This is a genomic window from Nocardia sp. CA-135398, from assembly GCF_050955845.1.
Lineage (GTDB): Bacteria > Actinomycetota > Actinomycetes > Mycobacteriales > Mycobacteriaceae > Nocardia.
In genome coordinates this window covers 5,168,260-5,225,930 of sequence record NZ_CP192084.1, presented here as the reverse complement: position 1 = coordinate 5,225,930, position 57,671 = coordinate 5,168,260, and the positions used below count along the sequence as shown (strand labels likewise).

At 65.9% G+C, this 57,671-nt stretch carries 48 protein-coding genes (2 of these 48 only partly in view); 26 read left to right on the top strand and 22 right to left on the bottom strand.

The genetic code is table 11. The annotated features are described in order from the left end of the window. The 6 genes from ACQP1T_RS22630 to mftR all read right to left on the bottom strand — a co-directional run. Window positions 1-265, bottom strand: the beginning of a protein-coding gene (locus ACQP1T_RS22630; protein ID WP_433755032.1) for a SpoIIE family protein phosphatase. The gene continues 2,063 nt to the left of window position 1, outside the view; 265 of the gene's 2,328 nt are visible here — the first part of the coding sequence; its start codon is at window positions 263-265; its stop codon lies off the left edge, out of view. An 84-nt stretch (window positions 266-349) separates the two neighbouring features. Continuing rightward, the gene (locus ACQP1T_RS22625) at window positions 350-988 is read right to left on the bottom strand and encodes a SpoIIE family protein phosphatase (protein WP_433755031.1); all 639 of its coding nucleotides are present in this window, start codon (window positions 986-988) and stop codon (window positions 350-352) included. Continuing rightward, window positions 981-1,406: an ATP-binding protein gene (locus ACQP1T_RS22620; RefSeq protein WP_433755030.1), complete on the bottom strand. Its 426-nt coding sequence runs from the start codon at window positions 1,404-1,406 to the stop codon at window positions 981-983. The genes ACQP1T_RS22625 and ACQP1T_RS22620 overlap by 8 nt, the downstream gene beginning before the upstream one ends. Next, window positions 1,384-1,773, bottom strand: coding sequence for an STAS domain-containing protein (locus ACQP1T_RS22615; protein WP_433755029.1), 390 nt, complete (start codon window positions 1,771-1,773; stop codon window positions 1,384-1,386). The genes ACQP1T_RS22620 and ACQP1T_RS22615 overlap by 23 nt, the downstream gene beginning before the upstream one ends. Window positions 1,774-1,785: 12 nt before the next feature. After that, window positions 1,786-2,694 (bottom strand): STAS domain-containing protein, encoded by a 909-nt coding sequence (locus tag ACQP1T_RS22610; protein ID WP_062989324.1) that lies wholly within the window; start codon window positions 2,692-2,694, stop codon window positions 1,786-1,788. 108 nt (window positions 2,695-2,802) lie between these two features. Beyond that, entirely contained in the window at window positions 2,803-3,420 is a 618-nt protein-coding gene (gene mftR / locus ACQP1T_RS22605; RefSeq protein WP_433755028.1) for a mycofactocin system transcriptional regulator, read from the bottom strand. Window positions 3,421-3,487: 67 nt separating this feature from the next. Between mftR and mftE the strand changes: the two genes are divergently transcribed. Continuing rightward, window positions 3,488-4,216 carry a mycofactocin biosynthesis peptidyl-dipeptidase MftE gene (mftE, locus tag ACQP1T_RS22600; RefSeq protein WP_433755027.1) on the top strand — a complete coding sequence of 243 codons (729 nt, stop codon included), beginning with the start codon at window positions 3,488-3,490 and terminating at the stop codon, window positions 4,214-4,216. Beyond that, a complete protein-coding gene (gene mftD / locus ACQP1T_RS22595; RefSeq protein WP_433755026.1) occupies window positions 4,213-5,406 on the top strand; it encodes a pre-mycofactocin synthase MftD in 1,194 nt (397 codons plus the stop codon). The genes mftE and mftD overlap by 4 nt, the downstream gene beginning before the upstream one ends. A 9-nt stretch (window positions 5,407-5,415) precedes the next feature. Here mftD and ACQP1T_RS22590 read toward each other — a convergent pair whose 3' ends face one another. Continuing rightward, window positions 5,416-5,886, bottom strand: a complete 471-nt coding sequence (locus tag ACQP1T_RS22590; RefSeq protein ID WP_433755025.1) for a MarR family winged helix-turn-helix transcriptional regulator — start codon at window positions 5,884-5,886, stop codon at window positions 5,416-5,418. A gap of 253 nt (window positions 5,887-6,139) precedes the next feature. On the opposite strand from ACQP1T_RS22590, the gene ACQP1T_RS22585 reads away from it, so the two are divergent. The 4 genes from ACQP1T_RS22585 (at window position 6,140) to ACQP1T_RS22570 (ending at window position 9,619) form a co-directional block, all read left to right on the top strand. After that, window positions 6,140-7,816: a fumarate hydratase gene (locus ACQP1T_RS22585; protein WP_364488554.1), complete on the top strand. Its 1,677-nt coding sequence runs from the start codon at window positions 6,140-6,142 to the stop codon at window positions 7,814-7,816. Window positions 7,817-7,961: 145 nt separating this feature from the next. Beyond that, complete coding sequence (locus ACQP1T_RS22580; protein ID WP_433755024.1) at window positions 7,962-8,363, top strand: hypothetical protein; 402 nt, start codon at window positions 7,962-7,964, stop codon at window positions 8,361-8,363. 155 nt (window positions 8,364-8,518) lie between these two features. Continuing rightward, window positions 8,519-8,719 carry a hypothetical protein gene (locus tag ACQP1T_RS22575; RefSeq protein WP_433755023.1) on the top strand — a complete coding sequence of 67 codons (201 nt, stop codon included), beginning with the start codon at window positions 8,519-8,521 and terminating at the stop codon, window positions 8,717-8,719. Window positions 8,720-9,013: 294 nt separating this feature from the next. Further along, window positions 9,014-9,619 carry a M15 family metallopeptidase gene (locus tag ACQP1T_RS22570; protein WP_433755022.1) on the top strand — a complete coding sequence of 202 codons (606 nt, stop codon included), beginning with the start codon at window positions 9,014-9,016 and terminating at the stop codon, window positions 9,617-9,619. 130 nt (window positions 9,620-9,749) lie between these two features. Here the strand turns inward: ACQP1T_RS22570 and ACQP1T_RS22565 are convergent, their stop codons facing one another. The 10 genes from ACQP1T_RS22565 to ACQP1T_RS22520 form a co-directional block, all read right to left on the bottom strand. Next, window positions 9,750-11,054: an MFS transporter gene (locus ACQP1T_RS22565; protein WP_433755021.1), complete on the bottom strand. Its 1,305-nt coding sequence runs from the start codon at window positions 11,052-11,054 to the stop codon at window positions 9,750-9,752. Window positions 11,055-11,070: 16 nt separating this feature from the next. Next, window positions 11,071-15,282 (bottom strand): TIGR02680 family protein, encoded by a 4,212-nt coding sequence (locus tag ACQP1T_RS22560; protein ID WP_433755020.1) that lies wholly within the window; start codon window positions 15,280-15,282, stop codon window positions 11,071-11,073. A 3-nt stretch (window positions 15,283-15,285) separates the two neighbouring features. Next, window positions 15,286-16,701, bottom strand: a complete 1,416-nt coding sequence (locus tag ACQP1T_RS22555) for a TIGR02678 family protein (protein ID WP_433762317.1) — start codon at window positions 16,699-16,701, stop codon at window positions 15,286-15,288. Further along, entirely contained in the window at window positions 16,701-18,188 is a 1,488-nt protein-coding gene (locus tag ACQP1T_RS22550) for a TIGR02677 family protein (protein WP_433762315.1), read from the bottom strand. Before ACQP1T_RS22550 ends, ACQP1T_RS22555 begins: the two co-directional genes overlap by 1 nt. 153 nt (window positions 18,189-18,341) lie before the next feature. After that, window positions 18,342-18,665, bottom strand: coding sequence for a hypothetical protein (locus tag ACQP1T_RS22545; protein ID WP_433755019.1), 324 nt, complete (start codon window positions 18,663-18,665; stop codon window positions 18,342-18,344). Continuing rightward, the gene (locus ACQP1T_RS22540) at window positions 18,655-18,867 is read right to left on the bottom strand and encodes a hypothetical protein (protein ID WP_062989304.1); all 213 of its coding nucleotides are present in this window, start codon (window positions 18,865-18,867) and stop codon (window positions 18,655-18,657) included. Before ACQP1T_RS22540 ends, ACQP1T_RS22545 begins: the two co-directional genes overlap by 11 nt. Before the next feature lie 61 nt (window positions 18,868-18,928). Continuing rightward, window positions 18,929-22,870, bottom strand: coding sequence for a CHAT domain-containing protein (locus tag ACQP1T_RS22535; RefSeq protein ID WP_433755018.1), 3,942 nt, complete (start codon window positions 22,868-22,870; stop codon window positions 18,929-18,931). 47 nt (window positions 22,871-22,917) lie between these two features. Then, window positions 22,918-24,057, bottom strand: a complete 1,140-nt coding sequence (locus ACQP1T_RS22530; protein ID WP_433755017.1) for an XRE family transcriptional regulator — start codon at window positions 24,055-24,057, stop codon at window positions 22,918-22,920. Window positions 24,058-24,588: 531 nt separating this feature from the next. Further along, entirely contained in the window at window positions 24,589-27,195 is a 2,607-nt protein-coding gene (locus ACQP1T_RS22525; RefSeq protein ID WP_433755016.1) for an AMP-binding protein, read from the bottom strand. A gap of 99 nt (window positions 27,196-27,294) precedes the next feature. Next, window positions 27,295-28,197 carry a PAC2 family protein gene (locus tag ACQP1T_RS22520; RefSeq protein ID WP_051182178.1) on the bottom strand — a complete coding sequence of 301 codons (903 nt, stop codon included), beginning with the start codon at window positions 28,195-28,197 and terminating at the stop codon, window positions 27,295-27,297. Window positions 28,198-28,333: 136 nt separating this feature from the next. On the opposite strand from ACQP1T_RS22520, the gene metH reads away from it, so the two are divergent. The 11 genes from metH to ACQP1T_RS22465 all read left to right on the top strand — a co-directional run bounded on the left by metH (window position 28,334) and on the right by ACQP1T_RS22465 (window position 41,612). Beyond that, the gene (gene metH / locus ACQP1T_RS22515; RefSeq protein ID WP_433755015.1) at window positions 28,334-31,930 is read left to right on the top strand and encodes a methionine synthase; all 3,597 of its coding nucleotides are present in this window, start codon (window positions 28,334-28,336) and stop codon (window positions 31,928-31,930) included. A gap of 424 nt (window positions 31,931-32,354) precedes the next feature. Further along, window positions 32,355-33,989 (top strand): protein kinase domain-containing protein, encoded by a 1,635-nt coding sequence (locus ACQP1T_RS22510; protein WP_433755014.1) that lies wholly within the window; start codon window positions 32,355-32,357, stop codon window positions 33,987-33,989. Window positions 33,990-34,007: 18 nt separating this feature from the next. Further along, window positions 34,008-34,679 carry an HAD family hydrolase gene (locus ACQP1T_RS22505; RefSeq protein ID WP_433755013.1) on the top strand — a complete coding sequence of 224 codons (672 nt, stop codon included), beginning with the start codon at window positions 34,008-34,010 and terminating at the stop codon, window positions 34,677-34,679. A 201-nt stretch (window positions 34,680-34,880) separates the two neighbouring features. Then, window positions 34,881-35,744, top strand: coding sequence for a HalD/BesD family halogenase (locus ACQP1T_RS22500; RefSeq protein ID WP_433755012.1), 864 nt, complete (start codon window positions 34,881-34,883; stop codon window positions 35,742-35,744). Window positions 35,745-35,754: 10 nt separating this feature from the next. Continuing rightward, on the top strand, window positions 35,755-36,591 hold the full coding sequence (locus ACQP1T_RS22495; RefSeq protein ID WP_433755011.1) for a class I SAM-dependent methyltransferase: 837 nt from the start codon (window positions 35,755-35,757) through the stop codon (window positions 36,589-36,591). Then, on the top strand, window positions 36,588-38,399 hold the full coding sequence (locus tag ACQP1T_RS22490; RefSeq protein WP_433755010.1) for a choline/carnitine O-acyltransferase: 1,812 nt from the start codon (window positions 36,588-36,590) through the stop codon (window positions 38,397-38,399). The genes ACQP1T_RS22495 and ACQP1T_RS22490 overlap by 4 nt, the downstream gene beginning before the upstream one ends. Window positions 38,400-38,494: 95 nt before the next feature. Continuing rightward, window positions 38,495-38,776: a phosphoribosyl-ATP diphosphatase gene (locus ACQP1T_RS22485; protein ID WP_433762313.1), complete on the top strand. Its 282-nt coding sequence runs from the start codon at window positions 38,495-38,497 to the stop codon at window positions 38,774-38,776. An 81-nt stretch (window positions 38,777-38,857) separates the two neighbouring features. Continuing rightward, window positions 38,858-39,709 (top strand): ATP phosphoribosyltransferase, encoded by an 852-nt coding sequence (hisG, locus tag ACQP1T_RS22480; RefSeq protein ID WP_433755008.1) that lies wholly within the window; start codon window positions 38,858-38,860, stop codon window positions 39,707-39,709. A 146-nt stretch (window positions 39,710-39,855) separates the two neighbouring features. After that, entirely contained in the window at window positions 39,856-39,990 is a 135-nt protein-coding gene (locus ACQP1T_RS22475; protein WP_433755007.1) for a hypothetical protein, read from the top strand. After that, window positions 39,990-41,210, top strand: a complete 1,221-nt coding sequence (locus tag ACQP1T_RS22470; protein ID WP_433755006.1) for a YeiH family protein — start codon at window positions 39,990-39,992, stop codon at window positions 41,208-41,210. The genes ACQP1T_RS22475 and ACQP1T_RS22470 overlap by 1 nt, the downstream gene beginning before the upstream one ends. A 252-nt stretch (window positions 41,211-41,462) precedes the next feature. Continuing rightward, window positions 41,463-41,612 carry a hypothetical protein gene (locus tag ACQP1T_RS22465; RefSeq protein ID WP_433755005.1) on the top strand — a complete coding sequence of 50 codons (150 nt, stop codon included), beginning with the start codon at window positions 41,463-41,465 and terminating at the stop codon, window positions 41,610-41,612. A gap of 2 nt (window positions 41,613-41,614) precedes the next feature. On the opposite strand, the gene ACQP1T_RS22460 is transcribed toward ACQP1T_RS22465, so the two are convergent. Continuing rightward, on the bottom strand, window positions 41,615-42,514 hold the full coding sequence (locus ACQP1T_RS22460; RefSeq protein ID WP_433755004.1) for a RecB family exonuclease: 900 nt from the start codon (window positions 42,512-42,514) through the stop codon (window positions 41,615-41,617). Between the two features lie 71 nt (window positions 42,515-42,585). Between ACQP1T_RS22460 and ACQP1T_RS22455 the strand changes: the two genes are divergently transcribed. Continuing rightward, window positions 42,586-43,419, top strand: a complete 834-nt coding sequence (locus ACQP1T_RS22455) for a tRNA (adenine-N1)-methyltransferase (protein ID WP_433755003.1) — start codon at window positions 42,586-42,588, stop codon at window positions 43,417-43,419. Between the two features lies 1 nt (window position 43,420). Here ACQP1T_RS22455 and ACQP1T_RS22450 read toward each other — a convergent pair whose 3' ends face one another. Beyond that, complete coding sequence (locus ACQP1T_RS22450) at window positions 43,421-43,915, bottom strand: hypothetical protein (RefSeq protein WP_433755002.1); 495 nt, start codon at window positions 43,913-43,915, stop codon at window positions 43,421-43,423. A gap of 206 nt (window positions 43,916-44,121) precedes the next feature. Here ACQP1T_RS22450 and arc point away from each other — a divergent pair, with 206 nt between their 5' ends. The 3 genes from arc to ACQP1T_RS22435 all read left to right on the top strand — a co-directional run bounded on the left by arc (window position 44,122) and on the right by ACQP1T_RS22435 (window position 48,164). Continuing rightward, a complete protein-coding gene (gene arc / locus ACQP1T_RS22445) occupies window positions 44,122-45,882 on the top strand; it encodes a proteasome ATPase (protein WP_433755001.1) in 1,761 nt (586 codons plus the stop codon). Between the two features lie 133 nt (window positions 45,883-46,015). After that, window positions 46,016-46,666, top strand: coding sequence for a TetR/AcrR family transcriptional regulator (locus tag ACQP1T_RS22440; RefSeq protein WP_433755000.1), 651 nt, complete (start codon window positions 46,016-46,018; stop codon window positions 46,664-46,666). Continuing rightward, window positions 46,644-48,164, top strand: a complete 1,521-nt coding sequence (locus ACQP1T_RS22435) for an ArnT family glycosyltransferase (protein ID WP_433754999.1) — start codon at window positions 46,644-46,646, stop codon at window positions 48,162-48,164. Before ACQP1T_RS22440 ends, ACQP1T_RS22435 begins: the two co-directional genes overlap by 23 nt. A gap of 113 nt (window positions 48,165-48,277) precedes the next feature. Here ACQP1T_RS22435 and ACQP1T_RS22430 read toward each other — a convergent pair whose 3' ends face one another. Further along, window positions 48,278-49,153: an LLM class F420-dependent oxidoreductase gene (locus ACQP1T_RS22430; RefSeq protein WP_433754998.1), complete on the bottom strand. Its 876-nt coding sequence runs from the start codon at window positions 49,151-49,153 to the stop codon at window positions 48,278-48,280. Window positions 49,154-49,321: 168 nt separating this feature from the next. On the opposite strand from ACQP1T_RS22430, the gene bla reads away from it, so the two are divergent. After that, window positions 49,322-50,227: a class A beta-lactamase gene (gene bla / locus ACQP1T_RS22425; RefSeq protein ID WP_433754997.1), complete on the top strand. Its 906-nt coding sequence runs from the start codon at window positions 49,322-49,324 to the stop codon at window positions 50,225-50,227. A 50-nt stretch (window positions 50,228-50,277) separates the two neighbouring features. Here bla and ACQP1T_RS22420 read toward each other — a convergent pair whose 3' ends face one another. Next, window positions 50,278-50,997, bottom strand: coding sequence for a peptidylprolyl isomerase (locus ACQP1T_RS22420; RefSeq protein WP_433754996.1), 720 nt, complete (start codon window positions 50,995-50,997; stop codon window positions 50,278-50,280). Window positions 50,998-51,411: 414 nt separating this feature from the next. On the opposite strand from ACQP1T_RS22420, the gene ACQP1T_RS22415 reads away from it, so the two are divergent. Continuing rightward, window positions 51,412-53,154, top strand: coding sequence for a CocE/NonD family hydrolase (locus ACQP1T_RS22415; RefSeq protein ID WP_433762312.1), 1,743 nt, complete (start codon window positions 51,412-51,414; stop codon window positions 53,152-53,154). Here the strand turns inward: ACQP1T_RS22415 and ACQP1T_RS22410 are convergent. After that, entirely contained in the window at window positions 53,151-54,602 is a 1,452-nt protein-coding gene (locus tag ACQP1T_RS22410) for a PLP-dependent aminotransferase family protein (protein WP_433754995.1), read from the bottom strand. The genes ACQP1T_RS22415 and ACQP1T_RS22410 overlap by 4 nt on opposite strands. A gap of 122 nt (window positions 54,603-54,724) precedes the next feature. On the opposite strand from ACQP1T_RS22410, the gene ACQP1T_RS22405 reads away from it, so the two are divergent. The 3 genes in view from ACQP1T_RS22405 to ACQP1T_RS22395 are tightly spaced (at most 29 nt apart) and all read left to right on the top strand, a layout consistent with a single transcriptional unit that may run on beyond the window. Further along, window positions 54,725-55,561, top strand: coding sequence for a nitrilase-related carbon-nitrogen hydrolase (locus tag ACQP1T_RS22405; protein WP_433754994.1), 837 nt, complete (start codon window positions 54,725-54,727; stop codon window positions 55,559-55,561). Window positions 55,562-55,577: 16 nt separating this feature from the next. Further along, a complete protein-coding gene (gene hydA / locus ACQP1T_RS22400) occupies window positions 55,578-56,999 on the top strand; it encodes a dihydropyrimidinase (RefSeq protein ID WP_433754993.1) in 1,422 nt (473 codons plus the stop codon). A 29-nt stretch (window positions 57,000-57,028) separates the two neighbouring features. Beyond that, window positions 57,029-57,671, top strand: partial view of a TIGR03842 family LLM class F420-dependent oxidoreductase gene (locus ACQP1T_RS22395; RefSeq protein ID WP_433621384.1) — the 5' portion only. Its footprint extends 395 nt past the window's final position; 643 of the gene's 1,038 nt are visible here — the first part of the coding sequence; the start codon lies at window positions 57,029-57,031; the stop codon falls past the right edge of the window.

Below are 57,671 nucleotides of genomic sequence, written 5' to 3'. Positions count from 1 at the left end.
CGCGGGTGGCGATGTCGAGAGCGGCGAGAGTCTGCAGCAGAAATTCCAGTGCGGTCTCGGCGTGCTTGGCGTCCCCGGTGCCCGTTTCCGTGGCTTGCACCACGCGGTAATGGTTTTCGGTGAGATCGAGCAGGCTGATGCCCTCGACGAGGGCGCGTCGCCCGAGTTCGTAACCCTCGCCGAGCCCGGCCTGGGACGGTGAGTTCAGGTGCCGCCGTAGCGCATCCGCGTAGGCGTCGAGAAATGCGGCCAATGCCGCGCTCATGTCTCCGCCTCGCTGGCGCTCGGCTCCGCTATGACCGCGGTGGCGGCTGCGCCTCTTGTTCGCTCGCTCATTGCAGTCCGCCGTTCACGCTGATCCCTCCAGTACGCCGCCCCGGTGGCGGGCCGCGAGCACCAATGCGTCGTCGGTGTCTTTGGCATGCCTGGCCAGGATTTCGGCGGTGATGTCGGCGGTGGATTTGGACGGATCGATGCCGCTGTCGGCGGATTCGGTGACGATGCCGTCGGTCGACATCAGCAGCAGATCGCCCGGACGCACCGGAACGGTCTGCACCTGTAGGTTCTGGGGTAGCCGATAGCCGACGATGCCACCGGTCATCAGGACCGTCGCGCGCATGGCGAGCCCGACCGGACCCGCGGTCAGGATCCGGCAATCGACATTGCCGACGCCGAGCCAGTGCACCGTATCGGCTGCGCCGAACAGCGCCAAAGACACTGCCGCACCTCGGGTGTCGGCCATGGCCCGATGACACAGCACCATCAGCACGTCCAACGGTTCGGCCCGGTTCTCCGAGAGCACCTGGGCTGCGCGATCGGCGGCGTCCGCGGCCGGCGCGCCGTGGCCGAGTCCGTCGAGGACGGCGAAGAGCACCGCACCGCCGCCCGCGTCGAGGACCACACCGCGATCACCGGAAACCCGCTGGCCGGGCAGGGCACGGCCGGCCACCGCCCATTCGATCCGGCCGATGATCCCGTCCTCATGCACCGTTGGGTACCCACTTCCACATCTCCACCAACGTGCCGCGACCGGGTGCCGATTCGACGGTGAGCCGGTCCATCAGCCGGCGCGCGCCGGGCAGGCCGAGTCCGAGACCGCGGCCGGTGGAGTACCCGTCGTCGAGTGCGCGGGCGATATCGAGGATGCCGGGTCCCTGGTCCTCGGCCTGGACGACCAGTGCCTGGCGACCCTCCCGGTCATCGACCAGCAAACGTATTTCACCGCTGCCCGCATAGCTGGTTATGTTGCGGGCGATCTCGGAGATCGCGGTCGAGATCATGGTGATATCAGTCAGAGAAAAACCGAGCTTGGCCGCCAGCTCCCGTCCGGCTTGACGCGCGGTCACGATGTCACCCGACACCCTGACCGCGATCACCAAGTTCTCAGCGGCCACTGTCACGACCATCTCGCTGGCGGCGGCTCGTAGTCTTGCGGTTCAGCCACGCCAAGCCCTCTTCCAGGTCGAGGGCGGTGTGCATGTCCTCGAAGGTGAGGCCGAGCTGCACCATGGCGAACGCGACTTCGGGCTGTAATCCCACGATGACCGTTTCGGCACCGCGGAGCTGCGTCATGTGCGCGATGGTACGCAGCGATCTGGCCGCGAACGAATCCATCACATCGATCGCGGTGACGTCCACGATGATTCCGTGTGCTCGATATTTGCTGACCTGTTTCATCAGGTCGTCTTGCAGACGCTCGGTATCCGCGTCGGTCAAGGCTGACTGAACCGACGCTATTAGATACGTGCCTTGCTTGAGTATCGGAACCGGCATGGGAGGGCCCGATCAGCGCCCATCGCGTTCGGTGAGCTGCCGGTCCGTCATTCGGGTGACCTCATACCCGAGTAAACGTTCGGCCTCTTCGATACCACCCTGAAGGTCGCCGACCGCGTTCATCTTGGACAGGTCGAGGCCGATGGTCACCAGCGTGAGGGCGATCTCGGAGGACAGGCCGGTGATGATCACATTGGCGCCCATCAGGCCGGACGCGTCGACGGTCTGCACCAGGTGGTTGGCCACCGTGGAGTCGATGGCGGGTACACCGGTGATGTCGATGACGACCACTTTCGCTCGGTTGGCGCGGATGGCGCGCAGCAGTTGTTCGGTGAGCTGGCGAGCGCGCTGGCTGTCGAGCACGCCGATGATCGGCAGAATCAGCAGCTGTTCGCGCACCTGCAGCACCGGGGTGGACAGCTCGCGGATGGCTTCCTGCTGCTGGCGGATGACGCGCTCGCGTTCCTGAACGAACGAGATGGCCACGGTGCTCGCGATGCGGTTGGCCGCCGGCTCATAGGCGTCGAGAACGGCATTCAGCAGTTCGAAATCGGCCTGGTACTTCTCGAATAGCGAGCGGGCGAGCACGTCGCGGAGCAGCAGGACGATACCGAGTACCTCGTCGGTATCGACTCCTCTCGGAATGATGCGCTCGGACAGGTCTCGGGCGTACGCCTGCAGCGCCTCGACGCTACCGGTCACCAGCACCTCGACGTAGTTGTCGTACATCGACGTCGCTTCGGAGAAGATCTCCTCCGGGGTCATGGCGGTCAGCAGTTGGGCATCGGTAATGCGGCGTGCCCACTCTTCACGCAGCGCGGTTCGGTTCTGCCGCAGGTGTTCGACCAGCTGCGGAAGCAAGTTGTCGACCGGACCTACGGGCAGGGAATCCGCCGAAAGGCTCATGGACACCTCGGACATGGAAATTCCAGCCCCTTTCGACGGGATTGTCGGGATAGTCGTGCATGCGGCTGCGCGCCGATACCGAGCCTAGTCATACCCCATCCCGGTCGCCGATGAAACCTGCCGTTAGCTCGATGGTAGGTCCGGGTCCTCGCTGGGCGGTGCGAATCCACGTGCCAGAGCCGCGAGCGCTTGGTCGAGATAGACCGTGAGGTCGGCGTCGGCGCGGGTCAGCCAGGCATCGAAGGCGGCGCGCGCCGCGGCAAGCGTGGTGCGCCCGACCGCCATCGCGACCAGGTTGTCCTCAGGTACGCCGAGTCGGCGTGCGGCGAACGCGGCAACCGTCCGCTCCCAGGCGTCGTAGTGCGCGCCCGCGGTGGCGGCCAGTGCCGGATCGCCGCCGACGAGTTGCATGCGAACCCGCAGTTCGGGCACGTCTTCGGCGCGATATCGGTTGGCGTTCACCACAACTCGGCGCACGGCGGTCATCATCGGTACCTCGTCGGGCACGGTGGCGAAGGCCGCGCGCAGCGCCTCGACCTCGGCATCGAACTGGTACCAGAGCACCTCCGCCTTGGTGGGGAAGTAACGGAAGAAGGTGCGCCCGCTGATACCCGCGGCCGCGGCGATCTGCTCGACGGTGGTTTCGTCGAAGCCCTGTTCGGTGAACAGTCGCATGGCGATCAGTTCGAGTTCGCGCTTGGTTGTGCCGCGTGGACGGCCCCGCACCTTGGCATCTGTCACGGCTGTTGATTATGGGCGTCGACCCTCGGATCTTGATTATGTCAGTGACTGACGATAATCTCGCGGCATGGTGGAAAGTGTCGCGGAACACACCGTGGCCGCGCGACTGACGTGGCCGGAGGCCGGGGCGCGCGCGGCCACGGGCGCGATCCTCGCCGTGCCGGTCGGGGCGACCGAACAGCACGGACCGCATCTGCCGCTGTCCACCGATACCGATATCGCGGTGGCATTGTGCGCGCGCCTGGCCGAATCGCGGTCGGATGTGCTCGTCGCACCGGCGATTCCGTACGGCGCCAGCGGTGAGCACGCGGGTTTCGCTGGCACGCTGTCGATCGGGCAGGCCGCGCTGGAGTTGCTGATCGTGGAGTTGTGTCGCTCGGCCACCGATACTTTCGACCGCATCGTGCTCGTCAACGGGCACGGCGGCAATCTCGAACCGCTGCGCAAAGCGGAGGCGTTGCTGCGTACCGAATCCCGGGATGTGCGGGTGTTCATGCCGCGCTATCCGGGTGATCCGCATGCGGGCCGCGCGGAGACCTCGATGCAGTTGGCGCTGCGGCCGGACGCGGTGCGGACCGAACTCGCCGCCGCCGGTGATACCCGGCCGCTCGCCGAAATCCTGCCCATGCTGCGCGCCGGGGGAGTACGCACGGTGAGCGCCAACGGAGTGCTCGGCGACCCGGCGGGCGCGAATGCCGACGAGGGCGCTGCGCTGCTCACCCAACTGACCAGTGACCTGCATGAACAGATCCGGCTGTGGTGGCCGGTGGCTTCCCCGAAAGGATCCCTCTGGTGAATCCCTGGTTCGAAACCGTTGCCGAGGCGCAGCGGCGGGCAAAGAAACGACTGCCGAAGTCGGTGTACGGCGCACTGATCGCCGGATCCGAGCGCGGCCAGACCATCGGTGAAAATCAGCAGGCCTTCACCGAACTCGGCTTCGCGCCGCACTGCGCGGGCCCGATCGGCGACCGCGACCAATCGACAACCGTACTGGGACAGCAGCTCTCGATGCCGGTGCTGATCTCGCCGACCGGCGTGCAGGCGGTGCATCCAGATGGTGAAGTGGCCGTGGCGCGGGCGGCGGCAGCTCGTGGAATCGCGATGGGACTGAGCTCCTTCGCGAGCAAGCCCATCGAGGAAGTCATCGCGGCGAATCCGGCGACATTCTTCCAGCTGTACTGGTGCGGTTCGAAAGATGAGATCCTGCAACGGATGTCGCGGGCCAAGGCGGCGGGCGCGGTCGGCCTGATCCTGACCCTGGACTGGTCCTTCTCGCACGGGCGCGACTGGGGCAGCCCGGTGATCCCGGAGAAGCTGGATTTCAAGACCATGCTGACATTCGCACCGCAGACCCTGGCGCGGCCGCGCTGGCTCGCGACTTATGTTCGCTCCGGCCGCATTCCGGATCTCACCGCACCGAATATGACCGTCGGCGACGGTCCCGCGCCGGGCTTCTTCGGCGCCTACGGCGAGTGGATGGGCACCCCCGCACCGGATTGGGCGGATGTGGCGTGGATCTGCGAACAGTGGGACGGACCGGTCATGCTCAAGGGCGTGATGCGCGTCGACGATGCGCTGCGGGCGGTCGATGCCGGTGTCGCCGCGATTTCGGTGTCCAATCACGGCGGAAACAATCTGGACGGCACGCCCGCCGCGATTCGGGCATTGCCCGTGGTGGCCGAGGCGGTCGGATCGCAGATCGAGGTGGTGCTCGATGGCGGCATCCGGCGCGGTAGCGATGTGGTGAAGGCGGTGGCGCTGGGCGCCCGCGCGGTCATGATCGGGCGGGCCTACCTGTGGGGCCTCGCCGCGAACGGGCAGGCCGGTGTCGAGAATGTGCTCGACATCCTGCGTGGCGGTATTGATTCGGCGTTGCTGGGACTGCGCAAGACCAGCATCGGCGATCTCGATCGAAGCGATCTGGTGGTGCCGGACGGCTTCGAGCGGGCATTGGGGGTGCCGGACCCGGCTGTGCGATCGGCTTGACCTGACCGGTTATTCGGTGGCCGCGACTCTCCGATGATGGGCGAGCAGCGTGTCGTAGATATCGGCGAGGGCGGCCAATTGCTGGCGGTCGAGCACGTCGATCATGTGTCTGCGCACGCTCTGCACATGGGCGGGCGCGGCCGTGGCCAGCACGTCGGCGCCGCGCGGAGTGAGCCGCGCGGCGGTGCGGCGGGCGTCGTCCGGGATCGGTTCCCTGGCGACCAGCGCGCGCTTCTCCATCCGGGTGATCTGATGGGACAGCCTGCTCTGCGACCATTCGAGTTTGGCGGCGAGGTCGGCGAAGGTGAGTCGATGATCCGGTGCCTCGGCCAGGTAGGCCAGCACCGAGTATTCGACGTAGGTGAGGTTCGACTCGCGAGATGAGTCACGCCCGACCGCGGCGGCGATGAGGTCCCTGGTGCGCACATATCCCACCCATGCGCGCATTTCGACGTCATCGAGCCAGTGGGGATCGGTCACGAGAGCGCTCCAAACTCTGACATGTCATTGAATTGTCCCGCCGCGGGATGTCGCGCGACAACTGCCAGATCTGAGAGGTAGCACTGGTGGGGTTGAACGTGCAACCTTTTGGTTGGATGCACCGAGTGAGGGTTGCCTAAGCAATGGTGGCCTCGTATTACTGGATACGCTCCTTGTGCTCGTGACCAGCCTGCCGAAGACCCCCGAGGCCGCGGCGGTGCGTCAGCCCTGAGACCGAATAAGGAGTGCGTCCGTGACCGCGCCGGATTTCCGCTATTCAGATCTGCTGCCGATCGGCGCCGACGACACCCCGTACCGGTTGATCACCACCGAGGGCGTCAGCACCTTCGAACACAACGGCCGCACCTTCCTGCAGGTCGAGCCGGAGGCATTGCGCCTGCTGACCGCCGAGGCGATGCACGACATCAGCCACTACTTGCGGCCTGCGCATCTTTCGCAGCTGCGCCGGATCATCGATGATCCCGAGGCCAGCGGTAACGACCGCTTCGTCGCGCTGGACCTGCTCAAGAACGTCAACATTTCCGCGGGCGGCATCCTGCCGATGTGTCAGGACACCGGCACCGCGATCGTGATGGGCAAGAAGTCCGAGGGTGTGCTCACCGGTGTGGACGATGCCGAATGGATCAGCCGCGGCGTATTCGACGCCTACACCAAGCTGAATCTGCGCTATTCGCAGCTCGCTCCCATCACCATGTGGGACGAGAAGAACACCGGCACCAATCTGCCCGCGCAGATCGAGTTGTACTCGACTGCGGGCGATCCCGCGCATCCGTCATACAAGTTCCTGTTCATGGCCAAGGGTGGCGGTTCGGCGAACAAGTCGTTCCTGTACCAGGAGACCAAGGCCGTGCTGAATCCCACGCGCATGCTGGAGTTCTTGGACGAGAAGATCCGTTCGCTCGGCACCGCCGCCTGCCCGCCGTACCACCTCGCGGTCGTAATCGGCGGCACCAGTGCGGAATTCGCGTTGAAGACGGCGAAGTACGCGTCCGCGCACTACCTGGACACCCTGCCCACCGAGGGTTCGCTCGCGGCGCATGCCTTCCGGGATCTGGAGCTGGAGGAAGAGGTCTTCAAGCTCACCCAGTCCTTCGGTATCGGTGCGCAGTTCGGCGGCAAGTACTTCTGCCACGACGTGCGTGTGGTGCGCCTGCCCCGGCACGGCGCCAGCTGCCCGGTCGCCATCGCGGTGTCCTGCTCGGCCGACCGGCAGGCGCTGGCCAAGATCACGCCGGAGGGTGTGTTCCTGGAGCAGCTCGAGCGCGAGCCCGCGCATTACCTGCCCGAGCAGACCGACTCCATCCTCGGCGGCGATGTGGTCGAGGTGGACCTGAACCGGCCGATGTCGGAGATCCGCGCCGAATTGTCGAAATACCCGGTGAAGACCCGGCTTTCGCTGACCGGTCCGCTGGTCGTCGCCCGCGATATCGCGCACGCCAAGATCAAGGAGCGCCTCGACGCGGGCGAGCCGATGCCGGAATACCTGCGCGAGATGGCCGTGTACTACGCCGGACCGGCGAAGACCCCCGAGGGCTACGCTTCCGGTTCCTTCGGCCCGACCACGGCGGGCCGGATGGACTCCTATGTCGATCAGTTCCAGGCCGCGGGCGGTTCGTTCGTCATGCTGGCCAAGGGCAATCGCTCCGCGCAGGTGACCAAGGCGTGTAAGGAACACGGCGGCTTCTACCTCGGTTCCATCGGCGGCCCCGCGGCGCGGCTGGCCCTGGACTGCATCAAATCCGTCGAGGTGCTGGAGTATCCGGAGCTGGGTATGGAGGCGGTCTGGAAGATCGAGGTCGAAGATTTTCCTGCGTTCATCGTCGTGGACGATAAGGGCAACGACTTCTTCGCCGAAACGCAGAAGCCGATTGCGTTGCGAGTGCGCACCCGTTCGAAGGAACGCGTCTGAACGGTTGAAACGGTCATCCATCAGGGCATGTGTCCGGACACCGGAATGTCACCCCGTTCGCCGGGGTAACAATGCCGCCGAAGCGAGGCACTCTTAATCGGGGGGTACATCGCTGCACCGGTGTCGATGGAGGTCGAGGAGGGCAATGAGTACGTCGTTTCGTATCTCGGAATCCGCCAGCCGTCGGTTGGCCGAGCGCGCCGCTCGTGAGGGAACCAGTTCGACCGCACTACTGCACCGCCTGATCCGGGAGGGTTTCGACCAGCTCGACCATCCTGGCATCGTTTTCCGCGGCCCCATCTCCGACCGCCGCGCGGCATTGGCCGCCGGTCCGGAGGTGTGGGAAGTCGTTGCGCGCCTACAGGAACTGGACGGTCCGGTGGAACGCCGTATCGCGGTCCTGAGCCAGCAGTCCGATCTGCATTCCCGCAAGATCAAGATCGCCATCGCCTACGCGCGGGCGCACGGCCCGGAGATCATCGAGCGCATCGACCGCAATCGTGAAGCGGCCGAAGCGATCCGCGGTTCGGATTCCGTGCGCCCCTGACCCACAGTCGATCGACACCACATAGCCGATAAGCACGACGCATAGCGGGTGGCTATCGCACACAGGTAATAGCTTGTGCGTGATAGCCACCCGCTATGCGTCGGTGCGGTTCGTGTCGCGGCGGAAACGCTTGCGGTGCAATAGGGTTGCCTCGCATGTGGGCGATCGTGGGGCATTGGGTTGCCGACCGGGACGGCGGCTTCGGGGTCGTGACGACCGAGGCGTGTGAGGAGTTCGTGGTGCGCGATGCCGTCATCGAGTCCGATTCGCCACTGCGCACGGGAGACCGCGTGTGGCTCGAGTTCGTCGACAGTGGGGATGGCGGCGAGGTCATGAAACTTGTGAAAGCACGGTAGGTTTCCGATTTCTCTGGGTTTGCTGTGGATTGTTGATCGTGATCCACAACACTGGAATGGATTGTGGACAGGGGGATTTCCGCTGCGACAAATAGGGCGTGGCACAGGATGTTTCGGACATTGGTGATTTATTGTGCTGTGAGTATGTGGAAAGCTATGTGAATGACGTCCGTTCGGACAGCGTGATGTCCTCATGTTCGCCGGTATGTTGCTAGCGGTGATCGACGCTGGGGTGTGAGCCGTTGGGGGAGTAGGTGCGGGGTCTGTGGCCGCGGGGCCGTTACTATCGCTGGCATGTCGCTCACGCTTCGTGCTCGGACCCTGCTGGGCGTATCGACCACGCTGCTACCGGTGATCGTCGCGGTCGGGCTGTCCATGCCGACCGCCACGGCCGCGCCGGTCGTGCAGGTGGCCGATAATGCCAGCGGGACCGACGGGCTCGAGCCCGGGCTCGCCGCCGCGTACACGCAGGCCGAGAACCAGGCGCATGCCGAAGGAGTCGCGCTGTACATCAACTCCGGATACCGCACGCCCGCCGAGCAGCAGGCGCTGTGGGACGACGGGGTGCGGACCTACGGCAGTCCCGACGCGGCACGGCGGTGGGTGCTGCCGCCCAACGAGTCGACGCATGTGCAGGGCCGGGCGATCGACGTGGGACCGCAGGCCGGGGCCCAGTGGCTCGAGGCGAATGGGAATCGTTGGGGCCTGTGCCGGATCTATCAGAACGAATGGTGGCATTTCGAACTTGCCACCGCGCCGGGTGGAGCCTGCCCGGCGCTGCGCGCGGATGCGAGCGATGGCGGTACCGCCCCGGCTCCGTCCGCGCCGATACCGCCCGCCCTCCCAGTACTGCCGTCGATCCCGCTCCCGCCGTGGTTGAGCGGTTCTTTCGGGCTGTAGCCGTCCAGCCGACCGGCACGAGTCCCGCGACCTCGGTCCGGATCGTCGGACGCCCAGGCTCGATTGGTCGCTCTCGGTCCCGAATCCGCCGTGGTCGAGTAGCGCCCGCTGACGGCGGTGTGGCGCAGCATCAGCCGACCGGCACGGGCGCCGGCGTGTCGGCGCGCTCATCGGCTGCCCGGATCAGCACGGCCGTGCTGATCGTGCTCAACGCGCAGACGGCGACGATGTAGCAGGTCACCGCCACCGAGGTCGAGCCCGCGGTCCACAGTGCGGTCGCGATGAGCGGGGCGAGGCCGCCGCCGAGAATGACCGAGATCTGCACGATCAGTGACGTGCCGGAGTAGCGGACCGATGCTGGGAAGAGTTCGGCGATGATGATGCCGCCGACGCTGTGGGCAATGGGCAGCGTCACGCCCATGCCGAGCAGTGCGAGGAACGCGACAACCTTGTTGCCGGTGTTCAGCAGCGGGAAATAGACCGCACACCACCCGGTCAGTGCGGCGGTGCCAGCGAGGAATATCCGACGGGTGCCGTAGCGGTCGGCGAGCGAGCCCCAGAAAGGCATTGTGGCACACCAGAAAACGGCCGAAACGATGACACCGAGCAGCAGAAAGTCTCGGCTGTACCCGAGCGCCTTGGTGCCATAGGTCAACGTGAACACCATGAAGATATAGACGGCCGCCGAGGTCGCGATGGCGGCGAACAGAATCAGCAGGAGCCGGACAGGTCCGACCCGGAGTGCGTCGCGAAGCGGGAACGACGACACCTCGCCGCGTTGGACGAGTTCGGCATGGTCCGCGGATTCGGTGATCCCGAGTCGCACCCAGAGCCCGACGATGACGAGAATCACGCTGAGCAGGAATGGAATTCGCCAACCCCAGCTCAGGAAGGCCGAATCCGGCAGCAGCGCACTGGTGCCGAGGAAGATCGCATTGGCCAGGATCAGCCCGGCCGGTGTGCCCATCTGCGGGAAACTGGCATACCGATTGAGTCGTCCAGGTGGCGCATGCTCGATCGACAGCACCACCGCCCCCGCGCCTTCACCACCGAGTCCGACGCCCTGCAGCAGTCGCAGCGCGACGAGCAGTGCGGGAGCCCAGAATCCGATGCTCCCGTAGCTCGGGATCACCCCGATGAGCATGGTGCTCACGCCCATCAGAAACAGCGAAACCACCAGGGTGGTCTTGCGACCGATCCGATCACCGAAGTGGCCGAACAGCAGGCCGCCGATCGGTCGCGCGCCGAAGCCGACCGCGAAAGTGCTGAATGCCGCCAGTGTTCCGGCGGCGGGGCTCAGTGTAGGGAAGAACTGTTTACTGAAGATCAGCGCGGATGCCGTGCCGTAGAGCATGAAGTCGTACCACTCGAGGGTGGTGCCGATCAGGGTGGCGATGGCGACCTTGCGGTGGGGCGGGGTGGAGCTCGAAAACACTGCTATCCATTCACAATCAGCCGACCGGGGCCGGGCTGCCCGGCATATTGTCCAGCGCCAGCCCGCCCTCGATCGAGTTCGGGACGCGGCGGCGGTTGGGGGACCCGAGCGCGGCGGTGAGATCGGTTCCGTCGTGTTCGGCGAGCAGATCGCCGCTGTCCCACACCAGCAGCGTCGCGCTGACGGTGTTCTCGGCGGCCGAATGCGCGAGATCGTAATGCGCGCAGCCGGGGACGTGCGGATAGGTGATCCACAGGTCGTAGCCGGTCATGAACAGGTCGAGGTCGAATTGCACGCTCAGGCCGAGCAATTCGCTGCGGCCGTTGTCATCGACACCGGCGAACGCCTCGTCCAGCGCGAGCAGGCGCGGCGCCTGCGGATCGGCCGAGTCGAGCATGACGTGCGCGGCCGCGAACAGCGGCAGATGCAGCGAGACCGACTGCTCACCGCCGGAGAGCGCACTGTGCCTGGCCACGGTCAGCTTGTCCTCGCTGCCGTCGGCGGAGATCAGGGTGAAGGAGAATACCCGCCAGGTTCGGTAGTCCAGTGTCGCGCCGAGGATTTCAGGGTAGGAACGTTCCGGGTGCGCGGCGCGCGCGGCCCGGATCTCGGCGGCGAAGTGGGCGCGGATGGCCGCGAGATCATCGGCGCCGAGCGAGGAGGCGTCGCGATCCAACAGTTTGCACATGGCCCGGGCCGCATCCGAGAGCGAATCGGCGAGCACCCAGTGCACGCCGATGGTATTGCCCGAGGACATGCGGCGCTGCTTCATTTCCGCACCCATGCGGGCGATGAGATCGCGGGCATCGCTGGTGCGTTCGTAGATCTGCTGTGCCAGGCCGGTGAGCAGCGCGTCCTCCAGGATCCGACGTTCGGCGTCGGTGAGCAGTAGTTCCTGATCACGGCGGGCGGCGTCGATGCGGGTGGCGAAATCCGCGAGTGCCGACAGCCCGTTGTCGTCCTGTACCTGGACCACGGTCAGGCCGTCCGCGGCATCCCATTGCAGCCGATAGTCACGGCCGGAAGCGGCCAGTGCGGCGTCGAATTCCTGCAGTGCTGAGGTGACCGCACTGCGGGTAGATTTGCGGGCCGCCTCGCCCGCCCGCACGGAAGACGTTGCGGCGGTGAGGTTGTCGAACAGTTCGGCGACCTCATCGGGCAGCACCCTGGGTTCGGCCTCCGGTCCGGCCGCCGAAATGCGGTAGAGCAGTTGTTCGGGGGTCGACCAGGCGGCGTCACTGCTCGGCCAGCGGCTGTCGGCGGGTGCGCCGAGCAGGGTGAGCAGATCCGGTTGGGCGTAGGGCGCGAGGGCTTTCACATCGGCCAGCACCTCGGTGAGCGCGGTGCCGAGCGACTCGTGCGCGGTGCGGTAGGCCGCCTCCGCATCACCGACCGCCTCGATCGCCGCATTGGCGGCCTTGCGGGCGGCCTTCTGCTCGGCCCTGGTCGCCTCGATCTTCGCCCGCGCCTGTTCGAGTTCGCGATCGATATCGGCGGCGCCCGCGCCGAGCGCCTCGCGCAGGGTTTCGAGTTTGCGCAGTTGCTCCTGGTAGCCCGCGTTGGCAGCCTCGGCCTCTTCGGCGAAGGCCTCGGCCAGATCGCGGGCCTCGTCGAAGCGATCCGAACCTTCCCGTTCGCGTTCGCGCTCCCGTTCGTGGTCGGCGCGCAGGCGCAGCAGCCCGGTTCCGGTGTTCTCGAAGTGGCGGATGGCGGCGGCGAGCGCATCGATCTCGCGGGCGTCGCGGGGCGTGCGGTGCGCTTGGGCGACCGAGCGCAACTTCTTCTCGACGGCCGAGGCCTCGGCCACCGCTTGGTCGAGGTCGCGTTCGGCCTGGGCGACCGCTTCGGTGCGTGAGCGCATCATGCCCGCGGCTTCGGAAACCGCACGCAGGGCGGCGGTGACGGCCGAGGGGCGCGGTAATGCCTTGGCGGCCGCGGCGATTCGCGCGAGTTCGGCGCTCGCCGCGGACTCATCGGCCTGCGCCTGCCGCTGCGTCTGCTCCGCGGCCTCGATCGCGGCGGCCAACTCGGCGAGCCGGATTTCGCGGCGCTTGGCGCGGGCGGTGGCGCCGATGAATTCGGCATCGGGTTTGTGGTGGCGGCCGATCTGGACGCCTTGGCGGAATCCGCCGGTGGTGCTCACGCCGACTTCGGTGCCGAGGCCGGAGTCCTCGTCGTACAGGGCGATGGAGGCGAGCAGGTCGGCGACAGTTTGCTTCGGCACCGTGAGCTCGGCCGAATCATCTTCCACGACAAGAACATCGGCCAGCGTTCGACCGGATGGCCGCGCAGAGGTAGGCAATGGCACCAGGAACTGGTCGGAAGTGTATTCCGGCCGTTCGGATTCCGCGCAGACCCAACTGTCGAGCAGGTCGGCGGCGTGCAGGGCGGCCTCGATGCCCGCGGCCTGCGCTGGTGTCACCGAATCGGCGAAACGCACCAATCGCCACAGCGGCGCGCCGGGACGGTCCTCCGCATTCCGTGCACGAGCGGGCGAAACCGGTGGGGCCTCATCACGTTGGGCCGCGACCTCATCGCGTTCGGCATTGAGTTCGACCAGCCGGTCACGGGCCAGCGCGGCGACGGCACGCGCTTCCTGACGGCGGGTGCGGATGTCCTCGAGCAGCGGTTCGGCACGTTCGGCCAGAACCTCGGAGAGGCCGGCGGCCTCATCGGACCCCGCGGTGGCCAGAGCGGCATCGAGCGCTTCGAACAGGCCTTTCTGAATCGGGGAGTACACCGCACGATGCGCGTCCCACCAAGTGCGCAGTGCGCTACCGGCTTCGGTGCGCGCCAGCACAACGGCCGCCTCGGCGGCCGAGACCTCGGCGGCGGCCGATTCGCGCAGCGCCCTGGCCCGTTCGGCGAGCTGTTCGGCCCGATTCCGTTCGGCCGTAGCGGAATCCAGCAGACCCAGCGCCTTGCGGACCGCGCGCACGTCGGCGTCGCGTTCCTCGGCATGCCCGCGAACCGCGGCGGTCAGCTGATCACCGCGGGCCTGATCGGCCGATCCGGCCCAGGTGATACCCGCCTCTTCGGCGGCGGCCCGCAATTCGTCCTCGCCACGGGCCAGCGCGGCGGCCGCATTCTGTACCGCCGCCTTGGCACGCTCTGCCTCCTGGCCGCGCTGATCCAGGGTTTGCCGGGCCTTGAGCGCCTTATCCTTGTGCACACCCGCCGAAGTCTCCAGGCGACGGACCGCGTCGGCGAGATCGTCGAGTTGCTGTTTGCCCTCGTAGGCGCTGGAGCGCTGCAGGGTTTCCCGGTCGGAGAGCGCTTGTTCGTATGCGCGGTCGGCGTCTTCGGCGCGCGCCTCGGCGGCGGTGCGTTCGGCCTCGCGACGTTCGCGCAGTGCGGTGGCGGCGAAGAGCGCGGTGCTGGCGTGGGTGACCGCATCGAGACGGGTCCGCAGCTGATCGACATCGGTCTTCGCCTGTACCGCAAGGTATTTGCGATACACATCGACGAAAGACCTGGTGGCGGTATCGGCGTGGACCAAGCCCTCCAGGGTGCGCCCGACCTCCTCCATATCGCTGAACGAACGCGCGGCGTCCAGGATCAGCTGTTCGTCGAGCGGGCGCAGACCATCGGTCAGTGCCTGCGAAAGTCCGCGCGGATCAAGGTTTTTCGCGAGCTGCGGGCGACGCAGCGTGAGGATGAGATTGATCAGCTGGTCATAGCGCTGGGTGCCGAGACCGAACATGCGTGCATCGATGGCATTGCGGTATTCGACCGGTCGATCGACGATGGCGTCGGTGCCGATCTGTTCGGCCAACTGCTTGCGGGTCAGCGGACGGTCGTCCGGGCCGATGAGTGAGAAGTCCACGCCCGCACGGCCGTCGGCGACGAAGTACCAGCGGGTCACCTTGTCCGAGGAGCGGGTGGCGCGCATACCGATGCCGATGGTGACGACCTCGGGATCGTCCCATTTACCGCGCGCGAACTCCATCCACACATACGAATACGCGGATTCCTGCTTGCGGTACAGCAGGTTCGACTTCATGGTGCGCTCTTCACCCGCGAACGGGTTGAGCCTGCGCGGTTCGATCCGGCCGTCGAGCACGAATGGGAACAGCACCTCGAGCGCCTTGGTCTTACCGGAGCCGTTGGGCCCGCGCAGTACCAGCCTGCCGTCGGCGAAGCAGTATTCCTGGTCGCGGTAGTCCCACAGGTTGATGATTCCGGCGCGGGTCGGGACGAACCGCACTCCGCCATGGATGAGCGACATGGTTTAAATCCCTTCCGTACCAACGCTGTCGGCCCCGAGCGTGTCGGAGGCGGTGACGAACAATTCGGCCGCCCGTCTGGTGCGGACGGTGACGACCGCGCCACGGTAGCGGGCCAGTGCGGGCAGAATGATCAGACCGTCCTCGACCACCTGGACCAGCCGCAGCCGTTCCATCAGGGCGGTCACCTCCCTGGTCAGCCCGGGAACATCGGCCTGCCACTGCGCGGCGAAGGTGACACCGTAGCGGTCGGTCAGGGCCTGCACGGTCTCGGCTACCCAGCTCGCCTCGACGAATGGATACGTCGCGCGGACATAGGCCATCGCCTCCGCATCGGGATCGGAAACCTCTTCCCACACTGCTGGATCGGTCGATGGGAGATCGGCGAGCGGCACGAATACGGTGGACTCCGGGATGGCACCGTCGAGCTGCTCGGCCAGCGCGACCGCCGGATCGGGTGCGCCGGGACGAACCGGCACCGGATTATCGATATCGAGTACCCGATCGGCGATCTCACCGACCAGTAGCAGCGCCACCTGCGCCAATGTTCCGGTGCCCGGGAAACGGATATCGGAGAGACGTCCGGAGACATCGATCAGCGCGACGCCCTCCGCCCGGCGTTCGGCCCGCAGCCCGGTGAACAGTTCGACATCCGCGACGACCCGATCCTGCTGCAACAGCGGACGTTCCGCATGGGCCAAGTCCTCGGCGTACACCACCGGACGCTCCACCAGACTGCGTCGCACCCGCCGAGCCGCATCGGCGGCATGCGCATCAGCGGCCGGTCCGTGCGCGAGCGCGTCCTCGGTCAGCAGACCGCGGACACTGTGCAGATGCTGCAATGCACGCGGCGGTCGGAACAGTGCGAAGACCACCGGCCGGTCGATGTCGTACAGCGCTTCACCCGCCTCCGGATCGGCGGCCCAGCCACCCGCGTCACCGTCGGCCAGGGTCAGCGCACCCCGGTGCGCGAGCCAGCCGACGGCATCGACGAAGGCATCGCGATCGGCGGCGCGGTCGGGTGAAAGTTCGAGGCCGTCGACCCGGCCGGTATAGGCGGCGACCTGATCGGCCAACTCCGACAACGTGATCTGATCGCCCGCGCGGCCGAGCGCCGCCAGCGCCAGCGCCAGGTATGCGTAGCGGCGGCGATCGAAGACACGGTCGGTGACGGAGCGGGCCGGTTTGCCGGAATCGAGCCGATCGATGACCGGGAACACCCGAGCCGTCGTTTCGGTGACCTCGAGCCGGTAGCCGAACAATTCGGCCAGGTCCTCGCGGAGTTCGGTGGCCCAGCGGCGGATCAGCGGCAGCGCGATCCGGTCCGGATAGGTCCGGGTCACCAGGTGATTGGCCAGGATCACCCGGGCGGCGCGCTGATAGTTGTCCAATGCGAGCGAGTCGATGCGGCGGGCGTTGATCACGCGCGCCGCCCGCGGGTCGATTGCTTGACCTCGAGGCGGCGGTTGTTCAAATGCAGCAGCCCGCGCGCCGTGCGAACCACCGTCGACCCCGGATGTTCGGAGACGGTGAGAGTGACGCCGCTATCGGAACCGGTGGTGCCGTCGATGCGACCGCTGACCGGAACCCAGGCGGTGGATGCGGCGTCGAGCAGGCGCAGCAGCACCTCGGTCTCCCGTTCGTCGAGGACGCGCTCGTGCACCGGCGCGGCGGCCAGGGATTCGGCGGCCTGGGCGCGGGCGCGCTGCGCGTCGAGCTGCGCCTCACGGAGGCGGCGAATTCCCGCGTCATTGCGTTGAATTCGGGCGGGGGCACCGGCCTGCGGTGGCCTGCCCGTCTCGGCGAGGGTGCGCGAGATCTCCAATGGCGGCGCCTCCCACCAGGAGCGAATCGCCGGAATCAGATCCGCGTCCGGATGTTCCAGCGAAATATGACGCGGCCTGCCCAGACCGAAGACGGCATCGAAGAGCGCATGCGCGCTGTCGGTGCTCGGTGCGGCGGTGAACCAGCCCGCGAGATGCCGCAGCGCCGATTCGCGACTCACCCCGCCCTTGCGTGAATCGGTGACCCGCCGCAGCAACGACAGCACGGCGGCGATGGCGCTCATGGTCGCCTCCCGCAGCCGATCCGCCTCGGTCGAGGACGATTCGCCGGGAATATCGGAGGCGGTCGCGACGAACCAGGTCCGCAGCCCCTGCCAGCGCGCGCGCCAATCCGCTTGCCGCTCGGCCGGACTCAGCAGTACCCGCTCATCACAGCGCGCCGCCCGCTCGATGAGTTCCTCGACGCCGGTCTCCTCGATCTCGCCGATCGCGGCGGCCAGACGCGGCGCGAAGCGAGCCAGATCCATGCTGAACTCGCGCATATGCGCGAGCAGCGCGTCCTTGTGCGCCAGAAAGGACTCCGGCGTGATCTCGGTGGTGCGCACCATATCGCCGAGCGAGAGGTAGAAGTGCGCGGCCCGCGCCGCCATATCCGAGAGTGCGGCGTCCAGACGGCGCAGTGTCCGATACACACGCTCCGCATCACCGGCCTTATTCGCCTCGGCAAGGGTACTGAGGTCCGCGAGCAGTTCGGGCAGGACCAGTCGCGACAGCGCCGCCTCGTCGAGCCGCGCCTCGAGCACACCCGCGACCGCCCGGTATGCCTTGAATCCGGCCTGTGTCAGCTGATACACGTAGTGCCGATTCCGATATTCCGCGAGCGTCGCGGCGCGCGTGCCGTCATAGCTGCGTTCGACCACACCCCACTGATGCAGCTGATCCAGCAGCGGTCCGATCTCCGCGCCGGTCAGCTGCGGGGCATCGGGTGCGCTGCGTTCGATCCAGGTCGCGACATCGTCGGCATGCAGCAGCACCACATATGCCGCCCGCGCACTGTCGAACGCTCGCAGCACCCACAGATACTCCGCCCGCTTCTCGGCCGTGGCGAAGGAGAACAGCCGCAACCGCTCATCCCACAGCGCGGGGGCGGCATACGGCAGGCCGTCAACGGAGTCGGTCACCGGGAACAGGGTAGTAGCGGGTCGGTCGCGGGTGTCGAGACCGACCCCCATTCGGCGTGGCCGCGTCCGGTTTGCCCCTGTTCGCCACCTGGTGACTCACAGGTCGAACCGGGCCCGCAGCCCGATCTTGACCCGCTCGAGTACCTCCGAGGTGAGATCACCGACCTGCTCGGTGAGACTGTCCTTCGGCACGATGGCGATGTCGTACAGCGCGATCACCTGTGAACTCCGCGGCATTGCGACGGTGAGCAATTGATGGCGGGACGGAACTTCGCGTGCCTCGCGCACCGGCGCGGCCACCAGCATCGGCCGTTGTCGAATCACCACATCGGAATCCACGAGCACCACCGTCGCGCGGCGTCCGGAGATCCGGCTGACGAGATTCCAAATCTGGCCTTGGTGCGTGGGTTCAGCTGGCACGGCCGAACAATACTTGTTCGGCAGTCTGCTCGGCGTCCTTCGCCCATTCGGTTCCGGTGCTGTCGGGCAATGCTCGGAGTTCGTCGTCGAGCAACTGCCTGCGCACCGCCTTGGAGATGTAGTCGCTCAACTTGTCGTCGGAGGCCGCACGGAGACGGGCCGCGAGATCGTCGTCCATCGAGATGTTCAGGCGCACCGTCATACAGCAGACTTTACAGCGGACACCGCACATAGTGCTACAGATACGTGCACTACCTGCGGAATCACGTCGGCGGCAGTAGACGCCGGAGGAAGGTCTTGCCCTGTTCGAGCAGAGCGTCGATACGGGTCGACCCGAGCGGGTGCGGGTCGGCGACGGCGAGCACGCGCCCCAGATTGGCCAAGGCGAATTCCAGATCGCGCAGGCCGCGCGGGCTGGCCGGATCGGTTTCGAGGAGGTCCTTGGCGATCGCGAGGGCCTCACGGTAGACCCCGACGGCGGTGTCGTAGTCGTGTTCGCGTTCGGCGGCGTCGCCGATGGCCCAGAGGATCAGACCGACATCGCGGTGCAGTTGCAGATTCTCCGGGTCGGCGGTGGCCAAGCGGCGGGCGATGGTGAGTGCCTCGGTATTGTGGCGGAACGCGAGGGTGAACGCGCCGGTCGCGACGGCGACCCTGGCCAGTTGGTGGTGCGAGATGCTCAGGTCGCGCTGCTTTTCGGAATTGGTGGGGTCGGCGGCCGCGAGTTGTTCTGCGAGGGTGAGCGATCGGGTGTAGTGGTGGTCGGCGGCCAGATAATCGCGGGTGCGGATGGCCAAGTCGCCGAGCTTGTCATGGGAGATGCTGAGGTCGCGCTGATTTCGGGCATTGCCCGGGTCTGCGTCGGCGAAGCCGCGGTGGATGGCCAGTGCTTGGGTGTAGTGGGTCGAGGCCGTGCCGAGTTCGCCGAGTTGCAGTGCCGCGTCGCCGGATCGGTTGAGTGCGATGGCGAGGTCGCGGCGGTATTCGGCATTGCCGGGGTCCTTTTCGGCGAGTTCGCGATGGATGGCGAGGGCTTCGGTGAAGAAGGTGAACGCCTCCTCGGGAGTTTCGTACAGCAATGAGGTGTCGCCGATCTGCTGCATGGCAATGGCGACATCGCGGGCGATTTCGGTATCGCCCGGATCGGCCATCGAGAGTTCGGTACTGATGCGCAGCTTCTCGAAGTAATGCCTGCTCGCGGTCTCGCCGTGCCCCGCGCGCATGGCGAGATCGCCGAGTTTGCCGTGTGCGATGGCCCGGCCGCGCCGGGATTCGGCGGCGTCGGGGCCGGATTCGATGAGACCGCTATGCAGCGTGAGCGATTCGGTATAGAGGTACTGTGCGCCGTCGAGATCGGCGGTCAGTACGGCCAAGTCGCCGAGTCGGGTGCAGGCATTGGCCAGGTCGCGGCGCAGATCTACCCGGGTGGGGTCGTTATCGGCGAGGGCGCGTCGGATGGCCAGTGCCTCGGTATGGTGGGCGAGGGCCGCCGTGAGATCGCCGGTGCGCACGGCGATATCGCCGAGGCTCTCCAGTGCGCGGCTGAGGACCTGCTGCATATCGACGTTGTCCGGGTCGGTATTCGTCAAATGCCGTGCGGTGCGCAGGGATCGGCTGTAGTGCTCGCGTGCCGTGCCGAGATCTCCGGCCAGCATGGCGAGTTCACCAAGGGTGTCCAGGCCGATGACGAGTGCGCGTCGGGCATCGGCACTGCCCGAGGCCGATTGGACCCTGGCCCGTAGCACCTCGACCAGCGTGCACTGCCGATCGGTTGCGGCACGGAGGTTTCCGGTCCGGCGCAATGCCCGCACCTCGCGGTCGCCGAGCTCGAGATAGCCGGGAGTGTCGGTCGGCAGGGTCGGCATGATCTCGCCGAGTAGGGCGGCGACCTGCAACTGGTCCAACTCGCGGCAGAAGGGGATGGCGAGTTCGGTGAGTTCCGCGTGCCGGCCCGCGGCGAGGAGATGTCCGCACGCTTCGCTGTAGTCGTCGAAATCACGGAAACCAGCGGAGATTCGGGCGATACGCATCGCGTGGGCTCGATTGTGGCGATGAACCCGATCGGTGCCCTGGTGGGCATCGAGGGCCTGGGCGACCCACGGATGCACGAGATATCGGTCGTCGTCGGTGGTCAACAGCGTCAGTCTGAGCAACGTATCGATGGCCGCCATCACTTCGCGGCGCTGGTCTCGTGTCGTGTCCGCGCCGAAGCGGGCATGGGCGATGTCCAGATCGCGCAGCGGCGTCCGCGAAAGCGAAATCTGCAGCAGTAGTTCGCGTTCGGCGGTATCGAGCAGGTCGAGCAGTGCATCGACGAGGATGTCGCGGGTGCCGAGCACCACTGCGGTATCGAGGCTTTCGGTCAGGGTACGGTCCTGGTCGAGATCGACCGCGTGTTCATCTGCCAGCCGGCACAGGCGTTCACCGACCGGACGCAGTGTGCCGTCGCCACCACGCAATAGCGCGTCGACGAATTCGATGAGCCGAGGGTGCCCACCGATAGTCCGCGCGACCAGCCGCTGCTCCTCCGCGCGCAAACCGCTGATCTCCGGCAGCCGCAAGAACATTCGCTTCAATTCGGCAGGACTCAGCGGAGTCAGGCCGACCTCCGTGAGACCACCGGGAACCGGATAGCGACAGGTGACCAGCAATCGTCCGGTCCTGGCAATCCGACACAACTGCGAAAACTGTTCGGCGAAACCGGGATCCAGAAATGCCGCACCGCCCGGTCGGGTCAGATTCTGCTCGAAATCATCGAAAAGCAATAACATTCGGCTCCCCGCCAGCAACCGATGGACATGCTTCAGCGCCTGCTCGCCCCTGTCGCGGGCGAGCGCATCGGCTACCGTGCGCAATGCCGGGTCATCCCCGATCGCCGCGCGGACCGCGTCACACAGCGCGGTCGGATTCCATTGCCCCACATGCTCGGCGATATGCCAGCCGCGTTCGCGCATGCGCGCGGCCACGCGACCGGCCACCGCGGTCTTCCCGAGTCCGCCCATCCCGGTGATCACCACACCCGGTCGCCCGCGTGACGAGTCCAACGTGCGGACGATTTCGCGCACCGGCCCGCGACGGCCGATCAGATATCCGACCGGCAACTCGCGCACCGTCGCCCCGCTCGGTGCTTGCGTCCGGCGCCCGAGCGGCCGCGGCGGCGCCGTCGGATGCCATAGTGGCCGATCCGCGACACCGGTCAGCAGTGTCGGCACGAACCATTCGGGCGGAATCGATGTGCCATCGGCGAGTCGTTCCTGTTCGAGGGCATGGCGCGCCTGTCCCAACGCGAAGGCGACCGACCCGGTCGGATGCGCGGACAGCATGGCGTAGAACGACTTCGCCAACAGCGTGGCATACCGGTCCGAGACCCGCGTCTGCATGACCAGTACCCGCTCGACACCCCCGCCGATCAGTGTGCGCGCCAAACCGGCGGGCCCGCCGTCGACACCGCCGCAACTCGACAACACCACCAACGGCAGTGCCCGTTCCGAAGCACGCAGCGCGGCAACGAGATCGGCGGACTCGACCACATCCGGATCGCCGTCCTCATCCTCCAATTCCAGATTCGTCGCCGATCCGTGCGCACTCAGATGCAGCACATGGAACTCCTCGGCCCGCAATGCCGCGGTGATCTGCTGCAGCGAAGCGACTTCCAGAATGCGCACACCGCCGCCACCCGCGGTCGGCACCTGCGAAACGGCATCGAGGATCGCCTGCATCTCCGCTTCCACATCCAATGCCGCATTGGCCGTGCGGGTCTCGGTCGGCGCGGCGACCGCGGCAAGGATCTTCAACGGTCCCGGTGCCAGGACGGGGGTGTGCCGCCCGGTACCCGAATACCTGCGAGAGATGGCTACCGTCGGCCGGGTGGCCAGGGGCATATCGTCGGCGAGCACCAGCATCTCGTAGGGGAGCAGCATCGTGTCGTCGTCGACATCGAAGACCATCTCGGTATCGGAGCCGTCCACGAGCCGCGTCAACTGCCTGGTCGTGCGCGGCTCGAACAGTGCGTCACGCAGGGCGGTACCGATCTGAACGACCGTTCGCCGCACCGTCTCCGGTTGACCACCGATCGCATCCCACGCGCACGCCACCAAATCAGGTAGTGGCGTTACCCGTTCACCGATGGGCGCACCCGCCTCGAACACTGTGGTGCGTAGCGACTCGTCCGCATCGCGACGCACAATGACGCGAACCCGATTCATCGCCCACCCCTTACCGCTGGCGATGAGTCAAACGTACGCCGAAATGATCACTCGCAGGACAAGGTCCGCAACTGATCCAGATACACCCGGGTGCGCGGATCGCCCGGAAAGTGCTCGATGATCTCGCGTGCCGCCTCGCCCGCGATCCACATCAGTGACGGCAGCGACCGGCGCTTGCCCGCGAAGGCCCGCATGCCCTCGTCCAGCGCGAGTTCCAGATCGCGGTCGCGCACCGCGACCACCGCGAGGGTGAGGTGTGCCTCCGACACCCGCATCGGATTGCGTATCGTGCCGTCGGCGCGGGTCGAGTGGCGGATGACCTCGCGCGCATAGGATTCCGCGAGCGGATCCTCACCGGCGACCCGGCAGCAGTCCATGGCGTAGAAGTCGAACTTCTGCGGATCGACCACGAAATGGTTGTCCAGATTGGTCGGATGGTCGAGTCGCTCGAGGATAGCTCGACCCCGGTTCAGCGACGCCTCTACCTCGCGCCGGTCACCGAGTCGGGCCCATGCCTTCGCACGTTGTGCGCACAACTGGACACCGACGCCGAGTTTGCCACTGGTTGTCAGCGCCGGGTCGACCGCCTCGATCGCGCCTCGATAGTTGCCCTGGGTCAGCGCGAACCAGGCCGCCATTTCCGCACTCCAGCCGGTGATCTCGGCGTTCTCGGCTTCCTGGCCGAGCGAATAGGCCGCGCGGCGAGTGGCTTCCGCGGTGGTGCGCCGACCGAGGTCGTAATCCACGCAACCGACCAGTAGTGCGACCCAACCGGCCAGTACGAGAATTTCCCGATGCTGCGCCAGCGTCAGCCGGCCGTCCAGCAGTGAGGTGATGCGGCGCAACCAGGACGTGCCCTCGGTATGCAGATCGTGCGGATCGGCGAACGGATATTCGCAGCACAGCCGCTCCGCGGTGATGCGGATGGCATCCAGTGTGGCCGTGGAGACATCGGACATCCTTAGCCTGCCGATGAATTCGAGCGTGTCCATCCCGGTTGCCGAGAGCAGTTCATCGTCGCGGTTCGGGCGATTTTTCGGGAAGAACGCTGCGGTAACCGTATCGAATGCCGCCGCGATGATAGGGGCATAGAAATCGTCCGGACGCGACTCGCCCGACTCCCAGCGTCGCCAGTTACGCAGCAGGGTACTGTCCGTCGGCAGGTTGTGCGAAGACTTCGCGCGCATCACACGGACGGCGTCTGCTTGTGACCACCCCCGCGCATCGCGTTCGGAGCGCATTCGGACAGCCCAGACGGGTCGATCGTCTCCAGCGGCCACGACTGTAGTATCTCATCAGTTAACGCTCAGTGGCCCGGATAGGGCATACAGATGTCATTGGGTTGACAGCTGCACTCGCAGTTTTGCGTCCTACATGATGGATATGGGCGCGGAAGATTTGCCACGCTCCAGATGTAAGGACATCTGCTCTTGCAAGTGCGCAGTACCCCTCGGCGACGGGGGTGATCCACATAAGAGAACAGCGAGATCCCCAATCCAACGGAGGTTCGGGTGGAAGCGTTGATCTATGGATACTTGCGTGACGACCTGGCCGATGGCCACAGTGCAGAGCTCGAGGATGCGATGAGCAGCCTCGCCCGCGAGGAAGGGCTCTGCTTCGCCGCAACATTCCATGAATCGACTTCCGGTGACGGCACGGCATTCGCCGAGCTGACCCAGGAGCTCAAGCGGGCTGATGCGCACCATGTGGTGGTGCCGTCACTCGATCACTTTGCCGGCCAGACGATTCCGCGAGACATTCTGCTCGCGAAGCTGGCCCAGGATGCGGCGGCGCAGGTGTGGACCATCGAGAGCTGTGCGCTTCGAGACGAGGCTCTTGACGAAGAAGCTGTGCCCCAGGACTGACCTGCGTCGCAGGTTCGCCACCAGCCAGGTCGCGACCGCACCGGCCGCGAGGGATGCGAGCAGCGCCGCGACATGGTGTTGCCCGAATGGCGGATAGACCTGCCAGTGCAGCAGATAGACGAATAACGAGCTGTCGGCAAGCAGCGCGGCGACCCCGGCGACCAAGGCGGGCACGCGGACCGCGGGCAGCCAGATCAACAACAGCAGCCCGCACATCACCAGCCGCTCCCGATCGGGAACGCCGAAGTAGCCGGGCACCGAGATCAGTAGCACCGCGCTGACCAACAGCCGCTGCCAGATCGCCGTAGCCTTCGCGGCCGCCCAGCCGAGGGCGAAGAACCAGCAGGCCAGCGGCGAGAACGGCACATCCTTGGCCGGGTAGAGCCCGAACGACCAGAGCCGGAACACCATGGTCAGACCGACCAGGCCCATGGCGAACCAGAACGGCTCGCGCCGCTGCACGGCATCGACGAACGGCACCCGCACCAAGAGCGCGGACACGACCATGAACAGCACAAGCACCTCGATGAACCACAGGTGCCCGGCGGTATCGCTGTCGCGCGGTCCGAGAAACTTGTTGAGCAGCAACACGTTCTGCCAGCTGTAGTAGTCGGTGAACAGCAGCGTGAGCGCTACCCAGGCGGCGGTCGGGATCGCGATGAGCGCCACCGTGCGCAGCGCGTGGCGCAGCCGTTCGGCGCGCGGAGTCATGGTGATCGAGAAGCGGGCGAAGTTGAATCCGGCGACACCGAGCAGGATATGTGCCGCACCCCAAAGCGTGAACATGCCGATATGCGAGCCCGCGATCAGTACGATCCCGGCGGCGCGCAACAAGGTCGGGGTGTCCACTGTGCGACCGAATGTCCGGTGGCCGTCCGGAACTCGCTCGAGCTCGGCGACGGTCAGGTCCGGCCAGTTCGCGGGCAGCCGGCCGAGTGCCCGCTCGAGGCGGGTCGAGGTGGTGATGTAGGTCAGCGAATTGCCGCCGAGATCGACGAAGGTGCTGTCCGGCCGGACCCGGTCGGGATCGATGCCGAGGGCAATGGCGTAGAGCGCGCGGATATCCCGTGGCGGCAGGTCGGATTCGGCTGCGGGGAGTCGGCGGATCGCCGGATAGTCGGGCTTGCCATTGGCCAGGCGCGGTATTTCCTCGACCGCGCACGCGCGAATGGCCGCGGCGGGCAGACCGGACAGTTCGGCGGCGGTCCCGGCCAGCGCTTGCGCCGGGCGTTCGGCGGCGACGACCAACTGATCGCCACTATCGGTACAGCACGCCGTGAAACCCGCCGCCGCCAAACCGGATTCGAGCCGCTGCAGATCGATACGCAGCCCGAAGATCTTGGCGAATCGGCTGCGCCTGCCGACCACCTGGTACAGGCCATCGTGGGTGCGTCGGGCCAGATCGCCGGTGCGCAGCGAGTCGACCGTGCGGCCGAGGGCGAGATCGCATGGGCCGTCGGCATAGCCGAGCATCACATTCGGTCCGTGATAGACCAGCTCCTCCTCGTCGGTATCCGGCACCGGCTCGAGGGTGAATCGGCCGCCGGGAATCGGCTTGCCGATGCAGTCCGAATGTTCGGCGGCCAATTCCGGTGGCAGATAGGCCATTCGCGCGGTGGCCTCGGTCTGGCCGTACATGACGACGAAGTCCCAGCCCGCCCGCTTGCCGAGCCCGGCATAGTCACGGACCCGCTCGGGTGCGAGGCGCCCGCCCGCTTGGGTGACGTAGCGCAGGCTCGGCAGTGACATCTCGGCGAAGCCGATGCGTTCGAGCAGATCGATCGTGTAGGGCACCGTCGCGAAAGATGTTGCGCCGTAATGACGGAACTGGACCCAGAATTCGCCGTCCAGGACAGACCGGTCGGTGAGCAGCAGACTCGCGCCGCGCAGCAGATGGCTGTGCACGACCGACAATCCGTAGCAATAGAACATCGGCAGGGTCGTCGCGGCGCGATCATCGGCGTCGATAGCCAGATATTCGGCAATGGCATCCGCGTTCGACAGCAGACTGGCCGCGGACAATCGCACCAGCTTCGGCGAACCGGTCGAACCCGAAGTGCTCAGCAGCAGCGCCAACTCCGGATGCAGGCGATGTGCCGAGCGGGCCCGCCGAATATCGGGCGGGCCCGCATCGATCACGACATCGGGATCGTAGGTGCCCAGCAATTCGCTGGTGATCTCCGCGGTGAGCAGAACCACGCAGCCCGCGCTCAGCGCGCCGAGATATGCGACGAGCGAGTCGATATCGTTGCGCGCCGCGAGCGCGACGAGACGCCGGTTCGCTCCGAGCTGCCGCGCATACTCCTCGACACGTGCCGCCAGCTGCGCATAGGTGATCCGCTCCAAACCATCCGGCACCGATTCCGCTGCTGTGACGGCCGCCGATGGAGATCGTGAGCAGAGGACGGCGATCCGGTCGTCGAAACTGCGAAGGTGCGCGACGATCCGGTGAATAGTCACGCGGGAAGTCTAGATGGCAAGCCTATCCGTACCTACGCGTGGCCCCCTGGCGAACTTTCGGTGAATTGTCCGAACCCGAACCGCAACGGCGCGAACCGATTACAGGCCGAAGCTGCCCGGACCCCGCCTGCGCAGGTACTTTTCGAATTCGGCCGCGATCGCGTCGCCATCGATCTTGGCCATCGCGTCGTTGAGATCGACGGCCGCGTCGCCGCGTTCCTCGAGCGAGCGCACATACTCGCTGATCTCGTCGTCGCCGACGGTCATCTCGTTGACGGCTGTCTCCCAGTCCTCGGCCTGTTTGGGTAGCTCACCGAGCGGCACCTCGATATCGAGCACATCCTCGACGCGGTGCAGCAGCGCGATGGTCGCCTTCGGATTCGGCGGCTGGGAGACGTAATGCGGCACGGCCGCCCAGAACGAGACGGCGGGTACGCCCGCCTTGACACACTGATCCTGCAGCACCCCGGTGATACCGGTGGGTCCCTCGTAGCGGGTCTGTTCCAGGCTGAACCGCTCGGCGGCTTCCTTGCTATAGGCCGAACCGGTGACCGGCACCGGGCGGGTGTGCGGGGTATCGGCGAGCAGTGCGCCGAGTATGACGACGGTCTGCACGCCGAGTTGTTCGATGAACTCGAGCAGGTCCGCGCAGAAGCTGCGCCAGCGCATATTGGGCTCGATACCGCGCAGCAGCACCACGTCGCGATCGCTGCCGGGCGGCGAGCAGACCGAGAGCATGGTGGAGGGCCACTGGATTTCCCTGGTCACACCGTCGACCTGACGTACCGTCGGCCGATTGACCTGGTAGTCGTAGTAGTCCTCGGAGTCGAGTTCGGCCAGCGGCTCGGCATCCCAGATCAGTTCCAGATGCTCGACGGCACCACTTGCCGCATCACCCGCATCGTTCCAGCCTTCGAAGGCGGCGACCAGCACAGGATCCCGCAACGTCGGCAGTTCCGGCTCGGGTGACACCGGAGATTCACTGGAGTTCACCCCGGTCAGCCTACGGCTTGTGAGCACGCGGCGTTGAATTTGCGCAGTCGGCGCGGCACCGTCGGTTCATCTGTCTGGGCAGGTGTGGCGCCCGACACCGATACGGTGGTTCGGCCTGTCGCAGCGGCCCACTACGCTTGATCACATGTCTGCGTCCAGCTCAGCCGCCTTCGATACCACCCTTCTCGACACCCTTCGTCGGCGTGTCGTGATCGGCGACGGTGCGATGGGCACGATGTTGCAGGCGGCCGAACTGACCATGGACGACTTCCGTGGTCTGGAGGGCTGCAACGAAATCCTCAACGACACCCGCCCGGATGTGCTGCGCAATATCCATCGCGCGTACTTCGAGGCCGGTGCGGACGCGGTCGAGACCAATACCTTCGGCTGCAATCTGCCGAACCTGGCCGACTACGACATCGCCGACCGGATTCGCGATCTGTCCGAGCGCGGCACCCGGCTGGCCCGTGAGGTCGCCGACGAGATGGGCCCGAGCGCCGACGGCACCCCGCGCTACGTGCTGGGTTCGATGGGACCGGGCACCAAACTGCCGACCCTGGGTCATGCCCCCTTTACCGCGCTGCGCGATGCCTACACCGAGGCCGCGCTCGGCATGCTCGAGGCCGGTGCGGACGCCATCCTGATCGAGACCTGCCAGGACCTGTTGCAGGTCAAGGCCGCGGTGACCGGAAGTCAGCGCGCCATGGTCAAGCTGGGCAGGCGCATTCCGATCATCACCCACGTCACGGTCGAGACCACCGGCACCATGCTGGTCGGCAGCGAGATCGGCGCGGCGCTCACCGCGCTGGAACCGCTCGGTATCGACATGATCGGCTTGAACTGCGCCACCGGCCCGGCCGAGATGAGCGAACATCTGCGCCATCTGTCCCGGCATGCCACGGTTCCGGTGTCGGTCATGCCGAATGCCGGTCTGCCCGTGCTCGGCGCGAACGGCGCGGAATATCCGCTGACTCCGGAAGAGCTGGCAATCGCGTTGCGCGGCTTCGTATCCGAATTCGGGCTCGCCCTGGTCGGCGGCTGCTGCGGTACGACACCCGAACATATTCGTCAGGTCACCGCGGCGGTACGCGAGGTGGAACCGACGCTGCCGCCGCTGGGGGAGCGCCGCGAACCGGTGCACGAGCCGAGCGTATCGAGCATGTACACCGCGGTGCCGTTCGAACAGGACGCCTCCGTTCTGATGATCGGCGAGCGCACGAATGCCAACGGCTCCAAGGCATTCCGTGACGCCATGCTGGCCGAGGACTGGCAGAAATGCCTCGATATCGCCAAGGATCAGACCCGCGACGGCGCGCACATGCTCGACCTGTGCGTCGACTACGTCGGACGCGACGGCACCACGGATATGGCGGCACTGGCGTCGCGGCTGGCGACCGCCTCGACCCTGCCGATCATGCTCGACTCCACCGAAACACCGGTCCTGCAGGCCGGTTTGGAACATCTCGGTGGGCGCTGCGCGGTCAACTCGGTCAACTATGAGGACGGTGACGGTCCGGACTCTCGGTTCCAGCAGACCATGAAGCTGGTCGCCGAACACGGCGCCGCGGTGGTCGCGCTGACCATCGATGAAGAGGGCCAAGCCCGCACCGCCGAGAAGAAGGTGGAGATCGCCGAGCGACTCATTGCCGATATCACCGGCAACTGGGGTCTGCGCGAAAGCGACATCATCATCGACACGCTGACCTTCACCCTCGGCACCGGCCAGGAGGAGTCGCGGCGCGACGGCGTCGAAACCATCGAGGCCATCCGGCTGCTCAAGCAGAAGCATCCCGAGGTGCAGACCACCCTCGGTCTGTCGAATATCTCCTTCGGCCTCAATCCGGCCGCGCGCCAGGTGCTGAACTCGGTGTTCATGCACGAATGCGTCCAGGCCGGACTGGATTCCGCGATCGTGCACGCCTCCAAGATCCTGCCGATCGCCCGCATTCCGGAGGAGCAGCGCGAGACAGCGCTGGATCTGGTCTACGACCGACGCCGCGACGGTTACGACCCGCTGCAGAAGCTCATGTCGCTGTTCGAGGGTGTGTCGGCCTCGTCGTCGCGGGCCTCGCGCGCGGAGGAATTGGCGGCATTGCCGCTGTTCGAGCGGCTGGAGCGCCGCATCGTCGACGGTGAGAAGGCCGGAATGGAGGCCGACCTCGATGCCGCCATGACCGAAGTGCCGCCGCTGCAGATCATCAATGAAACGCTGCTGTCGGGCATGAAGACGGTCGGTGAGCTGTTCGGCTCCGGCCAGATGCAGCTGCCGTTCGTGCTGCAGTCGGCCGAGGTGATGAAGGCGGCGGTGGCCTACCTGGAGCCGCATATGGAGGCCACCGACGACAGCGGTAAGGGCCGCATCGTGCTGGCCACCGTCAAGGGCGATGTGCACGATATCGGCAAGAATCTGGTCGACATCATCCTGTCCAATAATGGCTACGAGGTCGTCAACCTCGGCATCAAACAGCCGATCGCGACCATTCTGGACGCCGCCGTCGACAAGAAGGCCGATGTGATCGGCATGTCCGGCCTGCTGGTGAAGTCGACCGTGGTGATGAAGGAGAACCTGCAGGAGCTCAACGCCAAGGGCGTCGCCGACCAGTTCCCGGTGCTGCTCGGCGGTGCGGCGCTGACCCGCGCCTATGTCGAGAACGATCTCACCGAGGTCTACCACGGCGATGTGCACTACGCCCGCGATGCCTTCGAGGGTCTGCGGTTGATGGACGACATCATGACCCGCAAGCGCGGCGGCGGCATCGATCCGGACAGCCCGGAGGCGATCGCGGAACGCGAGAAGGCGGCAGAGCGCAAGGCACGCCACGAGCGTTCCAAGCGGATCGCCGAAGAGCGAAAGGCGGCCGAGGTGCCGATCGAGGTGCCCGCGCGCTCGGATGTGGCCGCGGATCTGCCGGTCGCGGTGCCGCCGTTCTGGGGTACCCGGGTGGTGAAAGGCGTTTCGCTGCACGAGTATTCGGGACTGCTCGACGAGCGCGCGCTGTTCCTCGGGCAGTGGGGTCTGCGTGGCCAGCGCGGTGGTGAGGGTCCGAGCTACGAGGAGTTGGTGGAGACCGAGGGTCGGCCGCGGCTGCGGTACTGGCTGGATCGACTGTCCACCGAAGGTGTGCTGCAGCATGCGGCGCTGGTCTACGGGTACTTCCCCGCGGTCTCCGAGGGCGATGACGTGATCGTGCTGACCGAGCCCGATCCGGATGCGCCGCAACGCTACCGATTCACCTTCCCGCGCCAGCAGCGCGACCGGTTCCTGTGCATCGCCGACTTCATCCGCTCGCGCGAACGCGCCCGCGAAACCGGTCAGGTCGATGTGCTGCCGTTCCAGTTGGTCACCATGGGTCAGCCGATCGCCGACTTCGCCAATGAACTGTTCGCGGCCGACAACTACCGCGACTACCTCGAGGTGCACGGCATCGGCGTCCAGCTCACCGAGGCGCTGGCCGAGTACTGGCACCGCCGGGTCCGCGAAGAGTTGGTGCTGGAGGGACATTCGGTCGCCGATTCCGACCCGTCGGATGTGCAGGAGTACTTCAAGCTCGGCTATCGCGGCGCCCGCTACTCCTTCGGCTACGGCGCCTGCCCGGAACTGGAGGATCGCGCCAAATTGGTCGACCTGCTCGAGGCCGACCGCATCGGCGTCGTACTGTCGGAGGAGTTACAGCTGCATCCGGAGCAGTCGACCGATGCGTTCGTGCTGCTGCATCCGGAGGCCAAGTACTTCAATACGTAACTGCCGACCAGTCTGTTTCTGGGCGGGATTCGTTATCCGACCGGTTCGGACGTTGTGATTCTCACCGCATCGGAATCGGTTCGATCGGAGCGTTTCCGATGCGGCGATGGCCTTGATTACCTCGTGATATGTGAGATCAATTGGTGCCGAGACGACACGAGGGATTGCGACGCGCGGGCCCATCCGGTCGGCCTCGCGGCTCTGACCTGGGCTATCGCCTTCGGGTTCGCGCGACGGTGGATGGATGTCGGTCGGGTGTGACAAAGTCTGAACTGTTGCAACTGCATCCGGGGCAGTCGGCGGATGCGTACGTCCTTCGGCAATTCGGGTGCAAAGGACTTCGGCGCGTAGCATTTTCGAAGATTTCCGCTTACGCGCGGAGTGCGGAATTGGCTCGGCGGGCAAGCAGGAGGGGCACAACACCATGACGGCGGACCGGTTGATCGCTGGACGGTATCGGCTGACGGATCCGATCGGCACCGGGGCCATGGGTGTGGTGTGGCGGGCCACCGACGTGCGGCTGCGTCGCACGGTCGCGGTGAAGCAGCTGGTGCTCGCACCCGGTCTGTCCCGGTCCCAGGCCCTGGAGGCCAAGCTGCGGGCCATGCGGGAGGGCCGCATCGCCGCGCGACTACACCACCCCAACGCGATCACCGTCTTCGATGTCGCCGAGGAGGACGGCCAGCCGTGGCTGGTCATGGAGTACATGAACGCGCCGAGCCTGGCGGCGAAACTGGCGGGCAAGCGGACCCTCGCGCCGACCGAGGTGGCCCGCATCGGGGCCCAGGCCGCTGGCGCGCTGGCCGCCGCACACGATGCGGGCATCATGCACCGGGATGTGAAACCGGCGAATCTGCTCGTCGGCGACGACGGCACGGTGAAGATCACCGACTTCGGCATCTCCCGCGCCGTGGGCGATGTGACCGTCACCGCGACCGGGTTTTTGGCGGGCACCCCGGCCTACCTCGCGCCTGAGGTGGCGCGCGGCGAGAATCCGGAACCGGCCTCGGATGTCTTCGCACTCGGCTCCACGCTGTACGCGGCGGTCGAGGGCAGTCCGCCCTTCGGTGAGGGTGATAACGCGCTCGCGGTCCTGCACGCCGCGGCCCGGGCACAGATCCCGCCGCCGCGGCACGCCGGAGAACTCGGGCCGGTGTTGATGCGGCTGCTGGCCGCCTCGATCGATGGCCGCCCGAATATGCGCGAGGCCAAGGAGGCGCTGGAAGCCGTTGCGGCGGGTCGGACTCCGGCGTTGGTGTCCACGCCGACGGTGACCAGGGTGCTGCCGGCACCCGGCGCCGATGCGACCACCGTGCTGAACAAGTCGGACAGCACGGAAGACGCGACACAGGTCGTCGCGCTGGGTGCCCCGGCCGTCCCCGTCGCGCCGCCGCCCGCACCGCCGAAGTCCGGTGGCACCCTGCCCGGCGGCGGCGATGGCGAGCAGAGTCGCGGCCGTCTGATCGCGGTGGCCGCGGCCGCCGCGGTCGCGGTGCTGGTGCTGGTCGCGGTCATCGTGTCGTCGCTGAACAACGACGACAAGGGCGGTAGCGCGGTCGGCTCGACGACGCCGACGCCCGCGCCGACAAGCTCCGAGACCGGACCGGAGTCGCCGATCGCGATCCAACCGGGCCAGCCGGAGCCGACGACCACGGCACCGACCACCCAGCCCAGCACCACGGTGCCGCCGACCTCGTCGACCAAGCCGTCCACCACCGCACCCCCGACGACCGTCAGCACTCCGCTCGGTCCGGCCACCCCGGACCGGATCTCGCAATTCGTCTATGGCTACTACGGGATGCTGCCCGGCAATGTGCAGGGCGGGTGGTCCCAGCTGACGCCGTCCTATCAGGCCCAGACCGGGGGCTTCGGCTCCTATTCGCAGTTCTGGTCCACCGTTCGTTCGGTGAGTGTGGGCGGCGTCACGCCGAACGGTGAGAACCGGGCCGTCGTTTCGCTTACCTATAACCTGAAGAACGGCTCGTCCTCATCGGAGAACCGATGGATCCAGGTCGTGTCGGACAACGGGCGATTGCTGATCGCCGCTTCGGGCGTGTAGACAAGGGAGACGAATCGGGTGTCGGCACGACTTGCCGGGGTGCTGTGGGATATGGACGGCACGCTGCTCGATTCGGAGAAGCTGTGGGATATCGCCGTGCGCGAACTGGCGCGCGCCCACGGTCACGAGATGACCGATGAACTTCGGCATTCGTTGATCGGTGCGTCCGGACCGAACGCCCTTCGGCTCATTTTCGACGGTTTGGGTGTCGAGGCGACACCGGATGCGGTCCGAGCGGCGGGTGAATTCATCGAGCGGCGGGTGACCGAGTTGATGGCGGGCCCCATCCCATGGCGTCCCGGTGCGAAGGATGCGCTCGCGTTGGTGCGCACCGCCGGTCTCGCGACCGCCTTGGTTACCAATACCAAGCGGTCGCTTACGGAATTCGGATTGGATACGCTCGGCCGCGATTTCTTCGACGTTTCGGTCTGCGGTGACGAAGTCGAGCACGGCAAGCCCGAACCCGAGATCTATCTGCGCGCCGCCGAACTGCTCGGCGTGCACCCGCGAGACTGTGTGGCACTGGAGGATTCGCCGACCGGTGCGGCCGCGGCCGGTGCCGCGGGTTGTGCGGTCATCGTGATCCCGTGTGAGATACCGGTTTCGGCGGCCCCGGAGCGGGTATTCCGTAACTCATTGGTGGGATTGACCCTGCGGGATCTGGAAGACGCGCTACGCGTCAGAGGTTGAACCGCGCAACCGAGTAGGGGCGCTTTCGGGACGGATCATGATCACGAGTCCCGCCCTTCGTGAGCCGACACTCCCGACCTCGGCATAGTGAGAGTTACTGTGCCGCAACGCAAGTGCGCGCAGTTGGTACGTGTGACTCTAGTCACCGGCAACTTTGTCGAATCCCGGGCGTGTCGCCGATCGCTCTACCAAAATGACGCCATGGCAGCGACGGATGTCCTGGACGAGATCGTCGATACGGCACGGTATCCGCTGGGGGATCCGACCGGTGCGGCGTGGGGCGAAGCGGTGGCCCGGGCGCGCGCGGAACTGGCCGAAAGTGGCTGCACCGTACTGCGGGAGTTCATCCGTCCGGAGTTGATCGAGACCTTGCGTGCGCAGGGCGAGGCGATGGCGCCGGATGCGCACTACGAGGTCGAACGGGTCAACGCGTACAACATTCCGTTGAATACCGAACTGCCACAGGGCCATCCGGGCCGCATCGTGCTGGAACGCGGCAATGCCTTCGTCCCGCGCGACCGCATCCCGGCCGAGGCGCTGATCCACCGGCTCTATACCAGTGCGGTGTTCCAGCGCTTCGTCGCGGATTGCTTCGGATTGACCGAATTGCACGAATTCGCAGACCCTTTGGCCGGATTGTGCCTGAATGTGGTCGCGCCCGGAATGTCGCATCCGTGGCATTTCGACACCAATGAATTCACCGTCAGTATGTTGACCCAGCCCGCGCAGACCGGTGGAATCTTCGAGTACTGCCCGAATATTCGCTCACCGCACGCCGAGAACCTCGACGATGTGCGGGATGTGCTCACCGGATCCGGTGCGCAGCTGATCCGGCGCCTCGATCTGCGGCCCGGCGATCTGCAACTGTTCCAGGGCCGCTTCTCGCTGCACCGGGTTTCGCCGGTCGAGGGCGGAACTGCACGGCATTCGGCGATTTTCGCCTATACCGATCGGCCCGGTGTCATCGGCACCGTGGAACGCACCCGCCAACTGTTCGGGCGGGTGCTGCCCGATCACCTAACCGCCGCGGCCGACGCCGTCCGTGGCGATCGGTTGCTCGACTGAGAGGGACGACATGCCAGTGCCGTTGCATACGACCGGAAAAGCTTCCTTCGACGATATCTACGACCGTCCCGATCCGCGCGATTATTACGCCCGGATGGCCGAATTGGATTACCGCATACCGGAACTGGCGAAACCACACTTCCAGCAGCAGATTCGGGAATACCGCGCCTCGGCGCGCGTGGACACCCCGACCGTGCTCGATATCGGTTGCTCCTACGGCGTCAACGCGGCCCTGCTGCGCTTGGACACCACCGTGAGCGAACTCGCCGAGCACTACGGCGGCGCCGAGGACGCCGATCGAACCGAACTCATCGCCCGCGATCGGGCCCGCATGAACACCCGCGACCAACTCCCCGGCGTCCGCTTCATCGGTATGGATGCCGCCCGCCCGGCGCTGGCCTACGCCGAGGAAGCCGGATTCCTGCACGACACGGTGCACGCGGATCTCGAGGCCGCGGACCCGACCGAGGCGCAACGCCGTACGCTGGCGGCCGCCGATATCGTCATCTCGACCGGTTGCGTCGGATACGTCACCGAGAAGACGCTGGCCAGGGTGGCGACGGCGCACCCGCGTCGTCGGCCGTGGATGGCACACTTCGTACTACGCATGTTCAGTTTCGAACCGATCGCCGCGGAGCTGGCCGCGCTCGGCTATCGCACCGAGCGAGCCCCCGGGGTGTTCGAACAACGCAAGTTCGCATCCGATAATGAACGCACCCGGGTGCTGAATGCCTTGGCCGCCAACGGAATCGACACCGTTGGCCAGGAAAGTACTGGTTGGCTGCTCGCCAACCTGTACATCTCGCGACCACTACCGAAACACGCCGACCCCAAGGACCCGCATTGACCGAACGCACCTTCGCCGCCGACGACCACCTGCCACGGGTGCCCCTGCCGACGCTGGAGGACAGCGGCGCGCGGTTGCTGCAGTGGTGTGCGCCATTGCTGACCGCCGACGAATTCGCCAGCACCGAGGCCGCGGTGGCCGACCTGCTTCGCCCCGACGGTGCGGGCCGAAAGCTGCACGCGGCACTTGCCGAATACGATGCCACTCCCGGTGTCGGGAGCTGGCTGGATCTGTTCTGGCCGTCGCGCTATCTGGGCCGTCGCGATCGCATCGCGTTGAATGCCAACTTCTTCTTCCTGTTCCGCGATGACACCGCACTGGCCACCTCCACCGGGGCCTCGCAGGTGGAGCGGGCGGCCGCGATCATCACGGCCGCGGTCGATTACAAGCTGGCCCTCGATATCGAGGCGATCCCGCCGGTCACCCAGCGCGGACAGCAGCTGTCCATGTGGCAGAACAAGTACCTGTTCTCCGAGACCCGGATTCCGGGGGAGACGCAGGATTCCGTCCGGGTGCCCTACAGCGACGAATGGCCCGGACCGTCTGATGCCCGGCATATCGTGGTGTTCTTCCACGGCAGCATGTTCCGGATGGATGTGATCGGCCCGGACGGTGTGCCCTATTCGCTGGAGGATCTCGCCGATGGGCTGCGTGCGGTGCTCAAGGCTGGTGCGCGCTCGGCCCGCACCGATACCGCTGTCGGCCATCTGACCACCAAGGCGCGGGCCGAATGGGCGGTCAGTAGGCAGGGACTGCGGGCCGAACCCGCCAATGTCGCGGCCTTGGACACGATCGAGACCGCGCTGTTCGCTGTGTGCCTGGAGGATTTCACGCCGCGCGATGAACTGCAGGCCTGTGATCAGCTGCTGCACGGTGACAGTGCCAACCGCTGGTTCGACAAGTCGGTGTCGTTCATCGTCTTCGCCGATGGCCAGGCTGGCATCAATGTCGAGCACTGCGGCCTCGACGGCACCACCATCCTGTCCTTCGTCGATGCGCTGCTGCAGGCTCCGGCTGCCGAACATGCCGAACGGGCCGGGGCGCAGCCGCAGGGGTTGCCCCCGGTCGAACCGATCGAATTCGTGCTCGATCAGGCGCAGCGCGCCGATATCGCGGCGGCCGGGGCGGCGTTCTCCCGGTATGCGGCCGAGAATGCCACCGCGACAGTATCTTTCGATTTCGGCACTGCCCGCGCCAAACAGCTCGGCATCTCACCGGACGCGTTCGCACAGCTGAGCTATCAGCTGGCGCACCGGCGCAGCAAGGGATTGACCGGCGCCACCTACGAATCCATTGCCACCAGGCAGTACCGCAACGGCCGCACCGAGGCCATGCGGGTGGTGACACCGGAGATGGTGGCCTTCGTCGATGCCATGCAGGATCCGACGGTCGCACCGGCCGACCGGCTCGCTGCCGCACGGACGGCCGCGAGTGCGCACGTCGAACGCGCCAAGCAGTGTCAGGCAGGTGACGCGCCCGAACAGCATCTGTGGGAACTCGAGTGGATCCAGCGGCGGCGCGGCGCCGAACTCGGCGTCACCGAACCGATCCCGCTCTACACCAGTCCCGGTTGGACGATCATGCGCGACGACTACCTGAGCACCAGCTCGGCACCGTCGGTCAATATCCGCTACTTCGGTTTCGGCTCCACCAGCCAGAAGTGCATCGGCATCGCCTACGTCCTGCTGCCGGACCGCTGGAACATCTATCTGGCCACCCCGAAACCGGTCGCCGCCGAGATGTACGCCTTCGCCGACCACCTCCGCACTGCGGTAGCCGACCTGGAGGGCCTGCTCTCCGAGGCCTGACGCATGGCTTCGCACCCCTTGTGTCCGTCACAAGGGGTGCGAAGCGTGCGCCCGATGGGTGGTGCCGGGCCGGAGCAACGGGCCCGCATACCCGTCTGAAACAATGGCTCACCGTGAAGAACTTCGAAACCCTGTTCGCCGAGCTGCAAGATCGTGCGGTCACCCGCCCCGAGGGGTCCGGGACCGTGGCGGCATTGGACGCCGGTGTGCATTTCCAGGGTAAGAAGGTGCTCGAGGAGGCCGGTGAGATCTGGTTGGCCGCCGAGCACGAGGGGGACGAGGCGCTCGCCGGGGAGATTTCGCAACTGCTGTACTGGGTCCAGGTGCTGATGGTGGGCCGCGGGCTGAAGCTGGAAGACGTGTACCGACATCTGTGACGGCGGTGGCCGCCGCCTCCGGGGCCGTCGCTCGCGCCGCCACGTCGATCCCTAGTTCTCCTCCCGAAAGGACCCCTTCCCATGCTGCGCGTCGCAGTCCCCAATAAAGGCGCACTCTCCGAATCGGCAACCTCGATCCTCGCCGAGGCCGGTTACCGCAAGCGCACCGATTCTCGCGACCTGACCGTCCTCGATCCGGCCAACCAGGTCGAGTTCTTCTTCCTGCGGCCCAAGGACATCGCCATCTACGTCGGCTCCGGTGAGCTCGACCTCGGCATCACCGGCCGTGATCTGGCGCTGGATTCCGGTGCGCCGGTGCAGGAACGGCTCGCACTCGGCTTCGGCCGATCCACCTTCCGCTACGCCGCACCGGCCGGGCGCGAATGGAAGGTCGAGGACCTCTACGACAAGCGCATCGCCACCTCGTACCCCAATCTGGTCCTGAGCGATCTGCAGCGGCGCGGCATCGAGGCCGAGGTGATCCGCCTCGACGGCGCGGTCGAGATCTCCATCCAGCTCGGGGTAGCCGATGCCATCGCCGATGTGGTGGGCTCCGGTCGCACGCTGCGCCAGCACAATCTGATCGCCTTCGGCGAGACGCTGTGCGATTCGGAGGGCGTGCTCATCGAGCGCACCGGCTCCGATCAGAACGAACGAGCCCGCAATCAGCTCATCGCCCGCATCCAGGGCGTCGTATTCGGTCAGCAGTACATCATGTTGGACTACGACTGCCCGAAGGAGCTCCTGGAGCAGGCGGTCGAGATCACGCCCGGCCTCGAGTCGCCGACGGTATCCCCGCTCGCCGATTCGAACTGGGTCGCGATCCGTGCCATGGTGCCGCGCAAACAGGGCAATGAGGTGATGGACCAGCTCGCCGAACTCGGCGCGAAGGCCATTCTGGCCTTCGATATCCGGTCCTGCCGCGCCTTCTGACCCGATGTCGACCACTCGGCCCCGTCGCTCGGCGGGGCCGAGTCGTTTTGTGCGAGTGATCGATTCACTGCGATTGCAATCGGTGCGCTGACCTGCGGTTGATTGGTACGTTGCGGCCTCGATGAGGAAATGCAAGGAGTACCACCGTGTCACAGACACCGCCCGCGAAACGTTCGGGCAGCACATTCGCATGGAATGAGGACTGGCTGGCCGCCATCGTCGGTCTGGTTCTCATCACCCTGGTCCTGGTCGGCGCGATCCCGGATTGGTTGGTGCCGTGATGTCGGAGAGTGAAGCAAGGACCGAGACGGCCGCGGTGAGCGCCGATACCGCCCCCGCGGAAACCGAATCCGCGGAGTCCAGCGCGGAGGCGGTCGAGCCGTCCGCGATCCTGTCCGAAACCGGTGCACTGCAGGCGATTTCACGCCCGACGGTGGCGGAGATCGGAGCCGGGATCGCGGTCGTCATCCTGCTCGGCGCGCTGACCCGCTACTTCGACACCCATGTGCCGCAGTGGGCGGTCGGTACACCGTTGCATCGAATCGCCAAGTCCATCGAATTCCCGGTGTACGCCATTGCCATCGGTCTGATCGGCAATGTCGTACTCGCGAAACTCGATCTCCGGGAACGCCTTTCGGCAGGTTTCCGCACCGAATTCTTCATCAAGACCGGTGTGGTGCTGCTCGGCGCATCGATCAATCTGAAGATCCTGGTGACCGCGGCGGGCCCGTCGATCGTGCAGGCACTGCTGCTGATCACCGCGGTCTTCGGGTTCACCTGGTGGCTGGGCGGCCGACTCGGCCTCGACGATAAGCTGCGGGCCCTGCTCTCCTCGGCCGTTTCGATCTGCGGTGTCAGCGCCGCCATCGCGGCCGCGGGGGCGGTGCAGGCCAAACGCGAGCAGATCGCGTACGCGGCATCGCTGGTGATCATCTTCGCGCTGCCGTCGATCTTCGTATTGCCGTGGCTCGCTGATGTTTTCGATCTCTCCGATGCGGTCGCGGGCGCGTGGATCGGCGGCAATATCGATACGACCGCGGCGGTCGCGGCCTCCGGTGCGATCGCGGGGGAGAAGGCGCTGCAGATCGCCACCATCGTGAAGACCACGCAGAATGCGCTCATCGGCATTGTCGCCATCGCGCTTACCGCCTACTTCACGATCCGGGTTGAGCGCATTCCCGGTGCGGCCCGGCCCTCGGTGCGCCAGTTCTGGGAGCGGTTTCCGAAGTTCGTGATCGGCTTCGTCGCCGCGTCCGTCATCGGCACGCTGTATCTGCAATCGGTGGACAAGAAGACCGGCGCGGCGCATATCGCCATCGTCAACGATCTGCGGACCTGGTTCCTGATCTTCGCGTTCGTCTCCATCGGTCTGGAGTTCTCGCTGCGCGGGCTGCGCGAGGCCGGCTGGCGTCCGGTCGTGGTCTTCGGATCCGCGGCGGTCTTCAATCTGGCCGTCGGCTTGGGGCTGTCGATCCTGTTGTTCCACAACTTCACCGCGTAGATCCACACCCGCAACCTGTCGTTTCGGTGCTCGCCGGTCACCACGGCGAGCATCGCATGGCGATGGCAGCCGACGGAGCTTGCGTAGCCGGCGGGTGGGTGAGCACAGCGGTGTCGTGTGCGTTCAGTTCGCGACAAAGTCACGAAAACTTCATGCTCGGCCGGCAACACTGGGGGCGTGTTGGGCGAAACAACTATGGAAGACCTCGGACGGGGCCGTGCCGTCCGGGTACGAAGGACAGGGGTGGACCCAGTGAAATCGAGTGTCGAGTCGGTCGGTTCGTGGTGGCGGATCCGCAATGTGCTCATGGTGATCGGTGATGCCGTCGGCGTATTCGTGCTGATCGCGGTGATCGCCGCACTCGGTTCGCATGGCCTCGATCTGAATCTGTTCGTCGGCTGAGCTCAGTCGGCCACCGCGTCGGCGAAGGTTTCGTCCGGAGACTCACCGGTCGCACTGTCCGGCCAGCCCGGATACGCCGGTGGTGTGCCGCCGAATGCGGGGCACAGACTCTTGTAGCTGCAATGTCCGCACAGCCAGCTGGTGCTCGGCAGGAACTCACCGGTCCGCCCCGCCGCCAGAATGGCCTGCCACAGCGCCGAGAGGGTGCGTTCGAAGCGCAGCAGTTCGCCCTCGTCCGGGGCATAGGTGAGGATCTGTTCGTCGGCCAGGTAGATAAGCCGCAATTGGGTGGGCAAGATCTTGCGGGTTCGGAGCACGACCAAGGCGTAGAACTTCAGCTGGAACAGTGCCTTGGTCTCCTGGGCGAGTCCGGGGGCGCGGCCCGTCTTGTAATCGACGACGCGCAGCTCACCGGTCGGCGCGACATCGATGCGGTCGACGAACCCGCGCAACAGCACACCATCGTCGAGTTCGACCTCCACCCGCGACTCACACGACTCCGGATCGAACCGGGTCGGATCCTCCAACCGGTAGTACGTCTCGACGAACGCGCGCACCTCGCCGAGAAAGCCCGCCAGTCCGTCCGCTGCGACCACTTCGGCGATCTCGGGCCTATCGGCGAGCACCCGCGCCCATGCGGGCTCGACGAGCCCGGCAGCGCGTTCGAACCGGCGTTCCCCGGCAGGCAGGCCGTACAGATCCTCCAGCACCGCGTGCACCACAGTGCCGCGCACCGCGATCCGCGTCGGCGGCTCCGGAATCCGATCGATCGCCCGGAATCGGTATTTCAGCGGGCACTGTTTGAAATCCATTGCCCGCGAGGGCGACAGCGCCGGACGCGGGCGATCGGATGCGACCTGCTGCGCGGTGTCGGCAGGGGGCGTGGTTACCGGCGGATGCATACCTGGCAGGCTATCCGGGCGCACCGACACGCCGGTGTCGCACAGCAACGACGACCAGCGAACGGAGATACATGACGGCCAGACGGACCGGGCCATTCACCATCGGGGACCGGGTACAGCTGACCGATGCCAAGGGGCGCCTCTACACGGTGGTGCTGGAACCGGGCAAGGAGTTCCACACGCATCGCGGCGGTATCAAACACGACAACCTGATCGGCGCCGATGAGGGCAGTGTCGTGCAATCCACCAATGGCACACCGTATTTGGCATTGCGGCCGTTGCTGGTCGATTACGTGCTCTCCATGCCGCGTGGCGCGGCGGTCATCTACCCCAAGGACGCGGCCCAGATCGTGCACGAGGGCGATATGTTCCCTGGCGCGCGCGTACTGGAGGCCGGTGCTGGTTCGGGTGCGTTGACTTGTTCGCTGCTGCGCGCGGTCGGCCCGCAGGGCCAGGTGGTCTCCTATGAGATCCGCGAGGACCACGCCGAACACGCGATCCGCAATGTGGAGACCTTCTTCGGCGAGCGACCGGACAACTGGTCGATCACCGTCGCCGATGTCGCCGACTACGACGGCGCGCCGGTCGATCGCGTCGTCCTGGACATGCTCGCGCCGTGGGATGCGCTACCCGCCGTGTCCAAGGCGCTGGTTCCCGGCGGTGTGCTGATCGTCTATGTGGCGACCGTCACACAATTGTCCAAGGTGGTCGAGGCGCTGCGCGAGCAGGAGTGCTGGACCGAACCGCGCTCGTGGGAATCGATGGTGCGCGGCTGGCATGTGGTGGGTCTGGCGGTGCGGCCCGAACATCGCATGCAGGGCCACACCGCCTTCCTGGTCAGCGCGCGGCGCCTCGCCGAGGGCACGGTCACCCCGAAGCCGCAGCGTCGACCGTCGAAGGGCTGACTCAGGCCGGCACGCAGGGCGCCTGCGCGAAACCGAGCATCAGGCAGCCGCTGGTATCCGAGAGCTTCCACATGCCGTCGACATATTCCCAGGTCAGCGGCATGGCGGGGGCGGTGCCGTGCGGTGAGGTGATGGTCACCTGGGCGGTCGCGGAATTGCCGCTGGTGGTGATATCGGCGACCGCGTAGGTGAGCTTGCCGTAGCCGCCGAGCGCCCGGTTCATCTGGTCGATATTGGCGGTGCGCTTCTCGCCGTCGACGATCAGTTCGGTCTTCTCGGAGGTGGGTTTCGCCGGGTCGGAAAGGGCATCCAGCACGCCGGTGAGCGTTTCGACGGTGGGTGCGGCGGCACTGCCGTGGTCGCCGTGACCTGCGGCGCTGGTCGTCGCGGCGGCGGAAGTGGTACTCGTGGCCTTGGCATCGGACTTATCGTCGGAGCCACAGCCGGTGAGACCGACGGTAGCGGCCATCGCCGCCGCGGCGATAACCACGGACATACGCAGCGTCCTGGCGGGAAGGAGCATCGTCAGCAACCTTTCGGTACGGTCGGCGAAGCGGGTCGCCGTTGCCTGGTTAGGGCAGGCTAACATGGTGGATCCGCCGTCGACCGCAGCCCAGATGTGATCACGACGAAACCATGTCGGAAAGCGAGAACGGTTCGCGCCCGGTAGCGTTAATAGACCGGGACTGGGAGGAGCAGCACATGAGCCCCATCGAGAATTCGGATTCGGCGGCCTGGAGAGAGCTCGAGGCGGTACGCGCCGAAGCGGCTGCACTCCGAAGGCAACTCGCCGATTCGCCGGATCGCGCACGGGAATTGGAAGCCCGCATCGATTCGCTGACCATTCGCAACACCAAGCTGATGGACACCCTCAAGGAGGCGCGCCAGCAGTTGGTTGCCTTGCGCGAGGAGGTCGATCGGCTGGGTCAGCCACCGAGCGGGTACGGAATTCTGATCGGTGTGTACGAGGATCAGACGGTCGACGTGTTCACTTCGGGCCGCAAGATGCGCTTGACGTGTTCACCCAATATCGACACCTCGACCCTCGAATACGGTCAGACCGTCCGTCTCAACGAGGCGCTCACGGTCGTGGAGGCCGGAATCTTCGACGCCGTCGGTGAGATCGGTACCTTGCGCGAGATCCTCGACGACGGACGCCGGGCGCTGGTCGTCGGACATGCCGACGAGGAGCGCGTGGTCTGGTTGGCGGGTCCGCTGGCCAAGGTCGCCGAGGTCGATGATCTCGACGATCCCGATTCGCCGATCCGCAAGCTGCGGCCGGGTGATTCGCTGCTCGTGGACACCAAGGCCGGTTTCGCCTTCGAGCGGATTCCCAAGGCCGAGGTCGAGGATCTCGTACTCGAGGAAGTCCCCGATGTCGACTACAGCGATATCGGTGGTCTCGGTCGGCAGATCGAGCAGATCCGCGATGCGGTGGAATTGCCGTTCCTGCACAAGGATCTGTTCCGCGAATACGCGCTGCGCCCGCCCAAGGGTGTGCTGCTCTACGGTCCGCCTGGTTGCGGTAAGACGTTGATCGCCAAGGCCGTCGCCAACTCGCTGGCGAAGAAGATCGCCGAGGCGCGCGGTGAGGATGCCAAGGAAGCCAAGTCGTTCTTCCTGAACATCAAGGGTCCCGAACTGCTGAACAAGTTCGTGGGTGAGACCGAGCGTCACATCCGGATCATCTTCCAGCGGGCACGGGAGAAGGCGTCCGAGGGCACGCCGGTGATCGTGTTCTTCGACGAGATGGATTCGATCTTCCGAACCCGTGGTTCGGGCGTTTCCTCCGATGTGGAGACCACGGTCGTGCCGCAGTTGCTCTCGGAGATCGACGGTGTCGAGGGCCTGGAGAATGTCATCGTGATCGGTGCTTCCAACCGCGAGGACATGATCGACCCCGCGATCCTGCGGCCCGGACGTCTCGATGTGAAGATCAAGATCGAGCGCCCGGACGCCGAATCGGCGCAGGACATCTTCTCGAAGTACCTGACCGAGCACCTGCCGCTGCATGCCGACGATCTCGAAGAGTTCGGCGGCGACAAGAGCCTGTGCATTCGCGCGATGATCGAGCGGGTCGTCGACCGGATGTACGCAGAGAGCGAGGACAACCGCTTCCTGGAGGTCACCTACGCCAACGGTGACAAGGAAGTCCTGTACTTCAAGGACTTCAACTCCGGCGCCATGATCCAGAACATCGTGGACCGCTCCAAGAAGTACGCCATCAAGGCCGTCCTCGACACCGGTAACCCGGGTCTGCGCATCCAGCATCTCTACGATTCGATCGTGGACGAGTTCTCCGAGAACGAGGACCTGCCCAACACCACGAATCCCGATGACTGGGCCCGCATCTCGGGTAAGAAGGGCGAGCGGATCGTCTACATCCGCACCTTGGTCACCGGCAAGAACGCCAGTGCCAGCCGCGCCATCGACACCGAGTCGAATACAGGTCAGTACCTGTAGGTTTCGAAACCGAGGGCCGTGCTTCCATCCGGGAGCGCGGCCCTTCGGCGTATCTCGGGTCATCCTCGTGGGCTAGGTGGGGTCGTTCTCGGGGTTGATGCCGCCGTTTGGGCGGTCGGGTTAAAATTTGGCCATGCGGCCAGAAAATGAGACGAGTGGTCGGCAGCGGTCGTTCATCGAGGAGGCGCGGCGGCGGCAGATCATTGCCTCGGCGGTGGAGGTGATTTCCGAGGCGGGGTACGGGCGGGCTTCGCTGGCGCGGATCGCCAAGCATGCCGGGATCTCCAAGGGAGTCATCTCGTATCACTTCGCGGGCAAGGACGAGCTGATGGAGCAGCTGGTGATCCAGCTGTATGTGTCCGGCGGCGAGCACATCGCGCCCGCGGTGATGGCGGCGGACGGGGCGCGGAATCAGTTGCTCGCCTATATCGGGGCGAATCTGGGATTCATCGATGCGAACAAGAAGTATGTCGCGGCGCTGACCGATGTGGTGCTGAATCTGCGTGATGCGGATGGCAAGCCGCGATTCGCCTCGGCGGAGGGAGAACAGGAGATCATCCAACCGCTCATCGACATCATGCGCGAAGGGCAGCGCATCGGCGAATTCGGCGAATTCGATCCGATGATCATGGCCAAGTCGATCCGGGATGCCATCGATGGTGCGGCCGGGCGGGCGATTCGGGAGAAAGACTTCGATATGACGACGTACTCGGCACATGTGTGCCGACTATTCGATTTGGCGACCCGGAAGGGGGCACGTGATGACCACCGTAGTGGAAAGTAAAGTGCGGCAGGAGGATAACGCCGAGACGACACCGCCGTTCGCGTGGCTCGGTGTGGGCGCGATCGCCCTGGTCTCGGCGATCATGCTGTTCGCATCGCTGGGACGGTACGGATACTTCGGTGACGAACTGTATTTCCTGTCGGCCGGGCGTCGACTCGGATTCGGCTATGCCGATCAGGGTCCGCTGCTGCCCGCTATCGCCCGGCTGATGGATGTGCTGGCACCGGGATCGCTTGTCGCACTGCGTATTCCGGCCGCGCTGGTGACCGTTGTCGCGGTGCTGATCAGCTCCCAGATCGCGCGGGAGTTCGGCGGTTCGCGGACCGCGCAGGTATTGAGCGCGGCAGCGTATGCGACCTCGCCGTTCCTGCTCGTGCAGGGAACCCAGTTGGCCACCAATACGATTGATACAGCGTTGTGGGTGGTGATCAGCTGGCTGCTCATCCGGTGGGTGCGCACCCGCCACGACAGTCTGTTGCTGTCGGCCGCGCTGGTCACGGCGCTGGATATGCAGGTGAAGTGGCTGATTCCGTTCTTCTGGATCGCGGTCGCCATCGGGGTGGCGATCTATGGTCCTCGCGAGCTGTTGCGGCGGCCGGGGTTGTGGGTGGGCGCGGGTTTCGTCGTCCTGGTCATGCTGCCGACGCTGATCTGGCAGGCCGAACACGACTGGCCGCAGCTGCGCTTGGGTGCGGTGGTCGCGGCGGAGCAGGCGACGATCGGTGGCCGCTACACCTGGCTGCCACTGGCGTTGATCGCGGCCGGGTTGTTCGGTGGTGTGCTGCTGGTGGTGGGTATCTGGGCGCTGTTCCGCTCGGAGACGTTGCGGCCGTACCGATTCCTCGCACCGCTGCCACTGCTGCTGGCCGTGGCATTCATCGCGACGAACGGTCGTCCCTACTATGCGGCCGGATGCTATGCGGCGATCATGGCGGCAGGCGCGGTGCGCTGGACCGAGTACACCGGACGATGGCGAATCTATGCCACTGTCCCACTGGTCGCGATTTCGGTGGCGATCGCGGCGTTCACGATGCCGTGGCAATCCGAGTCGTCCATCGATCCGGTCGATAGTCAGGCCGAGGCCGGTATCGAAATCGGCCTGTACGGCAAGTTCGGCTGGCCCGACCTACGCGAGGCGACCGCCGACGCCTACCAGGCTCTCCCACCGGGTGAGCGTGCGAACGCGGTAATCGTCACCGATTCCTATTGGCAGGCAAGTGCTTTGGATGTCGACCGGAATCGCTTCGGCCTGCCCGCCGTCTACAGCCCCAACCGCGGCTTCGGATACTTCGGCACCCCACCGGATTCCGCGACAACGGTGCTGTGGGTCGGCAATGCCGAGGACGAAATGCGCGCCACCTGTAGCGCATTGACCCCGATCGGCCGCGTCGATGCCCGCCTCGGCTACCCGGACGTCACCCGCAATGTCACCATCTGGCGCTGCACTCCACGTCAGGCCTGGTCGCAGGTCTGGCCCGACCTGCTTCGCCTCGACTGACCAGCCGTATTGTCCGATTCGTTCAAGACATTCGAACACCGCCCGCGTCGACTGAACCACGGCCGGGGCCCAAGCCGGCCCCGGCCGAGGTTCGAGGATCGGTATGACGCGGGCTAACCGAGTTCGGCGAGTTGGGGTACCGCCGGTGCCATGCCCTCGATCCACGCCGCCGGCGATCCGGTGGTCGGGATAATGATCACGGTGTGCACGCCGAGCTTGGCGTAATCGGCCATCTGGCGGACGAATTCGTCGCGATTATCCGGATTCGGGCGCGGGTTGTTGGCCATGATGGTGATGCGGATATCGTCGAAATCGCGCCCGACATCGTCGCAATGGCGGCGCAGGACGTCGATCTTGTGGCCGACAGCCTCTGGGGCGGAACCGAAGAGGTTGCAGGCGTCGCCGTACTGCGCGACCAATCGCAGCGTCTTGCGTTCGCCACCACCGCCGATGAGCACCTTGGGCCGGTTGATCGGCTGCGGCGAGCACAACGTCTCGGCCAACTGGTAGTGCTTGCCGTCGAAGGGACCGTTGTTCTGCGGGTCCCACATCTGCTGGCAGATGCGCAACGTCTCCTCCAGCCGCTCGAACCGCTCGGCGATCGGCGGGAACTGCACACCGAGTCCGCGATGCTCGCGCTCGAACCATGCGGCGCCGAGGCCGAGCACGGCCCGGCCGCCCGAGAGGACATCGAGGGTGGTGACGATCTTGGCGAGCAGGCCGGGATGCCGGTAGGTGACGCCGGTGACGAGCAGACCGAGATTGATGCGGGAGGTGTGCGCGGCCAGATAGCCGAGGGTGGTGTAGCCCTCCAACATATTGGCCTCGGCCGGAAGTCCGGTCGGCTCGATCTGGAAGTAGTGGTCCATGAACGACAGCCAGGTCGCACCGGATGCCTCCGCCGCGGCGCCGACCCTGGCCAGCTCACCGGCAATGGCGGTGGTGCCGCCGTCGATGTCGAATATCGGTAGGTGAAAACCGAGTTCCATGAAGTGATCCCCTGGTACTAGACGATTTACCCAGCCAACGCTATGACCTGGAGTGCACTCCAAGTCAAGTCTTGTGACGGTGAAGTGGTGCCCCCGCGAGAGTTTCGGGTATTGATGGGATGACCACGGTAGCGCCCGGACCGCCGCCGCGGCAGCGGAAGAAAGGCGATGACGCTGACACACTCGAACATCAACCGCCGTTCGTTGTTCGCCGCGGCGGCGTTGCTGCCATTGGCTGGATGCGCGACCGGCGAAGGTGGTTCACCTCCCGCTTCTATCGCTCCCACCCAGGACCATGTTCATCTGACCGAGCTGGAACAAAAGTTCGCCGCACGCCTCGGCGTGTACGCCTTGGCCACCGGAACGGGCACGACTATCGCTTATCGCGCGGATGAGCGCTTTGCGTTCTGCTCGACCTTCAAGGGGCTGGCCGCGGCAGCGGTCCTGCAGCGTAATCCCTTGTCGCACTTGGATGACACCGTCACCTACACGGAGGCTGATCTGTTGCGGAATGCCGCGATCACCCCGCAACATGTGGCATCGGGCATGACGATCCGCGAGCTGTGCGACGCCGCCGTCCGCTACAGCGACGGCACTGCGGGCAATCTGTTGCTCCGCGATATCGGCGGACCGGGCGAACTCACGGCCTACGCGCGAAGCCTCGGCGACACGATCACTCGAATGGATCGAATCGAACCCGCGATCACCGAAGCCACGCCAGGTGACCCCCGAGACACCACTTCGCCGAGGGCGCTCGGCACCGACTATCAGAAGATCGTGCTCGGCGACGCGCTACCGGACGATAAGCGCGCCTTTCTGCGGGGTCTCCTAGAACGCAATGCCACCGGCGCTGGCGCCCAGCGCATTCGGGCCGGAGTACCATGGGGGTGGACCGTCGCCGACAAGACCGGGACGGGCGACTACGGCACGCTCAACGACATAGCGATCGTATGGCCGCCGAACGCTGCTCCGCTCGTCATCGCGATCATGTCCAGCAAATTCACCAGGGACGCCGAGTACAACCAGGCCCTCATTGCCGAGGCCGCGGCGTACGTCGTCGCCACGCTCGGCTGAGCGGAGGTGGCGGTGTCGTCATGGACGACGCCGCCACCGGCTCATGTCGATCAGCCCTGAGCGGTGGTGACCGCGTTCAGCACGACATCGGCGTTCGGCCGACCGTCTTCGCCGCCAGCGGCGCCCGCGTTGGCGACCCGCTGCAGGACGTCGAGACCGTCGGTGATCTTGCCGAACGGGGTGTAGTTCGGCGGCAGCTGCGAATCCTTGTAGACCAGGAAGAACTGGCTGCCGTTGGTGTCGGGACCGGCATTGGCCATGGCGACCGTTCCGGCCGGATAGGTGGCGCCGTCCAGGTTCTCGTTCGGGAACTGGTAGCCGGGCCCGCCCGTGCCGGTGGCGGTGGGATCACCGCACTGCAGGACGAAGATGCCCGCGGTGGTCAAGCGATGGCACTGGGTGTGGTCGAAATACCTCTGCCCGGCGAGGAATACGAAGGAGTTCACCGTGCGCGGTGCGCGGGCGGCCTCCAGGGCGATATTGACTGTGCCGCAGGTGGTTTCCAGCTGCGCGGTGTACTTCGCGCCCGTATCGATCGCCATCGCGGGCTCGCTGGCCCACTGCTTGCTCTCGGGTTTGGCCGAATCGGGGGCCACGCATCCGGCGACCGGGGTGCCCGGATCCGCCGAGACCCCGCCCGCGGCGAAGATCGCGAGGGTGGTGCCGACGGCGAGTACACCGAGGCCCCGTAGCAGGGCGGTCCCGACTTTGCGATGCTGCCTGATGGGCTGATGGTGGTCGAACCGCCGTGCCTGCACTTCGCTGCTCACCGGTCGAGGTCTCCTTCTGTTGGGTGTCGCATCGGGTGATGCTGAGCGGATCATTCCATCTCGACGCTTCCGGCGGAACGAGATGCGTATTGCGACTGTGTGGCAATGGAAATCCGCCGATCTGGGGCGAGTGGTCGATTAGCATGGCTGCGACGGAGGCGCATCTGATCGGCTGACCGGCTCGGCACGCATCGACGCTGTCGGTGACGTCGCCTCCACGGGAGGTGTAACAGCTTGTCCGGACACGTATTCGGGGTTCTTCGCTGGTCTACCGCGGTGGCCTGTGTGGCCGCACTGGTGGGGGGATGCACGGCGAGCACCGAGACGAAATCGACCTCGCGAACGGGTGCCTGGCCACCGAACGATGACCGTGGCACCTGCGCGGTCGACAAGCAGGCCGACGTTCCGGCGACGATGCGCGACGGCACGGTGTTGCGCGCCGACGTATACCGTCCGCAGACCAGCGATCCGGTGCCGGTGATCCTGATGCGCACCCAATACGGCAAGGCCGCCGCACAGATTCAGCCCTCGCGCTATCGCACACCCGACTGGTTCGCCTCGCACTGCTATCTGGTGGTCATCCAGGACATTCGCGGTATCGGCAGCTCCGACGGCACATTCAGCGAATTCGGCAATGACACCCACGACGGTTACGACACCGTGGAATGGGCCGCGCAACTGCCCGGTTCGAACGGCAAGGTGGGCATGTACGGCTCGTCGTATGTCGGTGCGACACAATGGCTGTCCGCCATCGAGACACCGCCGCACCTGACCACGATCGTGCCCGCGAATACCGCCTCCGACTACTACGACGGCTGGACCTATGAGGGCGGCGCCTTCCGGCTCGGTTTCGTCGAGCCATGGGCCATGGGCACCATCGGCGCGGAATCCGCCGAACGCCGGGACGACAAGGCCACCGCCAACCAGCTGCGCACGGATCTGCAGAACATCACTTCGTGGCTGAATTACCGTCCCTACAAAGACTTTCCACCGCTACAGCCGAACAATCCGGCCGTCGCGCCGTGGTACTTCGACTGGATCCGCAACTCGACGCGCAACGATTACTGGAAGCAGTGGAGCATCCGCGACCGCTACCCGAGTGTGCGGGTGCCGGTGCTCGATATCGAGGGCTGGTACGACGCATTTCTCGCGGGCGGCATCGAGAACTTCACCGGCATGGTCGAACGCGGCGCCGCACCGGCACGGCAGAACCAACGATTGGTGATCGGTCCCTGGGACCACCTCGGCTGGGGACGGCCCACCTCGATGATCGCGCCCCGGCTCGAGCAGCTCGGTCCGGTCGGTGACAGCCCGATCAACGAGCTGATGCTGGCCTGGTTCGACCACTTCCTCAAAGGCACGGATAACGGCGTCGCGGGCAAACCCCGTGTCGACTACTACCTGATGGGTGCCAATCGATGGAAGTCGGCACCGAATTGGCCACTGCCGCAGACGCAATGGAAGGAATACTTCTTCGCCGACAGCGGTGCCAACGGTATTGCCGGTCGGGTCGGCAAACTCGTCGATCACGCACCGAGCGGTCCGGCCGCCGTCGACCGGTATGTCTACGATCCGGCCGCACCCGCGCCGAGTATCGGCGGACATTCGTGTTGTTCGGTCGGATCGGGTCCGCAGGGACCGTTCGACCAGACCGCGGTCGAGCAGCGTTCGGATGTGCTCACCTACAGCACCGACCCACTCGGCGCCGATACCGAGGTGACCGGCCCGATAACCGTGAAATTGTGGGCCTCGTCCACCGCGCCGGATACCGACTTCGTCGCGCGACTCGAGGTCGTCGCACCCGACGGATCGGCCGTCAACCTCAACAATGGCATCGTCCGCGCCGCCTTCCGGGATTCGCTGTCGGATCCGAGCCCCTTGGTGCCCGGCCAGCCCTATCCGTTCACCATCAAGATCTGGCCGACCAGCTACCAATTCAAGGCGGGCGATCGAATCCGGGTGGCCGTCAGCAGCAGTGACTATCCGCAGTACGCGCCGAATCCGAATACCGGCGAACCCTTCGGCGAGAGCGCCCGCACGCAGCCCGCGACACAGACGATCTACAAGGATGCCGAGCACCCGTCATCGGTGATCGTGCCCGTCATCCCGGCAGGTGACGAGGGCTCCGCCAGCTTCGATATCGAGCCGGGCTCCTAAGCGCGACGAACGCGACGATAGGTGGGGGCCGCGGTGGTCGCGGCGGCGAGCTCACCGGTGAGCCAGTCCAGCTCGCCGTCGGCAATCGCGGCGACCGTGATGCGCAGGTGGTCGCCCTGCGGGTGATCTTCGACCTCGAAGGGACGACCGGGTGCGGCCTTGATACCCGCGGCGGCCAGCGAGATCATGGCCGCGTTCTCGTCGGCGACCGGGAGCCACAGATTGATGCCGTCACCGCGGGCGACGGTAACGCCCTTGCGCGCCAGTGCGCGGCGGAGTTCGGTTGAGCGCCTGCGGTATTCGGTGCGGGCGGTGGCGACGGTGCGCACGGCGGTGTCGTCGTCGAGCATGGTGAGCAGCAGGCGCTGCAGCAGTCGGCTGGTCCAGCCCGGGCCGAGCATGCGCCGTTCGATCATCGGATCGAGCAGCTCGGCGGGGCCGCCGACCACCGCCAAGCGCAGGTCCGCGCCGTGCGATTTGGAGTAGGAGCGGATGTGGACCGTTCGGCTGGGCAGGCGCGAGCCGAGGGAGCGCAGGGTGGCGGCGGCGATGCCTGCGGAATGGTCGTCCTCGATGACGAGAGTGTCTGTGCCGATGAGGATTTCGGCCAGCTCGCGGGTGCGAGCGGGGGTGAGCGAGACGCCCGTCGGATTCTGTGCCCGCGGCTGCATGATCAGCGCTGCGGCACCACGTGCCCGCTCGAGATCTTCTGGCAGTAAACCGGATCCATCCATGCGGACCGGAACAGGTCGAGCGCCGATCCGGGCGAGCAGATCGAGAAACGGTGGGAAGCAAGGATCTTCGACGGCCACCGCATCGCCGAGCCGGACATGTGCGGCGAGCAACCGATCGATGGCATCCAGCGCTCCGTCGACGACCGCGAGCCGTTCCGCGCGAAAGGGCCAATCGGTGCGCACCTTGGCGGCCAATTCCGGCAGCACGGCCTCGCCGAGATAGTCCGCCGCGAGATCGTTGCCGCGACCGTGCTCGGAGATCGTGCGCAAGGCGGCGACCAGATCCGGCAGGAGCCGTGGATCGGGGGTGCCCCGGGACAGATCGATGCGGAACGCGCTGTCCGAGGGTGGGTGCAGGCGCTGATAGCGGCCCGTCGGCGGGGTCGCGCGGGTGGCGGTGCGCTCGCCGACGAAGGTTCCGGCACGACCCCGCGACACGATCGCGCCGGTGGCGGCCAGCGCACGCCAAGCCTGGTTGACGGTCGCGGGGGACACCCGCAACTCGCGGGCGACTTCACGAACGGTCGGCAGCCGCGATCCGGGTTCGATTGCTCCGGAACGAATCCGGCGGCTCACCGCGGCCGCGATCCCGGCTGGGGTGCGATCTTCGAGATCCGCGTTGAACAGCCCGGACCCGGCCGTGACAGGTGCGGGCGCGGTGTCTCGCAGGTCGTCTGCGGGCACCTGCGGCGCGGTCGTCGGGTCGAAGTTCACAGCGTCATTCTGCGTCGGGCACAGCGCCGGAACGAGGACCGGCCCCAAGGTTTACGGCTACGAAACTGTTTCCGCAATCTTGTAACACAACCGAATTGGATCTCGGTGAAGTATAACAAAGCATGGGAATCGTTCGAGCGGCGCTCGTCCAGACCAACTGGACGGGTGATAAAGAGTCCATGATCAAGGCGCACGAGGACTACGCACGCCAGGCCGCCGCACAGGGCGCCAAGGTGATCTGCTTCCAGGAGTTGTTCTACGGCCCGTACTTCTGCCAGTTGCAGGACACCAAGTTCTACGACTACGCGGAATCGGTGCCCGGTCCGACGACGGAGCGATTCGCCGCCCTGGCAAAGGAATTGGGTTTGGTGATGGTCCTGCCGGTATACGAGCAGGAACAGCCGGGGCTGCTCTACAACACCGCGGCGGTCATCGATGCGGACGGCAGTTACCTCGGCAAATACCGCAAACACCACATTCCGCACGTCAGCGGATTCTGGGAGAAGTTCTACTTCCGGCCCGGAAATGTGGGCTGGCCGGTCTTCGATACCGCGGTCGGCAAGGTCGGCGTCTACATCTGTTACGACCGGCATTTCCCGGAGGGCTGGCGCGCCCTCGGCCTGGCGGGCGCGGAAATCGTCTTCAACCCGTCCGCGACCTCGCGCGGTCTGTCCGGTTACCTGTGGAAGCTGGAGCAACCGGCGTCCGCGGTCGCCAACGAATACTTCATCGGCGCCATCAACCGGGTCGGTATCGAGGAATACGGCGATGACGATTTCTACGGAACCAGCTATTTCGTGGATCCGGAAGGTAAATTCGTCGGAGACGTCGCCTCGGACATCGATCCCGAACTGGTGATCCGTGACCTCGATATGGATCTGATCAAGGTGGTGCGCGACCGCTGGGCGTTCTATCGCGATCGCCGACCCGACGCCTACGGACCGATGGTGGCTCCTTGAGGCTGGTGATATCGATATGACGAAGACATTCATTCACGGCGGCACGGTGGTCTCGGCGACCGGATCGCAATTGCTCGATGTGCTCGTCGACGGCGAGACCATTGTCGCCGTCCTACAACCCGGCGCCACCGCATTGGGCGCGGATCTCGCCGAGTCCGCCGATGTGGTCATCGACGCGACCGGCAAATATGTGATTCCCGGCGGCGTGGACGGCCACACCCATATGCAGCTGCCCTTCGGCGGCACCGAAGCCTCGGATACCTTCGAGACCGGCACCCGTGCGGCCGCCTGGGGCGGCACCACGACCATTGTCGACTTCGCGGTGCAGAAGCCCGGTGAGCGGGTACAGGACACCCTCGGCCTGTGGCATGAGAAGGCCGCGGGCAACTGTGCGATCGACTATGGCTTCCACCAGATCATCGGCGAGGTGAACGACGAATCCCTCAAGGGGATGAGCGAATTGGTGGCCGAGGGCGTCACCAGCTTCAAATTGTTCATGGCCTATCCGGGTGTCTTCTACTCCGATGACGGCCAGATCCTGCGGGCCATGCAAGCCGCGGGCGATCTCGGCGCGCTGCTGATGATGCACGCGGAGAACGGCATCGCCATCGATGTGCTGGTCGAACAGGCACTGGCCCGCGGTGAGACCTCGCCCTACCACCACGGCGTCACCCGGCCGTGGCAGATGGAGGAGGAGGCCACCCATCGCGCGATCATGTTGGCGCAGTTGACGAATGCGCCGCTGTATGTCGTGCACGTCTCGGCCAAGCAGGCGATGGAGCAGATCGCCGCCGCACGGGGCAACGGGCAGAACGTCTTCGGTGAGACCTGTCCGCAGTACCTGTACCTCTCGCTCGAAGAGCATTTGGGCGCACCGGGTTTCGAGGGGGCGAAGTGGGTGTGCTCGACGCCGCTGCGGTCGAGGGCAGAGGGACATCAGGACGAGCTGTGGCGCTTTATCCGCACCGGTGATGTCACCTCGGTCAGCACGGACCACTGTCCGTTCTGCATGAAGGATCAGAAAGAGTTGGGGCTCGGCGATTTCAGCAAGATTCCGAATGGGATCGGCGGCGTCGAACATCGGATGGATCTGATGTTCCAGGGCGTCAAGAACGGGCTGATATCGCTGGAGCGCTGGGTCGAGGTCTGCTGCACCACCCCGGCGCGCATGTTCGGCATGTATCCGCGCAAGGGCGTCATCAGTCCGGGCGCCGACGCCGACATCGTCATCTATGACCCGAACGGGCACACCAGCATCGGGTTCGGCAAGACCCATCACATGAATATGGATCACTCGGCCTGGGAGGGATTCGAGATCGACGGACACGTCGACACGGTGCTCTCGCGCGGCCGGGTGATCGTCGACGACGGTGCGTATCTGGGCAGTGCCGGTCACGGCCGGTTCATCGCGCGCGAGCTGTCGCAGAACTTGATTTGACCTGATCTGACCGGAATGGAGAGTGCCGCATGGATATCGGTGTGGTGCTGCAATGCACACCCCCCGCATCGCGGGTGGTCGAACTGGCCAGACAGGCGGAAACACACGGCTTTTCGCATGTGTGGACCTTCGATTCGCACCTGCTGTGGCAGGAGCCCTATGTCATATACAGCCAAATTCTCGCCGCCACCCGCAAGATCGTCGTCGGGCCGATGGTCACCAATCCGGCGACCAGGGACTGGACGGTAACCGCGTCGACCTTCGCGACGCTCAACGATATGTTCGGCAACCGCACCATCTGCGGTATCGGCCGCGGCGATTCCGCCGTGCGCACCCTCGGCGGCAAACCGACCACCTTGGCGACACTGCGCGAATCCATCGAGGTGATCAGGGAGCTCGGCAATGGCCGCAGTGCCCGCCTCGGCGATACCGTGGTGCGCTTCCCGTGGGCGAGCGCCTCCCGGCTCGAAGTGTGGGTGGCCGGGTACGGTCCACGCGCACTCGATCTGACCGGGGAGGTCGCCGACGGATTCATCCTGCAACTCGCCGACCCGGATATCACCGCGTGGACCATCGCCAGGGTGCGGGCGGCCGCCGAGAAGGCGGGGCGCGCACCCGGATCGGTGAAAATCTGTGTGGCGGCTCCGGCTTATGTCACCGACGGCTCCGATG

What these genes read in the sequence shown, in the direction of transcription:
- arc (WP_433755001.1), top strand. Translation starts at nt 44,122, where the DNA reads ATGAGCCCCATCGAGAATTCGGATTCGGCGGCCTGGAGAGAGCTCGAG.
- ACQP1T_RS22500 (WP_433755012.1), top strand. Translation starts at nt 34,881, where the DNA reads ATGGCAGCGACGGATGTCCTGGACGAGATCGTCGATACGGCACGGTAT.
- ACQP1T_RS22510 (WP_433755014.1), top strand. Translation starts at nt 32,355, where the DNA reads ATGACGGCGGACCGGTTGATCGCTGGACGGTATCGGCTGACGGATCCG.
- ACQP1T_RS22415 (WP_433762312.1), top strand. Translation starts at nt 51,412, where the DNA reads ATGCGCGACGGCACGGTGTTGCGCGCCGACGTATACCGTCCGCAGACC.
- bla (WP_433754997.1), top strand. Translation starts at nt 49,322, where the DNA reads ATGACGCTGACACACTCGAACATCAACCGCCGTTCGTTGTTCGCCGCG.
- ACQP1T_RS22430 (WP_433754998.1), bottom strand. Translation starts at nt 49,153, where the DNA reads ATGGAACTCGGTTTTCACCTACCGATATTCGACATCGACGGCGGCACC.
- ACQP1T_RS22495 (WP_433755011.1), top strand. Translation starts at nt 35,755, where the DNA reads ATGCCAGTGCCGTTGCATACGACCGGAAAAGCTTCCTTCGACGATATC.
- ACQP1T_RS22435 (WP_433754999.1), top strand. Translation starts at nt 46,644, where the DNA reads ATGACCACCGTAGTGGAAAGTAAAGTGCGGCAGGAGGATAACGCCGAG.
- ACQP1T_RS22615 (WP_433755029.1), bottom strand. Translation starts at nt 1,773, where the DNA reads ATGCCGGTTCCGATACTCAAGCAAGGCACGTATCTAATAGCGTCGGTT.
- ACQP1T_RS22580 (WP_433755024.1), top strand. Translation starts at nt 7,962, where the DNA reads ATGAGTACGTCGTTTCGTATCTCGGAATCCGCCAGCCGTCGGTTGGCC.
- mftE (WP_433755027.1), top strand. Translation starts at nt 3,488, where the DNA reads ATGGTGGAAAGTGTCGCGGAACACACCGTGGCCGCGCGACTGACGTGG.
- ACQP1T_RS22405 (WP_433754994.1), top strand. Translation starts at nt 54,725, where the DNA reads ATGGGAATCGTTCGAGCGGCGCTCGTCCAGACCAACTGGACGGGTGAT.
- ACQP1T_RS22450 (WP_433755002.1), bottom strand. Translation starts at nt 43,915, where the DNA reads ATGTCCGTGGTTATCGCCGCGGCGGCGATGGCCGCTACCGTCGGTCTC.
- ACQP1T_RS22610 (WP_062989324.1), bottom strand. Translation starts at nt 2,694, where the DNA reads ATGTCCGAGGTGTCCATGAGCCTTTCGGCGGATTCCCTGCCCGTAGGT.
- ACQP1T_RS22535 (WP_433755018.1), bottom strand. Translation starts at nt 22,870, where the DNA reads ATGAATCGGGTTCGCGTCATTGTGCGTCGCGATGCGGACGAGTCGCTA.
- ACQP1T_RS22460 (WP_433755004.1), bottom strand. Translation starts at nt 42,514, where the DNA reads ATGCATCCGCCGGTAACCACGCCCCCTGCCGACACCGCGCAGCAGGTC.
- ACQP1T_RS22455 (WP_433755003.1), top strand. Translation starts at nt 42,586, where the DNA reads ATGACGGCCAGACGGACCGGGCCATTCACCATCGGGGACCGGGTACAG.
- ACQP1T_RS22570 (WP_433755022.1), top strand. Translation starts at nt 9,014, where the DNA reads ATGTCGCTCACGCTTCGTGCTCGGACCCTGCTGGGCGTATCGACCACG.
- ACQP1T_RS22440 (WP_433755000.1), top strand. Translation starts at nt 46,016, where the DNA reads ATGCGGCCAGAAAATGAGACGAGTGGTCGGCAGCGGTCGTTCATCGAG.
- ACQP1T_RS22530 (WP_433755017.1), bottom strand. Translation starts at nt 24,057, where the DNA reads ATGCGCGCGAAGTCTTCGCACAACCTGCCGACGGACAGTACCCTGCTG.
- metH (WP_433755015.1), top strand. Translation starts at nt 28,334, where the DNA reads ATGTCTGCGTCCAGCTCAGCCGCCTTCGATACCACCCTTCTCGACACC.
- hisG (WP_433755008.1), top strand. Translation starts at nt 38,858, where the DNA reads ATGCTGCGCGTCGCAGTCCCCAATAAAGGCGCACTCTCCGAATCGGCA.
- hydA (WP_433754993.1), top strand. Translation starts at nt 55,578, where the DNA reads ATGACGAAGACATTCATTCACGGCGGCACGGTGGTCTCGGCGACCGGA.
- ACQP1T_RS22470 (WP_433755006.1), top strand. Translation starts at nt 39,990, where the DNA reads ATGTCGGAGAGTGAAGCAAGGACCGAGACGGCCGCGGTGAGCGCCGAT.
- ACQP1T_RS22560 (WP_433755020.1), bottom strand. Translation starts at nt 15,282, where the DNA reads ATGTCGCTCATCCATGGCGGAGTGCGGTTCGTCCCGACCCGCGCCGGA.
- ACQP1T_RS22575 (WP_433755023.1), top strand. Translation starts at nt 8,519, where the DNA reads ATGTGGGCGATCGTGGGGCATTGGGTTGCCGACCGGGACGGCGGCTTC.
- ACQP1T_RS22620 (WP_433755030.1), bottom strand. Translation starts at nt 1,406, where the DNA reads ATGGTCGTGACAGTGGCCGCTGAGAACTTGGTGATCGCGGTCAGGGTG.
- ACQP1T_RS22540 (WP_062989304.1), bottom strand. Translation starts at nt 18,867, where the DNA reads ATGACGGTGCGCCTGAACATCTCGATGGACGACGATCTCGCGGCCCGT.